Origin of the sequence: Neoroseomonas marina (genome assembly GCF_012927745.1) — a bacterium.
Classification (GTDB): Bacteria; Pseudomonadota; Alphaproteobacteria; order Acetobacterales; family Acetobacteraceae; genus Neoroseomonas; species Neoroseomonas marina.
The window spans coordinates 54045-109589 of sequence record NZ_JABBKX010000012.1; the positions used below are offsets into that span (position 1 = coordinate 54045).

Consider the following 55545-nt stretch of genomic DNA (forward strand, 5'->3'; position numbering starts at 1 on the left):
AGCGCGCCGGTGAAGTTGCCGTCCGACCCGCCGCCCGCGACGCGTTCCCCGGCCGAGGGCAGTCCGGCTTCCCGCGCCAGCGCCGCGGCATGGTCGTAGAGCGCCTGGATCGCCGGCGTCTTGCCGAAGGGCGGGCGACCGAGGCCGGCCGTCACCTCGGTGAAGACGTCGGGGTCATGCTGGGGCAGGGCATGCACCGCCTCGCGCAGCTCGCGCTCCTCGACCGCCGTCGTCACCAGCGCGTAGCAGATGGCGCGGCATTCGGCCGGGACCATGTTCTCGTGCGTGCCGCCCTGCACGATGCCGATGTTGACGAAGAAGTTGCGCGGATGGTCGGTCAGCGCCTCGAGGGCCAGGATGTGGTGCGCCATCTCGCGCACCGCGGAACGCCCCTCGGCATGGTAGGCGCCGGCATGGGCGGGACGGCCGATGGTGCGCAGGTGCCAGCGCGCGATGCCGTGCCGCGCGACGGTGAACTTGCCGCCCTCGCCGGAGGGCTCGACCACCAGCGCGGCGCGATGGCGCAAGGCCTCGGCCTCGATGGCGGCACGGGAGGAGGGGCTGCCGACCTCCTCGTCCGGGATCATCATGACGCTGACCGGCAGGCGGGGGCGGCGGCCCGTCGCGTGCAGGTGCTGCAGCGCGGCGACCGCCATCGCGTTGCCGCCCTTCATGTCGTAGATGCCCGGGCCATAGGCGCGCTCGCCGTCGCGGCGATATGCGAAGGTCCCGCGCTGGTGCACGGTATCGATGTGGCCGAGCAGCAGCAGGCCCGGACCTGGTTCCGCGCCCGGCACGCGGCCGATCAGGATGTCGCCGTAGCCGTCGCGGCCCGGGGTGCGCTCGATCGTCGCGCCGATGCCGCGCAGCAGGCCTTCGGCATGGTCCGCGACGCGGTTCACGCCGGCGGCGTCGTTGGTCGGGCTCTCGATTTCGACCCATCCGCGGACGGCGTCGAGCAGGGCGTCGGTCGTGAGGTCGTGCATGTCCTATCCGGTCGGCAGGCGGCGGAAGCCGGGCTCGGCGGGCGCCTCGGCGAAATCCTCGGCGATGTCCTCGACGCGCGCCATCACCGGGCCGCGGCGGCAGAGCAGCAGCAGCGCCTGGACGGCGGCTTCCTCGCCGGCGACCAGTGCCTGCACGGTCCCGTCGCGGCGGTTGCGCACCCAGCCATGCACGCCGAGGCGCTCGGCCTCGATCACCATCCAGTCGCGATAGCCGACGCCCTGGACGCGGCCGCTGATGATGACGATGCGCGCGCTCATGCCCGCACCAGGGCGAGGAAGCGCTCGGCCAATGCCAGCTCCTGTGCGGCCCGGGCGCGGCGTTCGAGGCGTTCGGGATCCTCGCCCCAGCGGCGTTCCTGGAACACCTCGTCGATGACCGCGAGGCGATGCGCCTCCGCCGCCGCGATCCGGCCGGCCGACAGCGCGAGCCCGAGCACCAGGCTGCCGAGCGACGGCACGGCGACGCCGAGGGCCGCGAGTTCCTCCGCGCGATGCGCCGCGACCGCGTCGCGCAGCGCAGCGAGGCTTGCTTCCGGCTGCGTGACGGGCATCAGCCCCGCGGTGACGGTCAGCGGCGCGCCGTGTTCCGCCGCGGCCCAGTCGAGCAGCGGCTGCCATTCGCGCGACTGCAGCTCGGCGAGCGCCGGATCGTCGGCGCGGTAGCAGAGCAGGTCGGTCTCGCCATACTTCGCCAGGCCCGCGACCATCGCCGCGGGATCCGGCGCGACGCGGTCCTGCGCGGTGCCGAGCAGGCGCGTGAGCGGCACATGCTCCATCGTCATCTCGCCGCCCTTGGCCTCGCCCGCCGCCTGCCATTCGGCGGCGATCGCCTCGGCCAGCGGGCCGGAGGCGGTGGCGAGCGGCTTGCCGCCGGGCAGCCGCAGCGGACGCCCGTCGAGCAGGACGGCGTGGCCGCCCTCGGGCCGCGTCACGGCGACGGCGTTGTCCCAGAAGCGTTTCATCCTTGTTGGCCCTCAGACGGCGGGCGGCCGGCATCCGCCGGCCTTGCCTTCGCGACACTTGCCGCGGGCCGCGTTCGCGGCCTCGGCCCTTCGGGCCGCAGGGCGTGCGGGTCTTCGGCGCGTGTCATGCCGTGCCTGTACTCCCGTTCGGGCGCGGGCTCTACCGCCGCCCGCCGCCGAACAGCCCGCCGAGGCCGCGCAGCAATTCCTGCGTCGTGCCCTGCAACTCGCGCGGCACGCCGGGGACGAATTCCTGCGGCGGCGGCACGGGGCCGTCGGCGCCGAACCGCGCCAGGCGCAGTTGCGCGTCGCAATCCCCCGCAGGATGCCCCCCGGGGATCCGCCCGCGCAGCCATTCCACGGTGGGATTGCGCCAGAGCCGGTTCGCCACCGTGTCCTCGACCACCCGGGCGAGCGCGCGCGCCGGCTCGGCGCCGATGCGCGGCGCGGCCAGGGTGCCGCCCACGCCGACCGGCGCGCGCACCCGCACGCCGAGCAGCGTGACGTCGGGCAGCAGCCGCGCGGCGATCGCCTCGGAGCGGAGGTTCACCGCCACGGAACCCTCGATGCGCCCGGCCGAGGTCTCGGCGAGCAGCGCCTGCGTCGTGGCCATCCCGTCCTCCGCGCTGATCCGCACGGCGAAGCAGCGCAGGTCCAGGCCTTCCTGCGGCGCCCCCGGCAGCAGCAGCCCCAGCAGGTCGGGCCCGAGGCGCAGCATGCCCGCGCGGTCGAGCCGCCCGTTCACCAGCGCGAGGCCGGCTTCCCCCGTCAGCGTGCCGGCCAGGGCGCGTGTGGTGGCGCCGCGGCCATGGCCCTCGATGCGGATCTGGGCCTGGCCCTCGATGCTCGCGGCCTCGCGCCGGGCCAGGCGCAGCGCGGCGAGGTCGAGGCCCGCGCCTTCGCTCCTGATGGCGAAGGCGACGGCGGGCGGCGATTGCGCGGCGTCGATCGTCACCTCGCCCTGCACGGGCCCACCCGGCGTGACCGCGGCGAAGGGGGTGAGGCGCGCGACGCCGTCGGCGATCGCGAGCGTGCCGCGCACCTCCCGCCACGCCGCGCCGCCGAGGATCAGTTCGGCGGCGGAGACCTCGACGCGTCCATGATAGGCGCGCACGGCGGCGATCGGCAGCGGGATGTCGGGAATGACCCGACGTTCGCCGGATGGGGCCGGCGCGGGGGCGGGCGCCGGTGCCGGCGCCGGCGCGGGCGACGGCGCGGGAGCCGGTGCCGCGGTTGCGGCCCGGGCGGCGAGGCGTTCGCCCAGCGTGTCGAGATCGGCGCGGCTCGCTGCGATGCGGCCCGTGACACCGAGCGGGCTGCCCGGCCGCAGCGCGAGGTCGCCCTCCGCGGCCAGCAACGGGGAGACGACGCGGAAGCGCCGGACGCGGATCTCGCCATCGCGCCCGGCCGGCAAGGCGAGGTCGGCCTCGATGGCGAGATCCGTCAGCGGCGGCGGGTCCGGCAGCAGCGGCGCGAGCGCGGCGAGGTCCGGGATGGCAATGCGCAGCGCGGCGGAAGCGCCGGACCGGCTGAGCGGCTTTTCCACGCGCCCTTCGGCGCGCAGCGTGGCTCCGGCCGCCGCGGCCTCGGCCAGCACCGAGACGGGCCGGTCGGCCAGCAGCGCTGCCGGGGTTCCGATCCGCAGCGTCGCGGCGACGGCGAGGCCCGCGCGCGTCGCCTCGATCCGGGCTTCCGCCGGCTGGTCGAGGGCCGGCGCCTGCAGGGTCGCGCGGGTCAGCGCGAGTCCTTCGCTCAGGGCGCCGAGGTCGGCCGCGCCAAGGGTGGCCGTGATCTCCGAGGGCCGCAGCGCAGCATCGAGCGTGAAGGCAGCCTCGATGGGCGGCAGCGGCGCCGTCTCGGGCAGGGCGGGCACCAGTGCGGCGATCAGGGGCCGCAACTCGGCTGGCTCGGACAGGGCAAGGGTGACGCGCAGCGAGGTGCCGGGCCGCCCTTCGAGGCCCATGCGGTTGCCGCCGGTGACGAGACTGCCCCGGATCGCGCCGATCCCATCGCCCTCGGGCCAGGCGTCGCCTTCGATGGTGGCGACGAGGCCCAGCACGCCGACCCGCGCCGCGAAGCCCGGTGGGCGGCCGCTGCCGATGCCTTCCACTCGCGCCCGGGCGAGGGTGACGACGCCGAGGCGCGGATCGGGCAGGGTAACGCGGCTGTCGGTGAGGATGATCTCCTCGATCACCACCGGCCGGGCGGCGGTGGCCGGCCGCGCGGGGGTGGCGGGGGCCGCGGGCGCGGGGTCGCGCGGCGCCGCGCGGAACAGCCAGTTCGGCGCGCCGCCGGCCGTGCGCTCGAGAAGGATGTCGGCGCCGTCGATCTCGATGCCCTCGATGCGGATATCGCCGCGCAGCAGCGGCAGCAGGGCAAGGCGGACCTCGAGCCGGCGGATCGTCGCCATCTCCGGCCGCGACCCGCCGGGCAGGTTGGCCAGGGTGGCGCCCTGGACCTCAAGGCGCGGGGACAGGCCGGGGCGCAGCGAGACGGCGCCGAGCGTCGCCGCCCGGCCGGTCGAGGCCTCGATCGCGGCCAGGATGCGCGGCGACAGCGCGCCGGCATCGAGCGCCATGGTCAGGGCCACGACGCCGCCGATCGCGAGGAGGATCAGGCCGAGGACGATGCCCCCGCCCCATTTCAGGGCCCGCATCGCCGGCGCCTCAGCGCACCCGCCGGCAGGAGGGCGTGCGCGGCCGGTCGAAGCCGAGGAAGGCGAAGGTGTCCTTCATGTGCGGCGGCAGGGGGGCTGCAAGTTCCAGCATGCCGCCTTCGGGGTGCGGCACCCGCAGGGCGCGGGCATGGAGGTGCAGGCTGCGGTCGCCGAAACCCTCGGGATGCGCGGCCGCGCCGCCATACTTGCCGTCCCCGAGGATCGGGCATTTCAGCGCCGAGGCGCAGTGGACGCGCAGCTGGTGCGTGCGGCCGGTGAGCGGCGTCAGTTCCAGCAGCGCCGCCTGCTTCTGCGCGGAATCGATGGTGCGGAACAGGGTGACGGCCCGCGCCGCATCCTTGGCGTCGGACGGGACGACGCGCTCGCCATGGCCGCCGGCATGCTTGGCGAGCGGCATGTCGATACGGCCTTCGAGCGGATGCGGCCGGCCGACGACGATGGCCCAGTAGGTCTTCTCCGCGTCGCGCCCGCGGAAGGCCGCGGCGAGCTTCGACGCCGCCGCCGGGGTGCGCGCGAGCAGCAGCACGCCGGTCGTGTCGCGGTCGAGCCGATGCACCAGGCGCGGGCGTTCCTCATTGCCGAAGCGCAACGCGTCGAGCATGCCGTCGATGTGCTTCGCGATGCCCGGCCCGCCCTGCACCGGCATGCCCTGCGGCTTGTCCAGGGCGATGACCGAATCGTCGCGGTAGATCACCAGCCGTTCGAGGGCCGCGGCCTCCCGTGGGTCGATCGGCTTGGGCTCGGCCTTGGGCGCCGGGGCGTCGGGCATGGGCGGGATGCGCAGGACCTGGCCGGGGACCAGGCGGGTGTTGGACTCGGCGCGCTTGCCGTCGACGCGGATCTGGCCGGACCGCAACATCTTCTGCAGCGCACCCTGGGTGAGGGCGGGGAAGTGGCGGTGGAACCAGCGGTCGAGGCGGATCTCGCCATCCGCGGGGCGGACGGTACGGGTGGTGACGGGCATGGCGCCCTATAGCACGGCTTGGCGGGGGGTGCTGACGGCTGCCCGGGGCGGGCCTATCGTCGGGCCCCATGACCCAGACCGCGATCCCCTGCACCCTGATGCGCGGCGGCACCAGCCGCGGCCCCTATTTCCTCGCCTCCGACCTGCCGGAAAGCCGGGAGGGGATCGCGCAGGTGCTCCTCGCGGCCATGGGATCGCCCGATGCGCGGCAGATCGACGGCCTCGGCGGCGCCACGACGCTGACGAGCAAGGTGTGCATCGTCTCCCCGGCCGCGAAGGGGGAGAAGCAGCAGGTCGACTACCTGTTCGCGCAGGTGTCGGTGGACAAGCCCTTCGTCGATTTCGGGCCGACCTGCGGGAACATGCTGGCGGGCATCGGACCCTTCGCGATCGAGAAGGGGCTGGTCCCGGCGCGGGATGGCGAGACCAGCGTGCTGATCCGCGCGGTCAACACCGGCGCGCTGATCGACGCGGTGGTGCAGACGCCGGGGGGCAAGGTGACCTATGAGGGCGATACGGCGATCGCCGGCGTGCCGGGCACGGCCGCGCCCATCGTGCTGAACTTCGCCGATGCGGTGGGCGGGGCGACGGGCAAGCTGGCGCCCACCGGCAACATGAAGGACATGATCGAGGGGGTGGAGGTCACCTGCCTCGATGTCTGCATGCCGGTGGTGATCGCGCGCGCGGCCGACCTCGGCAAGACGGCGCGGGAGAGTGCGAAGGAGCTCGACGCCGACAAGGACTTCATGGCGCGGATCGAGCGCATCCGCCGTGCGGCGTCGCTCGCCATGGGCATGGGCGATGCGGAAGGGCGCGTCATCCCGAAATTCGCGATGGTGGCCGAACCGGCGGGCGGGTCGGGCATCGCGGCGCGCTACTTCACGCCGCTCGCCTGCCATGAGGCGATGGCGGTGACGGGCGGCATCTGCATCGCCACAGCGACGATGCTGCCGGGCACGGTGGCCGATGGGATGGCGCGCATCGGGCCGAACGAGCGCGAGACGGTGGTCCTCGAACACCCGTCCGGCCAGATGGAAGCAGTCATCAGCACGCGCCGCACCGGCAACGAGAATGTCGAGGTGCTGGGCGGCGGCACGCTGCGCACCGCGCGCAAGCTGATGTCCGGCGAGGTCTTCATCCCTTCGCGTGTCTGGGCCGGCCGCTGACCCAACCGACCATCTACATCGACGGCGACGCCTGCCCGGTGCGCGACGAGACCTATCGCGTCGCCGGCCGGCTGGGCCTGCCCGTCGTCGTGGTCGGCAACGGGTCGCGCGGCGTGCGCCCGCCGCCGCTGCCCAATGCACGCATCGTCGTGGTGGGGGAGGGGGCCGACGCCGCCGACGATTGGATCGTCGAGCACATCGCGGCGGGCGATGTCTGCGTCACGTCCGACATCCCGCTCGCCTCCCGCTGCCTTGCGAAATCGGCCAAGGCGGTGGCGCCGAACGGGCGGGTCTGGGACAGCAGCAACATCGGCGGTGCGCTGGCGAGCCGCGAGATCGGCCGCAGCCTGCGCGAGGCCGGGATAGCGACGGGCGGGCCGCCGCCGCTCGACAAGGCGGCGCGGTCTCGCTTCCTCTCGGCGCTCGATACGCTGGTGCAGGCGTCGCTGCGCGGGCGTTAGCGCCGGAAAAGCCAGAACCCCGCGACGCAGCAGGCGACGCCGAGCGCGACGGACGCCGCCACATAGGCGACCGAGAGTACCGGCGCCCGTTCCCACAGCATCGTCGCCTCGAGCGAGAAGGCCGAGAAGGTGGTGAAGCCGCCGAGCAGGCCGGTGACGAGGAGGAAGCGCGCATTGCCCTCGACCCCGGCGCCGGCCATGGCGCCGATGACGAAGCTGCCGACCGCGTTGACGGTCAGAGTGCCCCAGGGGAAGGCCGGACCCAGCCATTCCAGCGCGGCGACCGAGGTGAGGTAGCGCAGCACCGATCCGGCGGCGCCGCCGATGGCGACCAGCAGGACCGCCGTCAGGTTCACCGGCACCGCTCAGCCCCGCTTCCTGCGGCGGCGGATCTCGTCCCACCGCGCCATGCGTTCGGCGATGGCGGCTTCCGCGCCGCGGTCGCTCGGGCGGTAGAAGGATTGGCGGTGCATCTCGTCCGGGAAATAGTCCTGGCCGGAGAAGGCTTCGTCGGCATCGTGGTCGTATTCGTAGCCGCTCCCGTAGCCGATCTCCTTCATCAGCTTCGTCGGCGCGTTGAGGATGTGTTTGGGCGGCATCAGCGACCCGGTCTCCTTCGCGGCGCGCATCGCCGCGCCGAAGGCGGCATAGACGGCGTTGGACTTCGGCGCTGTCGCCAGGTGCACGACGAGTTGCGCGAGCGCCAGTTCGCCTTCGGGGGAACCGAGCCGCTCGTAGGTCTCCCACGCCGCGATGGCGAGGGGCAGGGCGCGCGGATCGGCCATGCCGACATCCTCGGCCGCGAAGCGCGTCAGGCGGCGGGCGATGTAGCGCGGGTCCTCGCCGCCCGTGAGCATGCGCGCATACCAGTAGAGCGCCGCGTCGGGGTCCGATCCGCGCATCGACTTATGCAACGCGGAGATGAGGTTGTAGTGCTCCTCGCGGTCCTTGTCGTAGAGCGCGGCGCGCTTCGCGAGCAGGTTCGACAGCGCGGCGGTGTCGAGCGGCCTCGTGCGCTCGGGCAGCGCGAACAGCTGCTCGGCCATGTTGAGCAGGTAGCGCCCGTCGCCGTCGCCCATGGCACGCAGCGTGGCGCGCGCGGCAGCATCCAGCGGCAGGGGCCGTCCGGTCAGTGCCTCGGCACGGTCCAGCAGCAATTCGAGCGCGGCATCGTCCAGGCGCTTCAGCACCATCACCTGGCAGCGCGAGAGCAGCGCGCCGTTCAGCGCGAAGGAGGGATTCTCGGTCGTCGCACCGACCAGGGTGACGGTGCCGTCCTCGACCACCGGCAGGAAGCCGTCCTGCTGGGCGCGGTTGAAGCGGTGGATCTCGTCCACGAACAACAGCGTGCCCTGGCCGTTGGACTTGCGCGCGCGCGCCTCGTCGAAGGCGCGCTTGAGGTCGGCGACGCCGGAGAATACCGCCGACAGCGCGGTGAAGCGCAGCCCCGCGGCTTCCGCGAGCAGGCGCGCGATCGTCGTCTTGCCGACGCCGGGCGGGCCCCAGAGGATCAGCGAGGCCAGCGAACCGCGCTCCAGCATGCGCGCGATCGCGCCTTCGGGGCCGAGCAGGTGGTCCTGGCCCACCACCTCCGCCAGCGTCTGCGGGCGCAGCCGGTCGGCGAGGGGACGCGCGGCATCGGGCGCCGATGCGGATGCATCCTCCGCAGGGGCGCCAAAGAGATCGGAGGCGGGCGCGGGATTGCCCTGCGGACGGCGAACGGCCATGACCCGAGGATACAACGCCAATGGGACGGGAGCGACAGATGACGGGCGGAACGATCCTCACGCGGCGGGCGGCGCTGGCCGGGCTTGCGATCCCCGCGGTCGCGCAGGCCCAGGCGCCGGCCTGGCCGACGCGCCCGGTGCGCATCCTGGTGGCCTGGACGCCGGGTGGGGGCGTCGACGTGCCCGTGCGCCTGCTGCTGCCCAGGATGCAGGAGGTGCTGGGCCAGCCCGTCGTGGTCGAGAACCGCGGCGGCGCCTCGGGGTCGATCGGTGCGGGCTTCGTCGCGCAACAGCCGGCGGATGGCTACACGGTGCTCGCCGACGCGGCGGCGCATGTCAGCAACAACAGCCTGATGCGCCTGCCCTTCGACTATGCGCAGGCTTTCGCGCCGGTGACGCAGGTCTCGGTGCTGCCGCACCTGCTGGTCGTGCGGCCCGACTTCCCGGCGCGGACGCTGGCCGACCTCATTGCGATGGCGAAGCGGGAACCGGGGCGGCTCACCTATGCCTCCTCGGGCATCGCGGCGGGGCCGCATCTCGCCTCGGCGCTGCTCGCGCGCCAGGCGGGGATCGAGGTGGTCCACGTGCCCTATCGCGGCAGCGCGGCGGCGATGGCGGACGTGCTGGCGGGGCAGGTGTCGTTCAACTTCTCGACCATTCCGCAGGCCTCGCCGCTGGTGCGTGAAGGGCGGCTGCGCGCGCTCGCCGTCTCGACCAAGGAGCGCCTCGCCGCGCTGCCCGACGTGCCGACGGTGGCCGAGCAGGGCTTCCCGGGCTTCGAACTGAACGAGTGGGTCGCGCTCTGGGTGCCGTCGGGCACGCCGCCCGCGATCATCGCGAGGCTGCACGAGGCCGCCACGGCCGCGCTCGCGGAGGAGTCGGTGCAGCGGCGCTACGCCGAGATCGGCATCCTGCCGGTCGGCAGCACGCCGGCGCAGCTCGCCGCCTTCGCGGCGGAGCAGCGCGCCCGCCTGACCGAGCTGATCCGGGTGGAGAACATCCGCCTCGAGTGACGCGGTGTCATCGTCGCGTCGCTTGACGGATCCGGCGGGCATGCCCACCCCAGGGGCCATGCTGCGCCGCGCCCTGCTCGCCCTGACGCTCGCCACCCCGGCCCTGGCCCAGGACCGGCCGGTGCGCCTCGTCATCGCCTTCCCGCCGGGCGGGTCGACCGACATCCTCGGCCGGCTGGTCGCGCCGCGCATGTCGGAGCTGCTGGGTGCCGTCGTGACGCCGGAGAACCGGTCCGGCGCCTCGGGCGCGGTCGGCGCGGGCTATGTCGCGCAGGCGGCGCCGGACGGGGCGACGCTGCTGCTCGATTCCGGCGGGCAGAGCGTCAATCCGTTCCTGCTGCGCGGGCTTGCCTTCGACTACGTGCGGGACCTGGCGCCGGTCACGCTGCTCGCGACGCTGCCGTTGCTGCTGGTGGTGCGGGCGGAGTTCCCCGCGCAGGACCTGCCCGCGCTGCTCGCGCGGCTGCGCGCCGATCCATCCCAGGCGCGTTACGGCAGCGTCGGCGTGGGGGCGCGCACGCACCTCGCCATGGCGGCGCTGCTGCGCCGCGCGGGCGTCGCGGGCGAACACGTGCCCTATCGCGGCGGCGCCGACCAGATCGCGGGGCTGCTGCGCGGCGACCTGCCGATGGGCTTCACCTCCGTGGCACTCGCCGCGCCGCTGCTGCGGGACGGGCGGCTCAGGGCGCTCGGCATCTCCTCGGCGGAACGCAGCACGCTGTATCCCGACCTGCCGACGGTCGCGGAACAGGGCTTCGCGGGCTTTGCCATGGGCGACTGGCTCGGGCTGCTCGCGCCCGCCGCGACGCCGGCGCCGACCATCGCGCGCGTCGCGGCCGCAGCCGCCGATGCGGTGAACCAACCGGCGATGCGCCCTCGGCTCGATGCGCTCGGCCTGCTGCCGGCGGCGGAGGGGCCGGAGGCTTTCGCCCGCTTCCTCGCGGCCGAGCGCGCCTTCTTCGGCGCCTTGATCCGCGACGAAGGCATCCGCCTCGACAGTTGAGCCGCATCGGGCGAGCATCGGCGCAACGGGAGGACCACTGATGCTTCGTCGCGCGCTGCTCGCCACGGCCTTTGCCACGCCGGCCCTGGCCCAGGGACCTTGGGCGCCGACGCGGCCGATCCGGCTGATCGCACCCTATCCGCCGGGCGGCGGCGTCGATACGACCTCGAGGCTGCTCTCGGTGCCGATGGGCGCCTTTCTCGGCCAGCCCGTGGTGGTGGAGAACCGCGGCGGCGCCGGCGGGTCGATCGGCGCGCAGGAACTCGCGCGCAGCGCACCGGACGGGCAGACCATCATGGTCGATGCGCTCGCCCATACGGTGAACCCGCATCTGATCCGCGGCCTCGGCTTCGACTACGCCACCGCCTTCGCGCCGATCAGCCAGGTGGTGGTGCTGCCGCAGATCCTCGCAGTGAATCCGCAGAAGGTGCCGGCCAGGACGGTGCAGGACTTCATCGCCTGGGCACGGCCGCGGCAGCGGGAACTCTCCTACGGCTCCTCGGGCAATGCGACGGCGGCGCATCTCGCCGCGGCGCTGTTCCTCAACCGCGCGGGGCTCGACATCACGCATGTGCCCTATCGCGGCGGCACGCCGGCGCTGCAGGACCTGCTGGGCGGCAACATCGCCTTCGTCTTCGGCACCGTCTCCTCGACGCTGCAACTGGTGCGGGACGGGCGGCTGGTCGCGCTCGGCGTCACCACCGCCCAGCGCATCCCGCCGCTGCCCGAGGTGCCGACGATCGCCGAGCAGGGTTTCGAGGGCTACGAGCTGAACGAGTGGAACGGGCTCTATGCGCCGGCCGGCACGCCCGCGCCGGTGGTGCAGCGGCTGTACGAGGCCGCGCAGCATGCGCTGGCCGATGCGACGGTGCGCCAGCGCCTCGATGCGCTGGGGGCGATTCCGCTCGGCACCGATCCCGCTGTCTTCGCCCGCTACGTCGCCGAGCAGCGCGCCCTGATGGGCCGCATCGTGCGGGATGCGAGGATCGAGGCCGGCTGAGCGCCCCAATTCTTGATCCGCGTCAAGGCGCCGGGCTCGGACGCGGACACATCTTCACCAGCACTCACGGAGGAATGCCCATGCGCGCCCGGGACATCATGACCCCCGACCCCGTTTCCGTCCCGCCCGAGACGCCGCTCGAGGTCGTCGCGGCGCTGATGTCGGAACGCCACATCTCCGGCCTGCCGGTGGTCCAGACCGATGGCCGCCTGGTGGGGCTGGTGACGGATGGCGACCTGATGCGCCGCCTCTCGGCCAAGGAGGACAAGCCGGCGTCGTTCTTCGCGGCCATCCTCGGCGCCAATGCCGACCAGGCGCTCGCCTATGCGCGCGCCCACGGCCGGCGCGTGCGCGACGTGATGAGCACCAACCTTGCCACCGTCGGCCCCGACGCCACGGTCGAGGAAGTCGCCCATATCCTCGAGACCAAGCGCATCCGCCGCGTGCCGGTGGTCAGCGACGGGATGCTGGTCGGCGTCGTCTCGCGCGCCGATCTCCTGCGCGCGGTCATGGCCCCCGTGGCGAGCGGCGCGGAGGAGGAAGCCTCCGACCCGCGCATCCGGCGCGAGCTCTACGCCGCCATGCAGGCGCAGCCGTGGGTCAGCACGCGCTTCGTCTTCCCCGAGGTGAAGGACGGGACCGTGACCTTCCACGGCTTCATCGCGGGGCAGGAAGCGAAGACGGCGCTGCGCGTCCTCGCCGAAGGGGTGCCCGGCGTGAAGCAGGTGTCCTTCGACACCTCCGAGCCGCCCGGCATCATGATCGGGGTGCCCTGATCGGCCGGCACGCCGGGGTCAGTCGCGATCCCACACCGGCGGGTCGCCGAAGGCCCGCCGCAGATGCGCGACCAGTGCGCGCAGCTTGGCCGAGCTGCGCCCGCGTTCGGCGTGGACCAGCGCGATGACTTCCGGCTCGGGTTCCGCGCCTGGACGGATCGCGACCAGCCGGCCGGCGCGCAACGCCTCGCCGGCGATGAAGGAGGGCAGCATCGCGATGCCGAGGCCCGCCTCCGCCGCGTCGCGCATCACGTCGCCATTGTTGACGGCGAGCGCGGCGCGGGCGCGCACCAGGACCGGTCCTGCCGCGCCCATCAGCCGCCAGTCCGCGACGCCCCGATGGGCGTAGAAGATTCCGGCATGGCGCTCGAGCTCGGCGATGCTGTGCGGCATGCCATGCCGCGCCAGATAGGCCGGCGAGGCGACCAGGCAGCGCCGGCTGGTGGCCAGGCGCAGCGCGACCAGCCGGCTGTCCTCCACCGATCCATGGCGGATCGCCGCGTCATACCCTTCCGCGGCGACATCGACGCGACGGTCGTCCAGTTCCAGCGACAGCGCGATGCCCGGATGCGCGGCGAGGAAGGGATACAGTGCGGGGCCCAGATGCATCCGCCCGAAGGTGACGGGCGCCGATAGCCGCAGCGGCCCGGTCAGGCTTCCCCGCCGCTCGGCGAGCTCCGCGGCCGCGTCCTCCACCTCCCGCACGATCCGTCCCGCGCGATCGAGGAAGGCGACGCCGTCCTCGGTCAGCGAGAGCCGCCGGGTGGACCGATGCAGCAGCACCGCGCCCAGGCTGCGCTCCAGCTCGGTCAGCCTTTCGCTCACCACCGATTTGGCGAGGCGCAGGCGGCGCGCCGCCTCGCTGATCGAACCGGCCTCGGCCACCTGGACGAAGGTCGCGATGGCATCGAGCTTGAGCATCGTTCTGCTTTTCCGAATTTCGATTTCGGCATTTGCAGTCTGCTCCGAACGATACGAAAGCGCCATCGTCTGCCCACCCAGGCGGCCGGGCTGGCCGCCTCCCAGGAGACAGATCATGATCCGTTCGCTTGTCGGCGCGGCCTTCGCGCTGGCCTTCGCCCTGCCGGCCGTGGCAGAGGTGCCCCCTTATCCCAGCGGCTTCCGGACGCAGCAGGTCCAGGTCGACGGCGCCACCCTCCATGTCCGCATCGGCGGGCAGGGCCCTGCGGTGCTGATGATCCACGGATACGGCGAGACCGGCGACATGTGGTCGCCGCTCGCCGCCGCGCTGGCCGCCGATCACACCGTGATCGCGCCCGACCTGCGCGGCATGGGCCTCTCCTCGAAGCCCGAGGGTGGCTACGACAAGCGGACCCAGGGCGTGGACATGGCGCGGATGCTCGATGCGCTTGGCGTCGCGCGCGCCGATCTCGTCACCCACGACATCGGCAACATGGTCGGCTACGCCTTCGCCGCGCAGTACCCCGAGCGCGTGACGCGCTTCGTGCTGATGGATGCGCCGATCCCGGGCGTCGGTCCCTGGGACGAGATCCTCAAGAGCCCGCTGCTGTGGCATTTCCGCTTCGGCGGCCCCGACATGGAACGCCTGGTGGCGGGGCGGGAGCGCATCTACCTCGACCGCTTCTGGAACGACTTCTCCGCCAACCCCGCCCGCTTCGACGAGGCCTCCCGCGAGCACTACGCGCGGCTTTACGCCCAGCCGGGTGCGATGCGCGCCGGCTTCGCGCAGTTCCTCGCCTTCGACCAGGATGCGGTGGACAACCGGGCGCTGCTGGCGCGCGGGCCGCTGACCATGCCGGTGCTCGCGATCGGCGGGGCGGCGTCGCTGGGCCCGGTGATGGGCGCGGTCGCGCGCGCCGCCGCGACCAATGTGGAGGAACTGATCATTCCCGATTCCGGCCACTGGCTGATGGAGGAGCAGCCCGAAGCGACCGTCGCGGCCATCCGCGCCTTCCTCGCCCGGCGCTGAGGCGCGGGCCGGCCTCCACCGACGGGAGGTCGGCCTATTTCGTCCGCTTCAGCGCGTCCTCGACCATGTCCGCGAGGGTGGAGATGACCTTCACCCGCGCGTGCAGCTTGTTGTCGGCCTCGACCAGCGTCCAGGGCGCCTGGCCGGTCGAGGTGCGCTCCACCATCTCGCAGACCGCTTCCTCGTAGGCGTCCCACTTCTCGCGGTTGCGCCAGTCTTCCTCGGTGATCTTGTGCTGCTTGAAGGCGGTCGCCTCGCGTTCCTTGAAGCGGCGGTGCTGCTCGTCCTTGCTGATCGCGAGCCAGAACTTCGCCACCACGGCGCCGTGGGCGACGAGCTGCTCCTCGAAATCGTTGATCTCGCCATAGGCGCGGCGCCAGTCGGGTTCGGCCGCGAAGCCTTCCACGCGCTCGACCAGCACGCGGCCGTACCAGGACCGGTCGAAGATGGTCAGCCGCCCGGGGCGCGGCACGTGGCGCCAGAACCGCCACAGATAGGGCTGGGCGCGTTCCTCCTCGGACGGGGCGGCGACCGGCACGATGCGATAGGCGCGCGGATCGAGGGCGGCGCCGAGGCGCCGGATCGCGCCGCCCTTGCCGGCGGCGTCGTTGCCCTCGAACACCGCGATGACGCGGATCTTCCCGTAGCGCTTGTGGCGCGTGGCGCGGGCGAGCCGCCCCTGCGCCTCGGCGAGCGCCTTGTCGTAGTCGTCGCGCGACATCTCCTGCTTCAGCGTCAGGGCGCGGATGACGTTCACCTGGTCGGGCGGGGCGGCCTTCGCCTTGAGCTTGGCCGGCGGTTTCGCCGCCGCGGGTGCCGGCGCATCGAGACGCGCGCGCATGGCGGCGAGCAGATGCCGCCCGACAAAGAGCGCGCGATAGCGGTCATCCGCCGCCGGGACCACGGTCCAGGGCGCGTTGCCGGTCGAGGTCTCGCGCAGGAACGGTTCGCAGACGTCGATGAAGTCGTCGTAGTGGTCATACAGCTTGCGGTCGTAGCGGGTGACCTTCCAGGAGGTCCCCTTGTCCTTCTCCAGCGCCTTGATGCGCTTCTTCTGCTGCGCCTTGGACAGGTGGAACCAGTACTTGATCAGCAGCACGCCCTCGTCGGTGAGCATCCGTTCGAGGCGAATGATCTCCTCCATCCGCGCGGCGAAGCCGTCCGGGGCGAGATGGCCGAGGACACGCTCCAGGATCGGCATGGTCTGCCAGGCGCCGAAGAAGACGCCTATGCGGCCCTTGGCGGGCAGCGCCTTCCAGAAGCGCCAATTGGGCGGGTGCGCGGCTTCCTCCTCGGTCGGGATGGCGAAGCCGGTCACCTCGACGAAGCGCGGGTCCATCCATTCGTTCAGGAGGTGGACCGTCTCGCTCTTGCCCGCGCCCTCGACGCCGGCGATGAGGACCAGGACGGGAAAGCGCTTCCGCTCGCCGAGTTCGCGCTGCGCCTGGATCAGCGCACGGCGCAGTTCCGCCTCTTCCGCCTTGAAGGCTGCCTTGTCGACCTTGTGGTCGAGTTCCGCCGCTTCGAACATCGCGATCCCATCCTGCCGCGCGCCTCGGGACGGGCGCTTCACGGGATCGCATCATGCATGCCTGCGAACGCATCCGGTAGCGCGGCGATCAGCCGGCGCGGGGATGGGCCTTCTTCCAGGTCGCGAGCAGCCCCGCCGCGTCGACTGCCGTGTAGCGCTGGGTCGTCGACAGGCTGGCATGGCCGAGCAGGTCCTGGATGGATCGCAGATCCGCCCCGGCGCCGAGCAGATGCGTGGCGAAGGAATGGCGCAGCGCATGCGGCGTCGCGTGCTCGGGCAGGCCGGCGAGGCGGCGGAATTCCCGCAGCGACTTCTGCGCCACCGCGGGGTCGAGCCGCTTGCCCCGGGCCCCGATGAAGAGCGGTTCGTCCGCCGCCCCCGGCCCGCGATGCTTCAGGTAGCCGGCGATCGCCGTGCGGACCGCGGGCAGGACGGGGACGACGCGTTCCTTGTTGCCCTTGCCGCGCACCCGCAGCGCATCGTCGCGCCCCGGCAGCGGGGCATCGCCCAGGTCGAGCGACAGCGCCTCCGCGATGCGCAGCCCGGCGCCGTAGAGCAGGGTGAAGAGCGCGACGTCGCGCGCGGCCTGCAATTCGGGGCGTTCGTGGCGGCCGAGGGCGTAGACCTCGCCGGCCTCGGTCGCGACGGCGCGGGCGGCTTCGGGCGTCAGGGCGCGCGGAATGGGTGGCTTCGGCCGCGGGCCGCGCAGCGCGCCGAGCGGCAGCGCCGCCATGCCGTGATGCCGCGTCAGGTAGCGCAGGAAGCCGCGGATGGCGGCGAGCCGCCGGGCCCGCGTGGCCGGCGAATCGCCCTGCGCCGCCCGATGCGCGAGGAAGGCGCGCAGATCGGCTGGCGTGAGCGCGCCAAGGGTCGCGAGGTCGGGCTCCCCGCCCATGTGGTGCGTGAGGAAGCCGAGGAATTCCGCGGCATCGGCGCCATAGGCCTCGAGCGTATGGGGGCTCGAGCGGCGTTCGCCCGCGAGCCAGGCGAGCCAGGCGGCGCGCGCCTGATCGGCGGTCATCTCACCGGGACAGCGCCGCGGCGACGGCGCGGCCGAGGAAGGCGAGCACCGCGACGGTCTGGCGCATCGGCAGGGCGGCGGCGTCGCGCGCGCCGATCGCGATCAGGGCCGGGTTGTGTCCGGCCAGCGGCACGCGGGCCAGCGCGTCGCGCAGCACCAATGGCGCGGCTTCCCCATGGAGCAGCGTCAGGTCGCCCGGCGTCTGGCGCACCACGGCGTCACGGCCGCGCCCGATCAGCCGGCCGACCGTGCCGGGCGGCAGGGACCGCACGCCGAGCGGCAGGAAGGCGAAGACCGGCGCGGGCGCGGCCTCGATGGCGAGCGTGCAGGTCTCGACGCCGAGCAGGGCGGGCAGTTCCTGCGTCACCGCCTCATGCACGTCCTGCGCGCGCATCAGCGCGAGGACGGCGAGGCGGACGCGGACGGTGAAGCCGGCCCCGGCGCGCCCGGCCTCGAGCGCGGCGCGGACCTCGGCTTCGAGGGCCCGGGTGCGCGTGCGTTCGGCTTCCAGCATCGCGGCCATGTGGTCGGCGAAGCGTTCGCCATGCAGCCGGCGGGGCGGCTGCAGGCTGCGGTAGATCTCGGGGCGTTCGGCAAGGAAGCCGGGATTGGCCTCGAGGAACGCGGCCACCTCCTCCGCCGTCGGGCCCGGCGGGATCTCTTCGGCGGGGAGGTGGCGCGTGCTCACAGGATGGTTTGTCCCGTCTTCTTCCAGTCGGCCAGGAAGGCCTCCAGGCCGCGGTCGGTCAGCGGGTGCTTCAGCAGCATCCGGATGACGTTCGGCGGAAGGGTTGCGACATGGGCGCCGAGCTTGGCGGACTCGACGAGGTGGATCGGATGGCGGACCGAGGCGACCAGCACCTCGGTCTTCAGGTTCGGGTAGTTGCGGTAGATCTGCACGATGTCCGCGATCAGCCGCATGCCGTCGGTGGCGATGTCATCGAGCCGCCCGACGAAGGGAGAAATGAAGGTGGCCCCTGCCTTCGCGGCAAGCAGCGCCTGCGCCGCGCTGAAGCAGAGCGTGACGTTGACCATCGCACCTTCGCCGGCGAGCGTGCGGCAGGTGACCAGGCCCGCTTCCGTCAGCGGCACCTTCACCGCGACGTTCGGCGCGATCGCCCGCAGCACCCGGCCCTCGGCGATCATGCCGGCGGCGTCGGTGGCGGTCACTTCCGCGCTGACGGGCCCTGGCGTGATGGCGCAGATCTCCGCAATGACCTCCTTGAAGTCGCGGCCGGATTTCGCGACGAGGGAGGGATTGGTGGTGACGCCGTCCACGAGGCCAGCCTCCGCGAGGGAGCGTATCTCTGCCACGTCGGCGGTATCGACGAAGAACTTCATGGTAGGGGACCTTGTGATTCCAGAATGGCGCCGGAAGCCTCGGCCGGCGGTGCCAGGGGTCACACAATAGGCGATGGCGGCAGGGAAAAGAACGCGTGGCGGCGTGACAGCGGAGCCTGTGGCACCGGCGCCACGGGTGCGCGTGCTGCTGCCGTTGCCATTAGGACATGCTTACGATTACCGCGTGCCCGACGGGTTTGCGCTCGCACCGGGCGCCTTCGTGGTCGTTCCGCTCGGTGGACGCGAAACGATCGGGGTGGTGTGGGATGGCGACCCCGATCCTGCCCTGCCCGAACACCGCTTGCGCAACGTGGTCGCGGTGCTCGACGCACCGCCGATGACCGCGGTGCTGCGCCGCTTCGTCGACTGGGTCGCGGCCTATACGCTGAGCCCGCCCGGGGCGGTGCTGCGCATGGCGATGAGCGCGCCTTCGGCGCTCGAGCCCCCGGCGCCGCAGGCCGGCTGGCGGCGTGCCGGGATGCCGCGGGACGGCGTCCGCATCACGCCGATGCGCCGCCGGGTGCTGGACGTGCTGGCGGATGGCGCAGCACGGGCGGGCGGGGAACTGGCCGAGGCGGCGGGGGTCGCGCCGGCCGTCCTGCGCGGCATGGCCGATGCCGGCCTCATCGAACCTGCCCTGATGCCCCGCCGTCCGGTCTTTGCGCTGCCGGACCCGGAGCACCCCGGCCCCGCGCTGGGGGCCGAGCAGCGCGACGCCGCCGATGCGCTGCGCGCCGCCGTCGCGCGGCATGGCTTCTCGACCACGCTGCTGACGGGTGTGACGGGGTCGGGCAAGACCGAGGTCTATTTCGAGGCCATCGCGGAATGTCTGCGCCAGGGCCGCCAGGCGCTGGTGCTGCTGCCGGAGATCGCGCTGTCCGCGCAATGGCTCGACCGCTTCCGCGCCCGCTTCGGCGTCGCGCCGGCCCTGTGGCATTCAGAACTGACGTCGCGGACGCGGCGCGAGACCTGGCGGGCTGTCGCCGAGGGCGCGGCACCGGTGCTCGTCGGTGCGCGGTCGGCGCTGTTCCTGCCCTATCCGGACCTCGGCCTCATCGTCGTCGACGAGGAGCACGAGACCGCATTCAAGCAGGAGGAGGGCGTCGTCTACCACGCGCGGGACATGGCGGTGGTCCGCGCGCGGTTGTCGGACGCTGCCTGCGTGCTGGCGAGTGCCACACCCTCGCTCGAGAGCGCGACCAATGCGCAGACCGGCCGCTACGCGATGGTCCATCTGCCGGCGCGTCATGGTGGGGCGGAGATGCCGGCGGTGGAGGCCGTCGACCTGCGCCGCACGCCGCCCGAGCGCGGACGCTTCCTCTCGCCGCCGCTCGTCGTGGCGGTGGGCGAGACGCTCGATCGCGGCGAGCAGGCCATGCTGTTCCTGAACCGGCGTGGCTATGCGCCCATGACGCTGTGCCGCACCTGCGGGCACCGGCTGCGCTGCCCGAACTGCACGGCCTGGCTGGTCGAGCATCGCGCCCAGCGCCGCCTGCAATGCCACCATTGCGGCCATGTGGAGCCGATCCCGGAAGCCTGCCCCGAATGCGGCAGCGCCCATTCCACCGTGCCGATCGGTCCGGGCGTGGAGCGGGTGCTCGAGGAAGCGCGGGCGCTGTGGCCCGAGGCGCGCGTGCTGGTCATGGCCTCCGACACCATCCCCGGCCCGGCGGCGGCGGCAGCGGCGGCGAAGGCGATCCAGGACCGCGAGGTGGACCTCATCATCGGCACGCAGATCGTCGCCAAGGGCTGGCATTTCCCGCACCTGACGCTGGTGGGCGTGGTGGATGCCGATCTGGGCCTGGCCGGCGGCGACCTGCGCGCGGCCGAGCGGACCGTGCAGCTGCTGCACCAGGTCGCCGGCCGGGCGGGGCGCGAGGAACGCCCCGGCCGTGTCCTGCTGCAGACCTTCGCCCCCGAGCATCCGGTGATGCAGGCGTTGGTGCATGGCGACCTCGAGGCCTTCATGGAGGCCGAAGCGGATGGGCGGCGGCCGGGCCATTGGCCGCCCTACGGGCGCCTCGCGGCGTTGATCGTCAGTTCGGAGGACGAGCGCGCCGCCGACCGCACCGCGCGCGACCTCGGCCTCGCCGCGCCGGGCGGGGAGGGGGTGGAGGTGCTGGGGCCGGCGCCGGCGCCGCTCGCCGTCCTGCGCGGGCGGCACCGCCGGCGGCTGCTGCTCAAGACGCGACGGGACATCGCGGTGCAGCCTCTGCTGGAGGACTGGTTGGCGAAGGTCGACGTGCCGGGGAGTGTCCGCGTCCAGGTCGACGTGGATCCAGTGGGATTTCTTTAGGCCGGGTGCCGGGCCGGTCCGATCCTGCGGCTGGAACGGAGGGCCTGCGAGCGCAACGGCGCCGCCTGGTACGACCCGCCGGGCGCGGCATTTGGCTTCGCCTCGGGCGCAACATGGTGCAGCATGCACCGGGACCCCGTCGTCCCTAACCAATGACCGGCGCCGACCAACACAGGCGCCGTCAGGAGGCCAGATGGGCGAGCCGAAAGACGTTTCCGTGCAGCAGGGAAGCGTTCAGAGCGACCCCTCGATCTCGGTCGAGATCGTCGAGGATGGACCCTATCGCGTCCGAGGTGCTCTGCCGCTGCACACCCAGGAGATCGTGCGCAACGAGGAGGGACGATCCTGGTCCTACAGGCAAGGTCGCGCATACCCGGTCAAGGACGGGACGATGCTGTGTCGCTGCGGGCATTCCCGCAAGAAGCCGTTCTGCGACGGATCGCACAAGACGGCCGGAGTCGATCTGGCGGAGACGGCTTCTTTCGAACCCATGCTGCAGGAGGCGGAGGAGATCGACGGGCCGCGGTACAGCCTGACCGATAACGAGCGCTACTGCGCCTTCGCGCGCTTCTGCGACAACGGCCAGAGGATCTGGAACGAAGTGCGGATCGAGGGCGAGGAGCATGCGCGGCTGGCCATCTACATGGCCCATCAATGCCCGGCGGGGCGGTTGCTGGTCTGGGACCGCAGCACGGGCAACCCGGTCGAGGAGCCGCTCACAGCGAGCCTGTCGCTGATCCAGGATCCGGGGGCCGGGGTCAGTGGTCCGCTGGTTCTGCGCGGAGGCGTTCGCGTCCAGAGCGCCAGCGGCGAAAGCTACGAGGTGCGCAACCGCCAGGCCCTGTGCCGCTGCGGGGCCTCCTCGAACAAGCCGTTCTGCGACGGCAGCCACGCCTCGACGAAGTTTCGCGACGGCCTCGAATGACGGCGCCCGGACCCGCCCCGTCGGAAGATGGGGCGGGATGCGGCTGGGTCTGACCGGTCAGCTCGGATCGCCATACGCCGGCGCCCCGACGCGTGGTGGGCGCCGATCCTACTGCCCCGCCCCACGCCCATCGCAATCGTCCGCTCATCCATGCGCGGATCGTGCGTGAAGCTGCGCAGTTGTTCACGTACGGGATGACCTGCATGTACGGCCCCCCCGGCGTAGCGGGCCACCGCCTCGTGTCGGATCGCCTCGCGGCGTTCATCCTCGAGTGTCGCCGACCCGCGCCGAGGACAAGTGGCCGTTGTTGTGTGCGCCAGTCAGGCGCGACCGTCTGGGTGATGCGCGATCGTTCGGCCAGCAACCCCTTCGCCCCTTCGGCGTCGTAGACAGGCGGGCGGGTGTCGCGGGCGCTACTGCGCCCGCCGGACCCCCATCGCGATGGTGCGTTCGTCCATGCGCGGATCGTGCGTCAGGCCGCGGCGCAGCGCCCAGGTGTTCACGTACTGGACCAGCTGAATCAGCGGCTCCTCCTCGGCATAGAGCGCGACGGCCTCGTGCCAGATCGCTTCCCGCCGTTCGTCGTCGAGCGTGGCCGAGCCGCGCGCGGCCAGTTCGTCGAATACGGGGCCCGAGAACCGCGCATTGTTGTTCGCCCCGGTCAGGCGCTGGCGGTTGTTGGTCGCGAGCGTGTTGATCAGGAAGTTCGAGCCTTCCCCGGTGCTGCTGCCCCAGGCGCCGATCTGCATCGCGTATTCGATGCGCGTGCGGCGCGGCACGAAGGCCGTCCAGGGCGCCGCATCGACCTGGGTGCGCACGCCGATGCGAGTCCACATCTGCGCGACGGCCTGCGCCAGCCGCGAATCATTCGGCCAGCGGTCGTTGGGCGTGTTGAGCGTGATGCGGAAGCCCTCCGGATAGCCGGCTTCCGCCAGGAGGCGCTTCGCGCCCTCGGGGTCGTAGGCGCGCGGGCGCACATTCGCATTGTAGCCGAACGCACCTTCGGGCAGCCATTGCGCGGTGGCCGTCGCTGCGCCTTCCATCACGCGTTCGACCAGCGCCTCGCGGTTGATCGCCATGGACAGGGCGCGACGCACGCGCACGTCCTTGAACGGGTTCACCGGCAGCGGGTTGCCGGCATTGTCGGTCACCAGGGGCGTGCCGCCGTCCCGCGAGTAGTCGGGGGCCATGTAGACGGTGCGCAGCGAGGGGATCTCGGTGACCGTGATGCGCTGATCGCGCCGCAGACGCGCGAGGTCCGAGGTCGGCACCTGTTCGATGATGTCGAGGTCGCCGGCCAGCAGGGCGGCGGTGCGCGCGCCGTCATTGGCGACGATGCGGTAGTTCACGCGCGCCCAGGGTTCGGCGCCGCGGAAATACGCGTCGTTGCGCACCATCTCGATGCGGTCGCCGGAACGATAGGCGATGAGGCGATAGGGCCCCGTGCCGACCGCCGCGCGGCCGCTGTTGAAGTCCTCCGTGCCGAGGCCTTCGGCGGCATGGCGCGCGACGATCGAGACCGAGGCGAGGTCCAGCGGCATCAGCGGATGCGGCGTGCGGGTATGCAGGCGCAGGGTGTGCGGATCCACCACCTCGACCCGTTCGATCGCGCGCAGGAAGCCCTGGAACCCGCCGGGGCTGTTCGGCACGTTCGGCACGCGGGAGAAGGTGAAGACGACGTCGTCGGCCGTGAAAGGCCGGCCGTCATGCCAGGTCACACCCTGCCGCAGCTTGAACTCCCAGACGGTCTCCGAGACGACGCGCCAGGATTCCGCCAGCGAGGGATGCGGCCGCGCACGGCTGTCGCGTTCGACCAGGCGATCGAAGATGTGCATGGTCAGCGCGTTGTTTGGCCCGACATTGTGGAAATGCGGGTCGATCGTCGTCACCGGTGCGGCGGAACCGAGCGTCAGCGTCTGCGCCCCGACGGCGGGCGCAACGAGGGCGATGGCGCCGGCAAGCGCGGCGCTGGCAATCCTGGACATTGGACAGTCTCCCGGGGTCTTTGCCCGGAAGGCTAGACCCTGCGCGGGAGGATACGCCACCCCTCGAACGGAAAAACGCCGCGGCCCCATCGGGACCGCGGCGTCTCACGTCGTGGCTGGCGCGGCGCGTCAGCCCTGGCGTTCGACCATCAGCTTCTTGATCTCGCCGATCGCCTGCGCCGGGTTCAGCCCCTTCGGGCAGGTCCGGGTACAGTTCATGATGGTGTGGCAGCGATAGAGCTTGAACGGATCCTCGAGCGCGTCGAGACGCTCGCCGGTCGCTTCGTCGCGGCTGTCCGAGATCCAGCGATAGGCCTGCAGCAGCACCGCCGGCCCGAGGTAGCGGTCGCCGTTCCACCAGTAGGACGGGCAGGCCGTCGAGCAGCAGAAGCAGAGGATGCATTCCCAGAGGCCGTCGAGCTTCGCCCGTTCCTCCTTGGACTGCAGGCGCTCGCCATCGGGCGGCGGGGGCGTGTCGGCCTTCAGCCAGGGTTCGACCGAGCGCAGCTGCGCGTAGATCTGGGACAGGTCCGGCACCAGGTCCTTCACCACCGGCATGTGCGGCAGCGGGGAGATGCGGACGTCGCCCTTCACCTCATCGATCGGCTTGAGGCAGGCGAGCGTGTTCAGCCCGTCGATGTTCATCGCGCAGGAGCCGCAGATGCCCTCGCGGCACGACCGGCGGAAGGTGAGGGTGGTGTCGACCTCGTTCTTGATCTTGATCAGCGCGTCCAGGACCATCGGGCCGCACTGGTCGAGATCGATCTCGTAGGTGTCGGTGCGCGGGTTGGCGCCGCCATCCGGATCCCAGCGGTAGATCTTGAACGACTTGACGTTCTTCGAACCGGCAGGCGCCGAATAGGTACGGCCCTCGCCGACCGTGGAATTCTTCGGAAGCGTGAAGGTGGCCATCGGTCGGTATCCTCAGTACACGCGCGGCTTCGGCGGGAAGACCTGCACTTCGTTCGTCAGCGTGCGCATCTTCACGTCGCGGTAGTCGAGGCTGACGGCGTACTTGTCGTCGACGCGCGCCAGGGTGTGCTTCATCCAGTTCTGATCGTCGCGCTCGGGGTAGTCCTCCTGCGCGTGGGCGCCGCGGGATTCCTTGCGGGCGTCGGCGCCGTAGACCGTGGTCAGCGCGTTGCCGATCAGGTTGTCCAGTTCCAGCGCTTCCATCAGGTCGCTGTTCCAGACCAGGGAACGGTCGGCGATCTTGATGTCGCTGTAGCCTGCGGCGACCTTGTCCATCTTCTCCACGCCCTCCTTCAGCAGTTCGGAGGTGCGGAACACCGCGGCGTGGGTCTGCATGGTGCGCTGCATGTTGAGGCGCAGCTCGGACACCGAGGTCGAGCCCTTCGCGTTGCGCACGCGGTCGAAGCGATCGAGCGACGCCTCGCCGGCCTTGGGCGGCAGCGGGGCCTGGGTCGCGCCGGGGCGGATCGTCTCGGCGGCGCGGTGCGCGGCGGCGCGGCCGAACACCACGAGGTCGAGCAGCGAGTTGGTGCCGAGGCGGTTGGCGCCGTGCACCGACACGCAGGCCGCTTCGCCCACCGCCATCAGGCCGGGCACCACCTTGTCCTGGTCCTTGCCGGTGGCGGCGAGGACCTCGCAATGGATGTTCGTCGGGATGCCGCCCATGTTGTAGTGGACGGTGGGCAGCATCGGGATCGGCTCCTTCGTCACGTCCACGCCGGCGAAGATCTTCGCCGTCTCGGAGATGCCGGGCAGCCGCTCATGCAGGATGTCGGCGCCGAGATGCTCGAGGTGCAGGTGGATGTGGTCCTTGAGCGGACCGACGCCGCGCCCTTCGCGGATCTCCATCGACATGGCGCGCGAGACGACGTCGCGGGACGCCAGGTCCTTCGCCGTCGGTGCGTAGCGCTCCATGAAGCGCTCGCCCTCGGAGTTGGTGAGGTAGCCACCCTCGCCGCGGGCGCCTTCCGTCACGAGGCAGCCCGAGCCGTAGATGCCGGTCGGGTGGAACTGGACGAACTCGTTGTCCTGCAGCGGCAGGCCGGCGCGCAGCACCATGCCGCCGCCATCGCCCGTGCAGGTGTGGGCCGAGGTGCAGGAGAAGTAGGCGCGGCCATAGCCGCCGGTCGCGAGCACCGTGGTCTGCGCACGGAAGCGGTGGATCGATCCGTCCTCGAGGCACCAGGCGATCACGCCGCGGCAGGCGCCTTCCTCATCCATGATGAGGTCGAGGGCGAAATATTCGACGAAGAACTCGCAGTTGTGCTTGAGCGACTGCTGGTAGAGCGTGTGCAGGATCGCATGGCCCGTGCGGTCGGCCGCGGCGCAGGCCCGCATCGCAGGCTCCTTGCCGTAGTACTTCATGTGGCCGCCGAAGGGGCGCTGGTAGATCTTGCCGTCTTCCGTGCGGCTGAACGGCACGCCGTAGTGCTCGAGCTCGATGATCGCGGGGATCGCCTCGCGGCACATGTATTCGATGGCGTCCTGGTCGCCCAGCCAGTCCGACCCCTTCACGGTGTCGTACATATGCCAGCGCCAGTCGTCCTCGCCCATGTTGCCGAGCGCGGCGCCGACGCCGCCCTGCGCGGCCACGGTGTGGGAGCGCGTGGGGAAGACCTTGGTGATGCAGGCGGTCTTGAGGCCCGCGGCGCCCATGCCGAAGGTGGCGCGCAGGCCGGCGCCGCCGGCGCCGACCACCACCACGTCATAGGTGTGGTCGACGATGCGGTAGGCGCCGTTGGAAGGCTTGCTGATCGCGTTCATCGCTTCCGTCTCGTTCTTCACCGCGGCGAGGAGAGGATCCCCCGTCCCGCGGTCGTCATCCATGCACCCAAGCTTGTCATCCCTGGCGAATTCGCCAGGGGTCGTCAGATCGCGATGCGCAGCACCGCGAGCGTGGCCGACAGCCACAGCAGGAAGCAGGCCCCCTTCAGCGCCAACAGGGCGCCGACCTTGGCGAGCTCGCCGCGCACATAGTCCTCGACCACTTCCTGCAGGCCATAGGCCATGTGGTGGAAAGCGGCGGCGAGGAAGGCCAGCAGCAGCACCGCGTTGAACGGGCGTCCGATCCACGCCGTCGCCTGCTGCCAGGTGGCGTCCGGCATGCGCGCCAGCGAGAAGACCAGCCAGATCGTCAGCGGCAGCAGCGCGACCGAGGTCACGCGCTGCAGCCACCAGTGATGCGTGCCGCCCTTGGCGGCGCCCAGGCCGCGCACGCGGCCGAGCGGGGAGCGGAGGGAGCGTATCGTCGGCGCGGCCATCGGCGTCAGATCCAGGTGATCAGCATGATGAGCCAGGTCAGCGCCGTCAGCGCCGCGGTGCCGATCAGCACCGCCCGGCCCGTGAGGTAGGTCGTCGGCAGGTCGAAGCCGCGCCCGCTGTCCCAGTAGAGGTGCCGGACGCCGGCGAGCGTGTGGTACCAGGCGACCGCGGTCAGCCCCATGAGCCCGACGACGCCGAAGAAGGATCCGAAGAACCACTGCGCCCCGTTGAAGGACGCTTCCCCGGACGCGGCGGCGACGAGCCACCACACCAGGAACACCAGGCCGATCGACCACAGGGTCCCGGTGATGCGGTGCGTGATGGAAAGGGCGCTCGTCATCTGCATCATGTCGTAGGCCTGCAGATGCGGCGACAGCGGACGGCGGACGAGGGTGCCGTCCGAGCGGCGGCCGACCATGACGGCCTCGCGCGCGTCGGTGATCTTGGACATGGGTCCGAAACTCCAGACGGCCGCTTGCCCCGATCCCCGAGCCGGGGGCCGGCCTTGCGACGTCTTGTATGGTGCGGCGCCACACAGCGTCAAATCCGCGCGACGGCCGGGGGCCATGCCGAGATCGCACGGCCGCCACGGTCATCGAACCGCGGCCGGACGTCCGGGACGGGGGATGTGCCGAGTCGGGCGACCGCGGGCGCTTGGGGTCAGGAACTCATCGCCGCCGCGTTGATGATGCCGACGGCGATGGCGACGCCGCCCTTCACGACGGCGCCGGCCGCCTCGTTGCGCTGTTCCATCGCCTCCCGCCAGCCGGGGCCGAGCATCCGCGTCACCCCGAAGAAGCAGCCGAGCTGCGCGATCAGGGCAATCAGGCCCCAGACCGCCGCATCGACCAGGTTCGCCGAGTTCGAGACCGAGGCACCGACCGGGATGGCGAGGCCGATCAGCGCGCCGGTGAAGGCGATGGCGGCCGCGGTGTTCCCCTGGCGGATCAGCGCCACCTCGTCCTGCGGCGTGATGCGGCAATAGATCCAGCCCCCCACCCAGACGAGCGCGATGCCCGCGATGAAATGGGTCAGGAAGCCGGGCAGGGTGGCGAGGCTCGTCATGGTCTTCCCCCCAGGATCAGTCGAACAGGTGCGGCACGAAGCGGCTGGTGTCGCGCGTCACCGGCGTCGCATCCTCCCGGATGCCGAGCCCGCGCGGTTCGCCGGCGATGATCCAGGAGCCCAGCACCGGGTAGCGGCCGCCGAAGACGGGCAACTCGGCATATTCCTGCCAGACCCGCGGCTGGTCGGCGTAGGGGCCGTCGGTCTCGATGCCGGGGGCGGAGATGTTCGACCCCTCCCGGCCCCAGAGCGGCTTGGCGATCTCGGGCTTGCCGGTCCGGCCGGGCTCGAGGAAGGCCGCGAGCAGGTTCGGATGGTCCGGGTAGAGGTGCCAGAGCAGGGAGAGGAAGGCCTTGCTCGCCGGGATCAGTCGCCAGGCGGGCTCGATCCAGCGGGTGCGGGCGCGGGGGATGTCGGCGCCGAAGGCCTCCCGCAGCAGCCAGTCCCAGGGGTAGAGCTTGAACATCGCCTCGATCGGGCGTTCGTCGAGGTCGGTGAAGTCCACGCCGTTCCAGCCGATCTCCTCCATCGCCAGGAAGGGCGCGTCGAAGCCCGCCTGCATGGCGGTGTCGCGCAGGTAGTCGACGGTGCCGCGGTCCTCGACGCTCTCGGCGTGGCAGCAGAAATGGACGGTCGACGGAAGGCCGAAGCGCGGCCAGGCTTCGATCAGCGCCTCGTGCAGGCCGTTGAACTGGTCGTGGTTCTCGGCGCCGTGGCCGTCATCGAGACATTGCAGCCATTCCCACTGCACCACCGCGGCCTCGAACAGGGCGGTCGGCGTATCGGCGTTGTATTCCAGCAGCTTGGGCGCCCCGGTGCCGTCCCAGCGCAGGTCGATCCGGCCGTAGAGGGAAGGTTCCCCCCGTTCCCAGGACCGCTTGGCGATCGGCCAGGCGCCGGGCGGGATGCCGAGGGGCTCGTTGAGGTCGTTCGCCACGGCATAGGCCACGGCCTCGCGGCTGATGCGCTCGATCTCCGCCGTCGCGGCCTCGAGGACGTCCACCTCGTCCTCGGTGAAGCGGTAATAGGCGCTTTCGTCCCAATAGGGCTCGCCCTCGATGTCGGCGAAGGCGAAGCCCATGCGGCGGGCGCGGTCGCGCCGGTCGGCGCGGGGGTCGAGGCGCCGGCGCTCCACCCCCTCAGGACCCCGAGGAGGAGAAGCCCCGCGCGGTGGAGCCGAACCCCCCGCGGGAGGAGGTGACCGCGGCGGTGCGGAAGCCGCCCGACCCGACCAGGGCCGAACCGCCGGAGGTGCTGGTCCCGCTGCCGCTGCGCCCGAAGAACCAGGCGCCGCCGCCGTGATAGCCGCGGCTGGAACTCGCCCCGGCGCAGATCTGCTCGGCGTCGGGGCGGCCGGCGCCGCGGGCTTCCTGGCAGGCGCGCTGGCGGTCCCGCGCGGCCGGGTTGCTCATCAGCATCGTGGCGCCGCCCAGCACCACGCCGCCGCCCAGCAGAACGAGGGTGATGGTCCGGGCCATTCTCATGGCCGGAATGTTAGGCATGGCGGAGATTGACGGGAAAGCGTCCCGCGCCCAGCGTTGTGACGGATTTCACAGGGCGGACCCGATGAGCGCCGATCCCACCCCCGGCATGGGCCGCGACGCCCGCATCATCACGCTGATCGGCACCGGGCACTTCCTGTCCCACTTCTACATGCTGTGCCTGCCGCCGCTGTTCCTGTTCTGGCGGGCGGAATTCGACGTCTCCTTCGCGGAACTGGGCCTGGCCGTCGCGCTGATGTCGGGGACGACGGCGCTGCTGCAGACGCCGGTCGGCTTCCTGGTGGACAAGCACGGGGCGCGGCCCTTCCTGGTGGGCGGGACGCTGCTGATGGCGCTCTCGGTCTCGGCCATGGCGGCAGCACCCGGGATCTGGGCGATCTGGCTCCTGGCGATCCTCTCGGGCGTGGGCAATTCGGTGATCCACCCGGCGGACTACGCGATCCTCGCCGGGTCGATCGACAAGGCGCGGATGGGGCGCGCCTTCGCACTGCACACCTTCACCGGCAACCTTGGCTTCGCGCTGGCGCCGCCGGTGATCGCGCTGCTGGCCGCGACGATGGGCTGGCGCTGGTCGCTGCTGCTGGTCGGGCTGCTCGGCGTGCCGGTGGTCGCGGCGATCGTGGTGCAGAGCCGGATCCTGCACGACCAGGCCAAGCCGAAGAAGGCCGAGGACGGGCCGACGGGACGCGAGATCCTGCTCTCCCGCCCCATCCTGCTGTTCTTCGGCTTCTTCCTGCTCTCCTCCATGGCGGGGTCGGGCATCCAGGCCTTCGTCATCACCGTGCTGGGCAAGCTGTGGGGGACGCCGGTCGCCGTCGCCTCGACCGTGCTGACCGGCTACATGATCGGCGCGACGGCAGGCACGCTGGTGGGCGGCTGGGTGGCCGATACGTCCAAGCGCAACCTGATCGGCTTCGTCGTCGTGCTGACCGGCTTCGCCATGGCGATGATCCTCGCGCTCGGCCTGATGCCGATGCCGGAATTCGTGCTGCCGGTGGTCGGCCTGCTCGGCGGGCTCGCCATGGGGGCGTCCCGCACGCCGCGCGACGTGATGCTGAAGGACGCTTCGCCGCCCGGGCAGATCGGCAAGGTGTTCGGCTTCGTCTCCTCCGGTCTGCCGCTGGGCGGGGCGATCACGCCGGTGCCGCTCGGCTTCCTGATCGACATGGGATACCCGCAGCTGGTGCTGCCGGTGGTGGCGGCGCTGCTCGGGCTGTCGCTGCTCTGCGCCGGTTCGGCCCAGGCGGATGCGCGCAGCCGCCGGGCGGCCGCGATGCCCGCCGAGTGATGCCGGACCTCCGGGGGCCGGGGCCCCGGTGACGGCCTTCGACGATCTTCTGCTGGCGCTCACCTGGGCGGCGGTCGCGGTGCTGGCGGTCGCCGGGGCGCTGAGCGCGTCGCGCAAGCAGCTCGACCCGGTGGGGTTCATGCTGGTCGCCTGCCTGTGTGCCTTCGGGGGCGGCACGGTGCGGGACGTGATCCTGAACCAGCCTGTCTTCTGGCTGAACGTGCCGGGGATGGTGGGGCTCGCCGCGGGGCTGGCGCTGCTGGTCTTCTTCACGGCGCATCTGGTCGAACGGCGCTTCGTGGTGTTGCTGTGGGCGGACGCGGTGGGGCTCGGCCTGTTCGCCGTGCTGGGGGCGGAGGTGGCGCAGCGCGCCGGGGCGACGCCCTGGGTCGCGGTCCTGATGGGCACCATCACCGCGACGGCGGGCGGCATGCTGCGCGACATCATCTGCGCCGAGATGCCGCTGATCCTGCGGCGCGAGATCTACGCGACCGCCGCGGCTCTGGGCGCGGCCGTCTTCGTGGTGCTGCAGGACGCGGGCGCCGGGCGCACCGTCGCGGTGTCCATCGGGATCCTGGTGGGTTTCGGGGCGCGGGCGGCGGCGATCCTGACCGGCTGGTCCCTGCCGACCTACCGGGCGCGGCCGGGCAGGGACTATCCGGACCAGCGATGAGCCAGCCTGTCCTTGCCGTGGCGCTGACCCTTGGGGCGGGGCTGCTCTACACGCTCGGCTACGCCATCGCGAAGATCCTCGCGGCGACGCTCGACCCGGTGCAGATCACCTTCCTGCGCTCGGCGATCGTGCTGGCCGGCGCGGCGGTCTTCGCGCTGCGGCTGCGCGATCCCGCCGCGGCGCTGCGCCGGCTGGTGGCGCCGCCGCAGGCGAAGGACCAGCGCCTTGCGGCGGTGCTGCTGATCGTCTCCACCACGCTGGCGGTGGTCGGCTATTCGCTCGTGCCGGTCACCGAGGCCTCGGCGCTGGGCTTCACCGCGCCCATCATCCTCGTGCTGCTCGGCGCGCTGGTGCTGCGGGAGCATGTGACGCCGCGGCGATGGGTGGCGCTGGCGCTCGGCTTCGCGGGGATGCTCGCGGTGGTGCGGCCGGGGGGTGATCTGTTCACCTGGGCGGCGGCGGTGCCGGTGTCCGCCGCGCTGATGTACGCGCTGTACCAGGTGATGACGCGGCGCATCCGCGGCGTGGCCGACGAATGGGATGCGACGCTGCAGGGGGCGTTGGCGGGCGTGGTGATGCTCGCCCCCACCATGCCGTTCCTGTGGCGTGCGCCGGATGCGGCGGCGCTCGCTCTCGTCGTGGTCTATGCGGCGGTGCAGACGGCGGCGCTGCTGTGCATCGCCGGCGCGGTGCGGCGGGCGGAGGTCTCTGGCCTCGCGCCCTGGCATTATTCGCGCATCGTCTTCGCGCTGATCCTCGACGCGATCCTGTTCGCGCGGGTGCCGGGCGCCTGGGCGCTGGTCGGCTGCGCGCTGATCGCGGCGGGCGGGCTGGTGCTGGCCTGGCCTAGGAAGCCTGCGGCCCGATGAGGCCCTTGCGGTGCAGCTCCTCCGCGATCTGCACCGCGTTCAGCGCCGCGCCCTTGCGCAGGTTGTCCGCCACGCACCAGAAGGCGAGGCCGTTCGGCACCGTCGGGTCCTTCCGCAGGCGCGAGACATAGACCGCATCCTCCCCCGCGATCTCGAGCGGCGTCGCATAGCCGCCGTCGTCGCGGGTATCGAGCAGCGTCACGCCGGCCGCGGTGCGCAGCGCCTCGCGCGCCTGGCGCTCGGTGATCGGCTTCTCGAACTCGACATGCACGGCCTCGGCATGGCCGATCATCACCGGCACGCGCACGCAGGTCGCGATCACCTGGATGTCGGGGTCGAGGATCTTCCGCGTCTCGACCGCCATCTTCCATTCCTCCTTCGTCGCGCCGTCGTCCATGAATCGGTCGATATGCGGGATGACGTTGAAGGCGATGGGCTTGGTGAACTGCTCCGGCGTCGCCGGGTCGTTGACGAAGACGCCGCGGGTCTGGGACCAGAGCTCGTCCATCGCCTCCTTCCCCGCGCCCGAGACGGACTGGTAGGTCGCCACCACCACGCGCTTCACCTTCGCGATCTCGTGCAGCGGCTTCAGCGCGACGACCATCTGGATGGTCGAGCAGTTGGGGTTGGCGATGATGCCCTTCTTCGGCCGCTTCGCGATGGCCTGCGGGTTCACCTCCGGCACCACCAGCGGCACGCCCGGTTCCATCCGGAACTGGGAGGTGTTGTCGATGACCAAGCACCCTGCCGCCGCCGCGCGCGGCGCATGGACGGCCGAGACCGCCGCCCCCGGCGAGAACAGCGCGAGGTCAGTGCCGCTGAAATCGTAGCGGTCGAGGTCGCGCACCTTCAGCACCGCATCCTCGCCGAAGGAGACCTCGGCCCCCGCCGAACGGCCCGATGCGAGGGCGACCGCCTCCCGCACCGGGAAGCGGCGCTCGGACAGCGTCTTCAGGATCTCACGCCCGACCGCGCCGGTGGCTCCGACGACCGCGACCTTGTACGCCATGACACCACTCCAGCCTGTCGACGGCGGCTGTAGAGCAACTTGGCCTGCAAGGGAAAAGGCTGGAGGGGCGTCGCCCCTCCAGACCACCCGACCAAAGGCCGAAAGGCCTTTGGAAACCGAGACTTGTCAGGCGGCGCGGACGGCCTTCAGGAAGCCCTCGGCCCGGGCGCGCAAGGTTTCCGCGTCTCCGCTCAGGGCGCCGGAGGCCTGCAGGACGGCCCCGGCCGAACCGCCGGTCGCATCGGCGGCGGCCCGGATGCCTTCGATCTTCCGCGCCACCGTCTCGGTCGCCTGGGCCACCTGCGCGGCACTGCGGGCGATCTCGCGCGTCGTGGCACCCTGTTCCTCGACCGCGGCGGCGATCGCCGTGGCGATGTCGCTGGTCCGGTCGACCGTCGCACCGATGGCGCGGATCGCATCCACCGCCTGGTTCGTCGCGCCCTGCATCTCGCCGATCTGCCGGCCGATCTCCTCGGTCGCCTTCGCCGTCTGGCCGGCGAGGTTCTTCACCTCGCTCGCCACCACGGCGAAGCCCTTGCCGGCCTCGCCCGCACGCGCCGCCTCGATCGTCGCGTTGAGTGCCAGCAGGTTGGTCTGGCCCGCGATCTCCCCGATCAACCGCACCACATCCCCGATGCGCGACGCGGCCTCCGCGAGCCCACGCACCGTGGTGTCGGTCGCCTTGGCCTCGGCGACCGCCCGGCGGGCGACTTCGGCCGCCTCGGCGACGCGTCGGGTGATCTCCTCGACGGAGGCCGCCATCTCCTCCGCCGCCGCCGCGACCGCCTGCACATCGGCATTGGCCTGGGTGCCGGCCTCCGAAACCGTCATGGCCTCGCGCCCCGCATCGGCTGCGGCGTCCGTCAGGGTGCGCGCCGCCTGCTGCAATTGCGCGGCGGAGGCCGCGACGGAATTCACCACCGCGCCGATGTCCTCCTCGAAGGTATCGGCGAGCCGCGCCTGCTCGGTCGTGCGCTGCCAGGCCAGCATCGCGCCGACATACTGCCCGGACGGGTCGCGCAAAGCCGAGGCGTTGAGGTCCAGCGTCTCCGTCCCCAGCCGCAGCCGCGTCTTGTGGGGCAGGTTGGCCGGCTCCGACAGCATCGCGCGGATGCGCGCCGGTCCCTTGTCGAAGATGTCGATGCTCTGCCCGACCAGGTCATCCGCCTTGATGGGCACCAGCGCCTCGAGGGTCCGCAGCAGGTCCTTGGAGAAGGCGTTGGCGTAGGTGATGCGGAACTCGTTCCGCGGATCGGCGACCAGGACGCCCACCGGCATCTGTTCGATGATCTGGCTGCGCGCGAAGGCATCGGCCACGGTCAGGCGAAGGCCTTCCACGGCCTCGGCGATGCGTCCGATCTCGTCGCGACGGCCGCGGTCCGGCACGTTGACGCCCGTCTCGCCGCCCGCGATGGCGCCGATCGCCGCCGCGAGCCGCCGTAGCGGGGTGCCGATGGTGCGCGCCATGGCCCAGGCGGACAGCAGCAGCACCAGGGCGATGCCGGCGGCGGTCCCGAGCACGATGTGCGACTGGCGCCGCAGCTCGGCGCCGATCGCGGCCTCGGCCGCCGCGTCGATCTCGGACAGACGCGCATTCGCCGCGGCGAAGGCGGCCAGCAGCGCTTCCTGGGCCGGCTGTGCCCGTTCCGCGGCCAGTCGCTCGAGCTGCGCACCGGTCTCGATGGTCGCGATGGCGCCCGTCGAGGCCTGATCGGCCAGCCCGCCGATGCGTTCGAACTCCTCGCGAACGCGGGCCACCCCCTGGGTGGCGGACACCGCTCCGCGCAGATGCACGCGGGATTGCGCCGCCGCGCGGCGCACGCGCTGCGCCATCCGCTCGTCGCCGGTGGCGAGGTAGCGCAGCGCGGAGGCGCGGACGTCGTTGAAGCCCTGGTGGAAGGCCATGAAGCGCGTGCGGGCGTCGCTCTGCGCGTCCCCCGTCAGGTCGAAGTCGATCGCCGCACTCGTGCCCTCGAAGGCCTGGTCGTAGTCCTGGGCGCGCGCGAGGAAGGTTTCGTCCCGCTGGCGCAGGATCTCGAGCCGCAGCCGCGCCTGTTCATCGAGCAGCAGGGCATAGGCCGCGGCACGCTCGGCGATGGTGGCGACGAGCGCCGTCGTCGCCGAGTCATCGAGCCGCACGGCGGCCTGCCGCGCCTGCACGGTCGCTCGTTCGAGGGCCTGGACCGCGGCGGCGCGGGCGGCCTCGACGGCGGCCGGCGTCTGCGCGACGGACAGGGTGCGGGCCTGCGAAGGCGCTTCCGCTGCGCCGACCGCGGCGGCCGACAGGATGCCCCCCGCGGCGCCGCTTTCGGACTGCCGCCGGATGGTGGTTTCCACCGAATCGCCGGTGATCTGCATCGTCGCGACGATGGCGCCGACCATCAGGAGGGCGACGAGGCCCGAGGCCGCGATCTTGGCGGCGACGGGAAGATGGAGGAATGCGCGCATGGGCCACCCTGACAAAGGATCGGCCGCGAGTGTCCCGGACCGGGCTTAAGCGCCGGTGAAGCGCTCCGCCGCGGCGCGCCGTTCCCAGGACCGCCCGAAGGCGAGCAGGATACCCACCACCACGAGCGTCATGCCCGCGTGCCAGACCAGCGCCTCGGCAGCACCTTCCAGTTCGTGGAACAGCCACAGCCCCGCCGCCGACAGCGCCGCACCGGCGAGGCCGCCCATCACCGCCACCGGCACCGGCCGGATCGCCACCGCGTAGCGCAGCATCCACACCAGCGACCCCGCCAGCGGCAGGCCGAGCCCGAGGACGAAGGCCATGCAGCCTGGCGAGAACCCCGGCCACAACGCCGCCGGTCCGACCTGTCCCGCCTCGGCCAGGCAACCCAGGCCGAGTGTGCCGACCCACACCACCGCCGCGGGCAGCGGCAGCAGGGCCCAGCGCGGCGAGCGGTCGGGCAGCGAGAGCTGGAACGCGGCGATGGTCGCCAGCACGCCGGTCGCGGCCGAGGCGACCCACTGCGCGACCTCGCTGGCATCGCGCAGGCGCTCGGCGACATCGGGCCGCAGGCCGAACACCGCGACCGCGGCCGCGATCAGCAGGGTGGCGAAGCCGAGCCAGCCCGCCGCGCGGCGCATCGGCGGCGCGAGGCGGCGGACCGGGCGGAGATCGGCGGACAGGCGCGCGATCAGGTCGTCGGTGGCGGTCACGACTTGTCCTCCGCGCCGAAACGCCGGCGCAGGGTCTTGAGGGCACGGTGCGTCGCGACCTTCAGCGCCCCGACCGACAGGCCGGACTTCGCGGCGGCGTCGGCGAGCGGCAGGTCCTCGAGCTTGGCGAGGCGCAACGCGGTGCGCTGGCTTTCGGGCAGCTCCGCGACGGCTTCGCGCAGCTGGCGGCCGGCGATGCGGTCCTCGCCCGTTTCGGTGATCGGGGCGGCGAGGGTCTCGGCGTGGTCGTCGATCGGCGTCTCCCGCCCCGCGCCGCGGCCGCGGCGGCGCAGGCGGTCGATGCAGCGGCGCTCGGTGATGGCGATGAGCCAGGGGCGCAGCGGCCGGCCCGGGTCGTAGGTGGCGAGCATGCGATGGATGGTGAGCAGCGTGTCCTGCACCGCGTCCTCGGCCTCGTGCGCATCGGCGATGCGGCGGCGGGCAACGCCGCGGAGCAAGGGCAGGCAGTCGCGCAGCAACTGGTCGTAGGCCCGCGCGTCGCCGGCCTGCGCCGCGACCATCAGGGCCTCCCAGCGTCCGTCGCCATCCGCCACTACGACCGTGCCGCTCCGTTGCCGTCCCAATCTAGGGGCGCGCGGGCCGTCCGCGAAGACCGGCCCGATGGCGGCGCAGGCGCTCATGGGGTGACGGGGGCCGTGACGGCGCGGCGGCGTTCGGCGACCAGCGCGAAGCCGACCAGCAGTGCGGCACCGGCCAGGGTCAGCGCGGGATCGACCCACCAATGCGGCGGCAGCAGCCGCAGGCCGACCGTTACCGCCCAGGACAACAGGATGCCGATGCAGAAGACGTTGAGGCTGTGCCGCCCGACCGCGGCCAGCGCCTGCGCACCCGCGCGGTGCATCCAGGCCGCGTCGCGCGGCACCAGCACCGCGACCAGATACGCAAGCGCCAGGCCGTGCAGCAGGTTGAACGGGCCGAGATGCGATTTGGCGGCGAGGATCCAGATCGTGTCCTCGTTGAGCGCCAGGGGGCTGCCCAGCCGCTCCGCGACGCGCTGGGCGAAGCCCGCCGTCACCACCACGGCCGCGAGGACCACGCCCCAGCGGCGGTACGTGACCGCCGCGCCGGTCAGCAGCGACCGCCGGCCGAACCAGGCCCCGAGCAGGAAGACGAATTGCCAGGCCAGCGGGTCGAGCCCGGTCGGCAGCCAGGACCAATATTTCCAGAGCCCCGCCTGCACCCCGGCCCAGACCGCGAAGGAGGGCAGCAACGCCCAGGCCCCCACCCGCCCGGCCAGCAGCAGGAAGCCGGGCAGCAGCAGCATGGCGAGGACGAAGACCGGCAGGATGTCGACGTAGTTCGGCATGTAGAGCAGCAGCGCCGCGCCCGGCAGGGCGTGCATTGGGTCGTCCACCAGCATTCGCCAGGCCAGGCGGTCGATCTCGCCGGGCAGGGGCAGGGCCATCTCCGACCAGATCACGGTCGCGCCGAACATGAAGAACAGGATCAGGTGGACCACCCACAGCCGCCCGGCCCGGCGCAGCATGTCGGTCGTCGCGTCCCAGGCGCCGCGCCGATGTTCCTTCAGCAGGAAGACCGAGGCCAGCACGAAGCCCGACAGGAAGACGAACTGCCCGGAACTGTCCGAGACCCCCCAGGCGGCATGGATGCCATACGCCCCGAAGGCCGACCCCACCGCATGGGCGCCGAAGATCGAGATCTGCATCCAGCCCCGGACGATGTCGAGGCGCAGGTCCCGCGCCGGGCGGGCCAGGGGCCGCGGGACGGGGGCAGGGGCGGGAAGGGACATGCGGCGTCTCCGGGGCGGCCCGAAGGACCGCGCTCACCGGGAATTTCGCCCCCCTGGCCGGGCTGGTTACGGCGCCGTCGCGCTCGCCCCTTGCCGACTCGGGCCCCGGCGCGAGATGGAAGGGTGTGCTGCACCTCATCAAGCTCTCGGTCGGGCCCAAGGACGTCGCCGCGCTCGTGGCGCTGCAGAAGGAACGGCTGCGCACCGACCCGCCGCTGCGTGCCTGGACCCGCATGTTCCCCAAGCGGATCGCCGAGATCACCGATGGCGGTTCGATCTACTGGGTAATCGGCGGCTTCGTGCGGGTCCGCCAACGCATCCTCGAGATCCGCGAGGAAGCCTGGGACGACACCACCCAATGCGCCGCGCTGGTGCTGGATCCGACGCTGGTCCCGGTCGAGGCACGGCCCACCAAGGCCTTCCAGGGCTGGCGCTACCTGAAGCCCGAGGAAGCGCCGCCCGACATTGCCGCCGACCGGCCGCCGGCGATCGGGCTGGACCGGCTGCCGCCGCGCCTGCGCAAGGACCTGGCCGAGCTCTGCCTTATCTGACCGGCCGGCTTGGTTGCTCAGATGTAAGGACACTGCCACCGGGAGGAGAGGCCGCACCTGCGAAGGTCCTCTCGTCGCGGCGGCTTATTCCCGGCAGGCCGCCGTCAGACTGGCCCCCCTTCGGGGTGGGCTTATGGGCCGGCTGGAGCAATCCGGCCGGCCCTATTTTCTTTCCGGGCCGGCTGAGCCTCGGCTTCCAGCAGAGACAGAAGCCCTTCCAGCAATTGCGTGGGGGAGGGCGGGCAGCCCGGGATCAGCAGGTCCACCGGCAGCACCGCGCCGACGCCGCCATGCACGGCATAGGATCCCTTGAAGACCCCGCCATCCACCGCGCAATCGCCTGCGGCGACGACCCAGCGGGGTTCGGGCGTGCAGGCCAGCGCGCGTTCCATCGCCTCGGCCATGTTGCGGCAGGCGGGACCGGTCACCAGCAGCACGTCGGCATGCCTGGGCGAGGCAACGAAGCGCAGGCCGAATCGCTCGAGGTCGTAGGCGACGTTCTGCAGCGCGTTCACCTCGAGCTCGCAGCCGTTGCAGGATCCGCTGTCGACCTCCCGGATCGCGAGGCTGCGGCCGAGCCGCGTGCGGGCGGTGGCCGCGAGGCGTTCCGCCAGCGCCTGGACCGTGTCCTGCGGCACCGGGGGCGCCGGGTCGGTCAGCGGCTTGCCGATCAACGCGCGGGCGAGGCGTGGCCAGAGCATGTCGATATCGCCTATGGCAGGGGGCGGCCGACGCCCGGCAGTGCCGGGGCGGCGCGGAGGATGGCATGGCCGAGCGGCGCTTCGCCTGCACCCTGGACGGGCTGGCGATCGCGATGACCCTGGTGTCCTGGGTTACGAGCCTGGGCGCGGCGGCCATCATACTCGTCGTTGTCGGGCTGACGCTGCCGCTCCTTGCGGCACCCTTCCTGCTCATCTTCGTCGGGGTGCCGGTCTGGACGATGCTCGTCGCCCCGCGCGGCTACCTGGTGGGGCCGACGGGGCTGACGGTCCTGCGCCAGGTCGGCGGGCGCGTGGTTCCTTTCGCCGCCATCGCCGGGGCGCGGCGCATTGCCAGGTCCGACCTCGGCTGGGTGTGGCGCACCTTCGGTTCGGGCGGGGCGCATGGCTATTTCGGGCGCTATCGTTCCAGGACGCTCGGCCCGCTCGTCCTCGAGGCGACGCGGCGGGACCGCTGGGTCCTGGTGCAGCGGCGTGACGGACAGCCGGACCTCGTGCTGAGCCCGGACGACCCGGACGGCTTCCTGGCGGCGCTGGACGCCGCTCACAGGTCGACCCCGCTGTAGGAGCAGTTGAAGGATTTGTTGCACAGGGGGAAGTCGGCGACGATGTTGCCCTCGATCGCGGCCTCCAGCAGCGGCCATTGCAGCCAGGAGGGATCGCGCAGGAAGACGCCGCGGATCAGCCCGCCATCGTCGAGGTGCAGCCAGGCCAGGCAGTCGCCGCGGAAGCCCTCGACGAGTGCGCAGCCCTCTCCCGCATGGGCGGGCAGGGCGACGAGGATCTCGCCTTCGGGCAGGGCGCCGAGCAGGCGGCGGACCATGGCGATGGAGGCGCGCAACTCGGCGATCCGGACGCGCACCCGGGCATCGACATCGCCGCCGGCCTCGACCACCACGGGCGGCGCGAGCAGGTCGTAGGGCGCGTAGCCGGGCGCCATGCGGGCATCGAAGCGCCGCCCGGATCCACGGCCGACGAAGCCGCCGGCGGCATAGGCCCTGGCGAAGTCCGGATTCAGGAAGCCGGTGCCGACCACCCGGTCCTGCAGGCTGGCATGGCTCTCGTAGATCCTGACCAGTGCCGGGATCTCGGCCTCGACGGCGGCGAGCACGGCGAGGATCGTCTCGGCCCCGCCCGGCGCGATGTCGGGGCCGACGCCCCCCGGCAGCACGCAATCCATCATCAGCCGGTGGCCGAAGGCGACCGCGCAGGCGCGCAGCACCTGTTCGCGCAGATAGCCGCAGCGGGCGTGGGGGAAGGCGAAGGCCGCGTCGTTGCAGACGAAGCCCCAGTCGTTGAGGTGGTTGTGGATGCGTTCGAGCTCGCCCATCACGGCGCGCAGTGCGGTGGCACGTTCCGACACCGTGACGCCCAGTGCGGCCTCGGCCGCGGCGGCGAAGGCCCAGGCATGGGCCACGGTGGAATCGCCCGACAGCCGTGCGGGGAAGACCGCCGCGGCGCGCGGCGACTTGCCGAGCATCAGCGACAGCGTGCCCTTGTGCTTGTAGCCGAGCCGTTCCTCGAGCCGGACGACGATCTCGCCCTGGATGTGGAAGCGGAAATGGCCGGGCTCGATGACGCCGGCATGGATGGGGCCGACCGGGATCTGGTGGATCCCCTCGCCCTCGACCGGAAGGAACGCGGGCTGCGGCGGCTCGGCGCCGCCAAGCGGCGCGGGCTGGCCGGACAGCGGTCCCAGCACCGGCCAGCGGCCGTGATCGAGCCAGGGGCGGAGATCGACCGCATCCTCCGCGGCCAGGCCCCAGAGGTCGCGGATCATGCGTTCGAAGCGGATGGCGCCGGGACGCGCGGGGGAAAGGGCGGCGTAGCGGCCGCCCTCCGCCGGGGCGGAGGCGAGCAGCACGCCGCCGGCGACGTCATCCAGGAAGGCGGCATGGACCAGGCCGGGTTCGGCCCAGAGGGCGAGCAATGCGAGGGTGGGTTCCGCCTGCAGCGCGGCGGGCAGGCGAGCCCAGGCGTCCGCGGACAGCAGGAAGCGCTCGAAGGGCCGTGCCCCCTGGGGGGCGCCGGCGCGGATCAGGGCGGTGGCGCTCATCCGATGATCCTCGCGGCTTCGGCCAGCATGGCGCCGAGCGCGCCCGGCATGGCGAGGCCGAGCAGCGTCGCGACGGCGAGATGCAGCCAGAGCGGCGCGGCCGCCGCGGCTTCCCGCCAGCCGTCCAGCGCGCCGGCCGCGTCCGGCGTCGGCGGGCCGAAGCAGAGCGCCTGCAGGACGGTGATCAGCGCGGCGAGCGCCATCACCATGCCGACGACGAGCGCGATCCCGAGCCAGGGCGCCTCCGCCGCCGCGGCGGTGAGCAGGCGGAATTCGGAGACGAAGAGCAGGAAGGGCGGCATCCCCGCGATGCCCGCGATGGCGAAGGCGAGGCCCCAGCCCAGCGCCGGATGCGTCGCGACCAGCCCCGAGATGTCGGCGATCTTCTGGCTGCCCTTGGCCTGCGCGGCGCGGCCGACCCCGAAGAACACGGCGCTCTTGATCACGGAATGGCCGAGCAGGTGCAGCAGCCCGGCGAGGTTCGCCGCCGCGCCCCCGAGCCCGAAGGCGAAGGCGACGATGCCCATGTGCTCGATCGAGGACCAGCCGAAGAAGCGCCGCACATCCCGCCGCCGCCACAGCGAGACGGAGGCGAGCAACACCGAGGCGAGGCCGAGCGCGAGCAGGAAGGGTCCCGGCGCGATGGCGTCGGGATTGGCGCCGACGATCGACTTGGCCCGCAGCACCGCGAGCATCGCCGCGTTCAGCAGCAGGCCCGACAGCACCGCCGAGATCGGCACCGGCCCCTCGGCATGGGCGTCCGGCAGCCAGGAATGCAGTGGCACCAGCCCCGCCTTGGTGCCGTAGCCCAGCAGCAGGAAGGCGAAGGCGAGGTTGAGCGTATTCGGGTCGCACCGCGCGGCCACGCCCATCAGTGCCGCCCAGGACAGGCCGGTTTCCTCATGCAGCAGGGGCTGGGCCGCGAGGTAGAGGACGATGGTGCCGAACAGCGCCAGCGCGATGCCGACCCCGCAGAGGATGAAGAACTTCCACGCCGCCTCGAAGGCCGCGGGGGTGCGGTGGACACCGACCATGGAGACGGTCGCCAGCGTGGCGATCTCGATCGCCACCCACATCACGCCGAGGTTGTCGGCGAGCAGCGCAAGGGTCTGCGCCCCCATGAAGACCTGGTAGGCGGCGTGGTAGGCGCGGATGCGCCAGTGGTCGAAGCCCTCCTGGTCGAGCGTCGCCGCCGAGAAGACCGAGGTGGTCAGCCCGACGAAGGCCGAGACCAGGATGAAGGGCGTGTTCAGCGCGTCGGTATGCGTCCAGCCGTGCTGCGCGAAGGGCTGCAGGGCAAGGGCCACGGCCAGCAGGAAGAAGACCGCGCTGATCCCGACGTTGAGCATCGTCGCCGTGCGCAGCCGCGGCACGGCGGCCAGCGCGACGGCGCCGCCCCAGGCGAAGAAGACGATGGCCCATTGCAGGGGCATCACCGACCCTCCCCGCGATGTTCCTCGAGGCTGCCGGTGTCCAGCGTGTCGAAGCGCTCGCGGATCTGGAAGGCGAAGACGCCGGCGACGACCGCGACCATCAGCACCAGCGCCGCCGTGGACAATTCCACCACCAGCGGCATGCCCGCGACGCCGATGGCGGCCAGGATCAATCCGTTCTCGAGCGACAGCAGCCCGATCACCTGGCTGATGGCGTTGCGCCGCGTGATCATCATCAGCATGCCGAGCAGCACGACGGACAACGCCAGGGCCACATCTTCCCGTGCCAGGGCGCGCGCACCCTCGGTCGCCGGCAGCACCACCAGGATGGACAGGCCCACCAGCGCGACGCCTGCCGTCATCGACAGGCCGACGCCGAGCGCCGTTTCCACGCTGCGGTGCAGGTCGAGCCGCCGGACAATGGCGTGCAGCGCCAGCGGGATCAGCACCCCCTTGGCGGCGAAGGCGAGCACGGCCGTGAGGTAGAGCCCCGGCGCCCCCTGCGCATGGGCCTGCCAGGCCGCGGCGAGGGCGAGCAGCGTGCCCTGGGTCGCGAAGGCGTTGATCACCGCCCCGATGCGCCGCTGGTAGAGCAGCACGAAGGACAGCAGCAGGACGCCGCCCCCGAGCAGATGCGCGACGTCGTAGCCGAGCTGACCGAAGCTCATGTCAGCCCCGTCGAGACGAAGAGCAGCACCGCGCCCAGCAGCCCAAGCAGCAGTGCAGCGCCAAGGAATTCCGGCACGCGGAAGACACGCATCTTGGCGATGGCGCTTTCGAAGGCGGCCAGCGCCAGCGCCAGCGCGCCCATCTTCGCCACCCAGGCCACGAGACCGAGGATCCACAGATGCGGCCCGGCGCCGGCCGGCGCCTGTCCCAGCGGCAGGAAGACCGCCGAAAGCAGCGCGAGCCACAGCGTCAGCCGCAGCATCGCCGCGAAGTCCCAGAGCGCGAGATGCCGGCCGGAGGCTTCGAGGATCATCGCCTCATGCACCATGGTCAGTTCGAGATGGGTGGCCGGGTTGTCGACCGGGATGCGGGCGTTCTCGGCGATCGCGACGGCGAGCAGCGCGACGAGGGCGAGGCCGAGCGAGACGCGCAGGCCAAGCCCCCCTTCGCGGAAGGCACCGGCGATGGCGTCCAGGTTCGTCGTGCCCGCGAGGATCGCGAGCGACAGCGCGGCGACGACGAGGGCCGGTTCGGCGAGTGCGGCGAAGGACATCTCCCGCGCCGCGCCGAGCCCGCCGAAGGGCGTGCCGACATCCATCCCCGCCAGCGCCATCGCGACGCGCCCGAGCGCGAGCAGCCCCGCGACGACGATGAGGTCCGAGAGCGGTGCGAAAGCCATGCCCCGCGCGAAGGAAGGCACCAGCGCCGCCGCCGCGACCGCCGCCCCGGCCGCGAGGTAGGGCGCGGCGCGCGAAACGGGCGAGGCGTTCTCCGCCAGCACCGGCGTCTTGCGCAGCAGCTTCAGCAGGTCCCGCAGCGGCTGCAGCGGATGGGCACCGCGCCGGCCCATCATCCGCGCCTTGAGCCACCGCAGCACGCCGGTCAGGACGGGTGCCGCGGCGACGATCAGCACGATGTGCAGCGCCTGGGAGAGGATCGACCACACGATCGCCATCAACGCGCCTCCAGCCAGGCGAGCAGGGCGAGCATCAGCACCACCGCGCCGAAAGTCAGGCCGAGGCATTGCCGGATCGACAGGTCGCGCAGCCGTTCCGCCTGCGCCGCGGCCGCGTCCCGCCAGCGCGGCACCGGCCCCTCGAGCGCGACGAGGGCGGGGTCGTCGAAGCCGGAGTGGAGGATGGCGGGCCCGGTGGCACCGGGCGGCGGCATGGTCACGCCCTCCCGCGCCACCAGCAGGCTCGTGCCGAGCATCCGGCGCAGCGGCTGGCCGAAGCCCGATGCGGTCGGCTGCGTCGAGGGATCGCCGAAGGGCAGGTGGTGCGGCGCGGCGATGAAGCCGCAATCCCAGATCGGTCCGCGCGCCACGCCCGTCGGCGCGCGCCGGCGCACGGCCCAGACCACGGCGCCGATCGCCGCTGCGAGCAGCAGCGCGACCAGCAGCGGCCAATAGCGGGCCCCGCCTTCCGCCGCGCCGATGGCGACGAAGCCCGCGCGCGGCGCCGCGGCGCGCGTCATGAGCCGCAGCGCCGGTTCCGCGAGGTCGAGCATGAGGCCGGGCAGCAGTCCGAACAGCACGGTCAGCCCGGCCGGCAGGATCAGCGCGGCCTGGACCAGCCGCCCGCCTTCCTCCGCCCCCGCCGCACGCGGCGTCCGCGGCCTGCCGAGGAAGACCAAGCCCCAGAAGCGGACCATCGCCGCGGCCGCGAGGGCGGCGGCCAGCGCGGCCAGCGCCGTCGCCGCCGCGGCACCCATCTGGAAGGCGAGGTCGCCCACCCGCCAGGAGGCCAGCAGCGCCTGCAGCAGCAGCCATTCGGAGGCGAAGCCCGACAGCGGCGGTAGGGAGGCGGCCGCCGCCACGCCCGCCAGCGCCGCCCAGGCGGTGACCGGCATGCGATGGATCAGCCCGCCCAGCCGGTCGATCCGCCGCGACAGCGCCCCATGCAGCACTTCCCCGGCGGCCAGGAACAGCAGGGTCTTGAAGACGGCATGGTTCAGCGCGTGCAGCAGCGCCGCCCCGGCCGCGAGGGCCGCCAGCGCCGGCAGGTCCGCGCCGCGGAAGGCCAGTGCGAGCCCGAGGCCGATCGAGATCAGCCCGACATTCTCGATGGTCGAACAGGCGAGGAGCGTCTTGATGTCGTCCTCGAGATTGGCGCGCAGCGCGCCGATCACCGCCGAGGCCGCGCCGAGTGCCACCAGCGGCGCGCCGAGCCAGAGCGGCTGCGCCGTCCCCATCAGGTCGAAGGCGAAACGGGCGAGGACATAGAGCGCGACCTTGGTCATTGCGCCCGACATGAGCGCCGAGACATGGCTCGGCGCCGCCGGATGGGCGAGCGGCAGCCACACATGCAGCGGCGCGAGCCCTGCCTTCGATCCGGCCCCGGCGAGCACCAGCGCCAGCACCAGCGCGGCACGCCATCCATCGGGCGGCGCTTCGCGCAGCGCGGCGAAGGCCACATCGCCGGCACCGCCGGCCAGCATGCCGAAGGCGAGGATCAGCGACAGCCCGCCGAAGCCCGCGAAGCCGAGATAGATGCGCGCGGCACGCCGGTTCGCCTCCTCCTCATGGTCGTGCGCGACGAGCACCCATGAGGCGAGGGACATCGCCTCGAAGCCGAGCAGGAGGGTGAAGCCGTCGGCAGCGAGCAGCGTGACCGCCATGCCGGCCAGGAAGAGCGGGTAGGGGACGAGGCGGCGCGGCGCTTCCGGCCCGTGCAGGCTGCCCAGGGCGAAGATCGAGGCGGCGGTTCCCGCCAGCCCCAGGATCAGCAGGAACCAGGCGGACAACGCATCGATCGCGACCCGCGCCGGGCCCCAGGGCGGGCCGAACGGCAGGTCGGCGGCTTCCGGGCTGCCGAGCAGGCCGCCGATGGCCCCCATCGCGATCAGCAGGGACGCTGCCGCGCAACCACCGAACACGGCGCGACCGCCGGCCTCGTGGCGGGCCAGCACGGGCGCCGCCACCGCAAGCGCCAATAGGCTCCCGGTGGCCAGGAGCAGCAGGGTCAGCATGGCAAGGCGGAGTCGCTGGTCACCGGCAGAGGATACCCCCCATGGCCATTCAGGGAAGCGCATGCTTCAGCGGCACCGGGGTGGAGAAACCCTCATTTTGTGAATTGTCCCAGGGTATGATACCGCCGCTCCGCTGGCGCGCGGTGGATCGCGCGGCGCCTGCCTGCGAAACGACCAGGATCGGGAATCGGACGTGGAACGCCGTCACCTCGTCGCCAGCCCCATGGCCGGGCTCGTCCAAGCCGTGCACGCGGCCCGGGGGCGGGGGAACGGGGCATGAGGCCGTTGCTCGCCTTCAGCCGCGGCATGGACGCGGTCAGCGCCGCCTTCGGCAGGATCGCGGACTGGATGGTCCTCGCGGCCTGCGCGGTCAGCGCCGGGAATGCGGTGATCCGGTACGGCTTCTCGATGTCGTCCAACGCCTGGCTCGAGGTGCAGTGGTACCTCTTCGCCGGCGTGGTGATGCTGGGCGCGTCCTACACGCTCGAGCGCAACGAGCATGTCCGCGTCGACCTCGTCTATGGCAGCGTCAGCGCGCGGGCACGGCTGTGGATCGACGTCTTCGGCATCATCTTCTTCCTGCTGCCGGGCATGGCGCTGCTGGCCTGGATGACCTGGCCCTTCTTCTGGGACGCCTGGGTGCGCGGGGAGGGCTCGCCCAATGCCGGCGGCCTCATCCGCTGGCCCGTCAAGATCGTGATGCCGCTCGGCTTCCTGCTCGTGACGCTGCAGGGCCTGTCCGAACTGGTGAAGCGCATCGCCGCGCTGAAGGGCACCGCGCCCGAGGCCGCGCATCTCGCCGAATACCACCGACCGGAGCAGTGAGATCGTGCTGAGCCTGGAAATCATGCCGCCGCTGATGTTCGGCGGCCTGGTGGTCTTCCTGCTGATGGGCTTCCCGGTGGCGTTCTCGCTGTCCGCGGTCGGGCTGTTCTTCGGCTTCCTGTCGATCGAGATGGGCTTCTTCACCACCGCCTATCTCGGCAACCTGCCGCTGCGGGTCTTCGGCATCCTGTCGAACGACCTGCTGCTGTCGATCCCGTTCTTCACGCTGATGGGCGCGATCCTCGAACGCTGCGGCCTGGCGGAGGACCTGCTCGAGGGCACCGGGCAGCTCTTCGGCAAGATCCCGGGCGGTCTCGCCTATGCGGTCATCCTGGTCGGCGCGGTGCTCGGCGCCATCACGGGCACGGTCGCGGCCTCGGTCATCGCCATGGGCATGATCTCGCTGCCCATCATGATGCGCTACGGCTATGACATGCGCATCGCGACGGGCGTGATCGCCGCGTCCGGCACCATCACGCAGGTGATCCCGCCCTCCCTGGTGCTGATCGTCCTCGGCGACCAGCTGGGGAAGTCGGTCGGCGACATGTATGCCGGGGCGATCGGCCCGTCCTTCCTGCAGGTGTTGCTCTTCGTGCTGTTCATTGCGGGGGTGTCGATCTTCGCGCCGCACAAGGTGCCGCCCCTGCCGCCCGAGGCGCTGGCGCCGCGCGGATGGTCGCTCTGGTGGCGCGTGCTGAAGGGCATGGTGCCCTCGATCGTGCTGATCTTCCTCGTGCTCGGGACCATCTTCCTCGGCCTTGCGACACCCACGGAAGCGGGGGCCATGGGGGCGGTGGGCGCCGTGGCGCTCGCGGTGATGAACGGCCGGTATTCGTGGAAGCTGATGCGGGAGGCGATGGCGAACACGATGCGGATCACCTCCATGGTGATCTTCATCCTGATCGGCGCGACCGTGTTCAGCCTGGTATTCCAGGGCGTGGACGGCAGCCACTGGATCGAGCACCTGCTGTCGCACCTGCCGGGCGGTCAGACGGGCTTCCTCGTCTTCGTCAACGTCTTCGTGTTCTTCCTGGCCTTCTTCCTCGACTTCTTCGAGATCGCCTTCATCATCATCCCGTTGCTGGCGCCGGTGGCGGCCAAGCTCGACATCGACCTGGTGTGGTTCGGCGTCCTGCTCTGCATCAACATGCAGACGTCCTTCATGCACCCGCCCTTCGGCTTCGCGCTGTTCTACCTGCGCGGCATCGCGCCCAAGGAAGTGCTGTCGAAGGACATCTACTGGGGCGCCATCCCCTGGGTGGGGCTGCAGCTGCTGCTGGTCGCGATCGTGATCCTGTGGCCCGAAAGCGTGACCTACTGGCTCGACAGGGGCACCGGCGTCGATCCCTCCACCGTGCGGATCGAGGTGCCGATGCCGGATACGAGCGAGGAGAACGAGGTGCCGGTCTTTAGGTAAGGCAGATCCCGATCCGGCGGGGCCGCCTGATCGGGTGAGGATGCTCGCCGGGCGACGACACGGATAGGCCGCCCTGCGCCGGGCCTACGACAGCGGCGCCGGCGGGCGGCTACAGCATCGCGAGGCTGCGCTTCCTCGTCGGCGGCGCGAAGCCCCGGTCCAGCGTCGTGAGGTCCTCCGCGGTCAGCACGATGTCCCGCGCCGTGGCGTTCTGGCGCACATGGGCCGGATCGGAAGCCTTGGGGATGCTGACGACGTGCGGATGGCGCAGCGTCCAGGCGATGGCGACCTGCGCCGGCGTCACGCCGTGCCGCTGCGCGACCTCGGCCAGCGCCGCGTTGCGCAGCATCCGCCCGCCCTGGCCGACCGGGGAATAGGCCATCACCGGCATGCGGTGGCCGGCGCAGAAGGGCAGCAGGTCGAACTCCACGCCGCGATGCTCGAGGCTGTAGAGCACTTGGTCCGTGGCGCAGTCCGGCAGCGCGGCGCCGAGCTCCTCGAGGTCGTCCACGTCGCAGTTGGACACGCCCCAGTGGCGGATCTTGCCCGCGGCCTTCAGCGCCTCGAAGGCCGCGACCGTCTCGGCCAGCGGATGCGATCCGCGCCAGTGCAGCAGATAGAGATCGATGGTCTCGACCCGCAGGCGCTTGAGGCTGCGCTCGCAGGCGGCGACGGCGCCGCGGCGCGACGCGTTGTGGGGATAGACCTTGGAGACGAGGAAGACGCCGTCCCGGCGGCCGGCGATCGCCTCGCCCACCACCTCCTCGGCTCCGCCCTCGCCATACATCTCGGCGGTGTCGATCAGGGTCATGCCCAGGTCGAGGCCGAGGCGCAGGGCATCGACCTCGATCCGGCGCTGGGAGGCGAGTTCCCCCATGTGCCAGGTGCCTTGGCCAAGGGCCGGCACCGGGGTTCCGTCGGGCAGGGTCGGCATGGCGGCGTCTCCGCGGTCGTTCCGCGAAGACTATGCCGCCTTGCCGGTCGGCGCGACCCGGCGGGTCAGTCCGCCGCGACCTCGACCATCACCAACTCGGCATCCTCGGTCGCCGTGATGGTGAATTCCGTCTCGTCGCGGATGGCGATGCCGTCGCGCGCCGAGGCGGGGGTGCCGTTAACGGTCACCGCGCCGCGGGCCGGCACGATGTAGGCCGCGCGGCCCGGGGCGAGCGCCTGCACGAGGCTCTGCCCCTTCTTCATCGTGGTCGCGAGCACCGCACCGTCGACGTTGATCGGCAGGGCGCCGTTGCCGCCATCCTGCGGACGGCCGGAGGCGAGCACCTCGAAGCCGGCCTCGCGCTGTTCCTTCGGGAACTGCTTCGCCCCCCAGGCGGGCTTCACGCCGCGGCGGTCGGGCATGATCCAGATCTGGAAGATGCGCGTGGTCGTGGGCTCGAGGTTGTATTCGGCATGCACCACCCCGCTGCCGGCGGACATGATCTGCACGTCGCCGGCCTCGGTGCGGCCCTCGTTGCCCATGTTGTCGCGGTGCGTGATCGCCCCTTCGCGGACATAGGTGATGATCTCCATGTCGCGGTGCGGGTGCGGGTCGAAGCCGGTGCCGGGCGCGATCTCGTCGTCGTTCCAGACGCGCAGCCGGCCCCAGGCCATGCGCTGCGGGTCCATGTAGTGGCCGAAGGAGAAGTGGTGGTTGGCGTTCAGCCAGCCGAAATTGGCCTTGCCGAGGCTCGAGAAGGGGCGGATGTCGATCATCGTCGTGATCTCCGTTTCGGGGCGGGCCGCGCCCGCCGTTCGGCATCCGAGATAGGCCTCGGCCCGCGCCCCCGCCACGCCGGGGGTGCAATCGCCCCCATTCATGCCCTGAATGGGGGAAGGGCTTGCACCCTGCCGAAAACGGATCGCGTTTCGCTCCTGCCGCCGCCCTCCGGACGCGCCACAATGGCGGTCCCGTCCGACGAGGAGGAAAGAGATGCGTCGCACCTTCCTAAAGCTTGCCGTGGCGCCGGCGGCGCTCGGGCTGCTCGGCCTGACCGGCTGCGTGTCCATGGAGCGCTACGAGGAACTCGAGCGCGCCTACCAGCAGCTGCAGGGCCGCTACACCGCGGACGAGGCCGAGATCCGCATGCTGCAGGGCCGGCTGCGGGTGACCATGACGGACCGCATCCTGTTCCCCTCCGGCGGCTATCGCATCGAGGAAGCGGCGCGGCAGCAGCTGCGCAAGATGGTGCCGACCCTGCAGGGCCTGGTGCAGACCCGCGTCATCGTCGAGGGCTACACCGACAACACGCCGGTCGGGCCGGAGCTCCGCCGGATGGGGATCAGCTCGAACCTCGATTTGTCCTCGCGCCGCGCCGACACGGTGGCGGACACGCTGATCCGCGAAGGCGCGCCGCGGAACCTGATCTCGGCCGACGGGCGTGGCGAGTCGAACCCGATCGCCTCCAACGACACACCGCAGGGGCGGGCGCAGAACCGGCGCATCGAGATCACGCTGGTCGGTCCCGGCAACTGACCGGCGCGGCGCGCGGCGGCGGTACCGGGGGGCCGGCCGCTGCCGCGTTGCGCCTCAGCGGCACATCAGGACGGGGATCTCGGCGTTCTCGAGCACGTGCCGCGTCACGCCGCCGAGGATGAGCTGGCGCAGGCGCGAATGGGAATAGGCGCCCATGCAGAGCAGGTCCGCCCCGAAATCCCGCACCGCCCCGAGCAGCCCGGCGCCCACTTCGCGCGTCGTCGGCTTGAAGGGGACGATCTCGGCATCGATGGAGTGCCAGCGCAGATAGGCCTGGATCCCTTCGGCCTTCGGGCCCCGGCGCTGGTATTCGTCGGCGCAGAGGATCCGCACCGCGGTCGCCTTGTGCAGCCAGGGCAGGGCGGCGGCGACCGCGGCGGCACTTTCCGCGGTGCCGTTCCAGGCGACGCAGACGCGGTTGCCGATATCGGGCGGGGCGACGCGCGGGGCGATCAGCACCGGGCGACCCGAGTCGAACAGGATCGCGTGCAGCGCGTCGGAGGACGAGACGTCCTCCCCCGCTTCCGGATGCGGCACCACGGCGAGGTCATAGAGGCGGGACTGCTGTGCGACGATGTCCTCCTCGCGCCCCGCGATGGATTCGAAGGACAGCGTCGGGCCGCCCGACTTGGCCGCGGTGTCCGGATTGTCGGCGAGCGTCACGCCGCCGAGGCCGGAGGTGAACTTCTCGAACAGCGTGCGCACGCGCTCCGCGCGTTCGCCGCTTTCGCGTTCGGTCGCGGCCATCATCTCCTCGATCATCGCGCCCGACAGGCCTTCGCCGGCGAGCGGCGCGACGTCGCGCGCATCGACGCGGACATGGAGGCAATGGACATGCGCGCCCCAGGCGCGCGCGGTGATCAGCGCAGTGGCGAGGGCCGCCTCGCCAGCGGCGGTCCCGGTCAGCGGCAGCAGCAGCCGGCGATAGGCCATGATGAGAAGCTCCCCTTCCTCGCTGCGTTCTGCGTCAGTCGATCACGCACACTAGCACACGGAATGGCGTTCCATGCCAAGTGCTACAAGTGCGGCCGTGCAGGCGGCCTCATCGGCGGGGATGCGATGCCAGGCGATGGGGCCGGGATCGACGGCGGCGGCGCGCAGCAGGACCGCCTCGTTGGCATCGGAGGCATCGCCGCGCCGCGCCGCGAGGCGCGCGCGCAGCACGTCGAGCGGCGCCTCGAGCCACAGGCCGTCGAAGGGCACGCCCGCGTCGCGCGCAGCCGCTTCGGCGGCGTCGCGCTGCGCCAGGTCGAGGAAGACGGCATCGGCGATCACCGCCTGGCCACCCGCGAGCGCGGCGCGCGCCATGGCAAAGACCTCGGCATGGACGGCGCGGCTCACCTCCTTGGCATAGGCTTCCGAGGGGAGACGTTGTTCGGGGGTGAGGCCGAAGCGACGCTTGCGGACCTCATCCGTGCGCAGCACCAGGGCGCCGGGACACCGCCCGAGCAGCGGCGCGATGGCGCGGGCGAGCGTGGATTTCCCGGTCCCCTGGAGCCCGCCCACCGCCACCATGCGCGTCGGCGCGGGCACGAGATGCCGTTCCGCCGCCGCAAGCAGTGCGTGCCAGTCGCGCCCGCGCGCCGCTTCGACATGGGCGCGGATCATGGCCCGCATCGACAGCCAGAAGGGCAGGCCGGCGACGATGCCGGCATCGCCGGTGCGCGCGACGTAACGGTTCAGCACCCGGTTCGCCGCCGCGCGGCCATGCCGCAGGTCGAGGTCCATCAGCAGGAAGGCCAGGTCGTAGCCGACGTCGATTCGCGCCAGCGTCTCGTCGAATTCCAGCGCGTCGAACAGCGTGGGCCGACCGTTCCACAGGCAGAGATTCCCGAGGTGGAGGTCGCCATGGCAGCGGCGTGTGAAGCCTGCGCCCGAACGCGCCGCGAGACCCGGCGCGATGCGCGCGAGCTCGGCGCGCGCGGCGGCAGCCCAGGCATCGACGCGCGGCGCATCGAGGCCCGCGCGGCGCGCCGAGGGCACGTTGCCCTCGAGGATCGCGCCCATCGTGCCCGGCGCGTCGACCGGGGTCCGTTCGGCGGCGCCATGCATCGCCGCGACCGCGTCGGCCATCGCATCGAGCAGCCCCGGCGTCGGCGTGACCCGGTCGAGGAAGTCCCCGGCGGGAATCGGGGCCATGCGCAGCACCCATTCCACCACCGGACCGTCCCCGCCGTCCTGCAACGCACCATCCGGGCCGCGGGTGAGGGGGATCACATCGCGATAGATGCCCGGGGCGTGGGGCCGGTTGAGGTCCAGTTCGCGCCGGCAGAAGCGCGCCCGGTCCTCGAGCCGGGTGAAGTCGAGGAAGCCGAGCGCGACCGCCTTCTTCATCTTCCAGGCGGTGTCGCGGCCGACATAGACGGCCGAGATGTGCGTCTCGACCGGCGCGGCACCGGAGAGGCGGGCGAGGAATTCCGCCGCCTCGGCCTGCGCCGCGGGGATGGTCACGGGTAGAGCGTCTCGATCCGCCAGCCTGTGCCCTCGCGATGGAAGACGCGGCGTTCGTGCAGTCGGAAGGGCATGTCGCGCCACAGCTCGATCCGCCGCGGCAACACGCGGAAGCCGGACCAGTGGGGCGGGCGCGGGATCTCGCCCACCGCATATTTCAGCCCGTACTCGGCGACGGCCTTTTCCAGGGCGAAGCGGGATTCCAGCGGACGCGACTGCTTCGACGCCCAGGCGCCGAGGCGCGAGGTCCGTGCGCGGGAGGCGTAATAGGCGTCTGCCTCCGCGTCGGTCACGCGCTCGACCGCGCCCTCGACGCGGACGGACCGGGCGAGGGTCTTCCAGTGGAAGCACAGGGCGGCATTGGGGTTGGCCGCGAGTTCGGCGCCCTTGCGGCTTTCGAGGTTGGTGTAGAAGACGAAGCCCCGCGCATCGACGCCCTTGAGCAGGACCATCCGTGCCGACGGAACGCCGTCCGGCGTCGCGGTGGCCAGGCAGACGGCGTTGGCGTCGTTCGGTTCGGTCTTCGCCGCCTCGGCCATCCAGGCCTCGAAGATGGCGATCGGATCCTCGGTGGTGGGGGTGCCGTCCATGCGCTGTACTCCTCGTGCCGCCTGTATCGGGGCGGGGGGCGGGGGCGACAAGGGGGCCGGAACCTCTTGCCCGGCGGACCCCGCCATGGCACCACCCCAGCCCTGCCAGTCAAAAACGGGTCCTGCCAGTGATGAACGACTCTGCGCCTGAGCCCCGGATCGCCTCCGGAAACCTGATGCAGGGCAAGCGCGGGGTGATCATGGGCGTGGCCAACGACCGGTCGATCGCCTGGGGCATCGCGCAGGCCGTGGCCGCCCAGGGCGGCGAGATCGCCTTCACCTATCAAGGCGAGGCGCTGGAGAAGCGCGTCCGGCCGCTGGCCGAGAGCGTGGGGTCGCGCCTGGTGCTGCCTTGCGACGTCGCCGACGACGCCAGCATGGACGAGGCCTTCGCGGCCATCGGCAAGGCGTGGGGCAAGATCGACTTCCTGGTCCATGCCATCGGCTATGCCGACAAGCAGTTCCTGCGCGGGCGCTACCTCGACACGCCGCGGGCGGCCTTCCTGCAGGCGATGGACATCTCCTGCTTCTCCTTCGTCGCGGTCGGCCAGCGGGCGGCGGCGCTGATGGAGGGCGGCGGGTCGCTTCTCACGCTGTCCTACCTCGGCGCAGAGCGCGTCACGCCCCACTACAACGTCATGGGCGTGGCCAAGGCGGCGCTCGAGGCCTCGGTGCGCTACATGGCGACCGACCTCGGCGAGCGGGGGATCCGGGTGAACGCGATCTCGGCCGGGCCGATCAAGACCCTGGCGGCGAGCGGCATCGGCGACTTCCGCTACATCCTGAAGTGGAACCAGTACAATTCGCCGCTGCGCCGGAACGTGACGATCGAGGAAGTGGGCGGCTCGGGCCTCTATCTGCTGTCGGACCTTGCCCAGGGCGTGACCGGCGAGATCCACCACGTCGATTCCGGTTACCACATCGTCGGGATGAAGAATCCGGACGCCCCGGACATCACCGTCGAGAAGGGCTGAGGCCCCTGCGCGGCCATTGAGCCGCGGCCCCGTACAGGCTA

The 55545-nt window shown here is 71.9% G+C and carries 54 protein-coding genes (1 of these 54 cut by a window edge); 18 read left to right on the plus strand and 36 right to left on the minus strand.

Going from position 1 to position 55545, the window contains the following annotated elements:
• From GWK16_RS23025 to GWK16_RS23045, 5 genes are all read right to left on the minus strand, one after another.
• Positions 1–986: the 5' portion of a M20 family metallopeptidase gene (locus tag GWK16_RS23025; protein WP_170056326.1), read on the minus strand. Its footprint begins 148 nt before the window's first position; 986 of the gene's 1134 nt are visible here — the first part of the coding sequence; its start codon is at positions 984–986; its stop codon lies off the left edge, out of view.
• A 3-nt stretch (positions 987–989) separates the two neighbouring features.
• Positions 990–1265 (minus strand): acylphosphatase, encoded by a 276-nt coding sequence (locus tag GWK16_RS23030; RefSeq protein WP_170056327.1) that lies wholly within the window; start codon positions 1263–1265, stop codon positions 990–992.
• Positions 1262–1969 carry an ATP12 family chaperone protein gene (locus GWK16_RS23035; RefSeq protein WP_170056328.1) on the minus strand — a complete coding sequence of 236 codons (708 nt, stop codon included), beginning with the start codon at positions 1967–1969 and terminating at the stop codon, positions 1262–1264. The genes GWK16_RS23030 and GWK16_RS23035 overlap by 4 nt, the downstream gene beginning before the upstream one ends.
• A gap of 160 nt (positions 1970–2129) precedes the next feature.
• Complete coding sequence (locus tag GWK16_RS23040; protein ID WP_170056329.1) at positions 2130–4625, minus strand: AsmA family protein; 2496 nt, start codon at positions 4623–4625, stop codon at positions 2130–2132.
• 10 nt (positions 4626–4635) lie between these two features.
• Complete coding sequence (locus GWK16_RS23045) at positions 4636–5610, minus strand: RluA family pseudouridine synthase (RefSeq protein ID WP_168039955.1); 975 nt, start codon at positions 5608–5610, stop codon at positions 4636–4638.
• Between the two features lie 68 nt (positions 5611–5678).
• Here GWK16_RS23045 and GWK16_RS23050 point away from each other — a divergent pair, with 68 nt between their 5' ends.
• Positions 5679–6776, plus strand: coding sequence for a 4-oxalomesaconate tautomerase (locus GWK16_RS23050; protein WP_170056330.1), 1098 nt, complete (start codon positions 5679–5681; stop codon positions 6774–6776).
• On the plus strand, positions 6773–7237 hold the full coding sequence (locus tag GWK16_RS23055; RefSeq protein ID WP_170056401.1) for a YaiI/YqxD family protein: 465 nt from the start codon (positions 6773–6775) through the stop codon (positions 7235–7237). The genes GWK16_RS23050 and GWK16_RS23055 overlap by 4 nt, the downstream gene beginning before the upstream one ends.
• Here the strand turns inward: GWK16_RS23055 and GWK16_RS23060 are convergent.
• Both GWK16_RS23060 and GWK16_RS23065 read right to left on the minus strand, forming a co-directional pair.
• A complete protein-coding gene (locus GWK16_RS23060; RefSeq protein ID WP_338144547.1) occupies positions 7234–7593 on the minus strand; it encodes a fluoride efflux transporter FluC in 360 nt (119 codons plus the stop codon). The genes GWK16_RS23055 and GWK16_RS23060 overlap by 4 nt on opposite strands.
• 9 nt (positions 7594–7602) lie before the next feature.
• Complete coding sequence (locus GWK16_RS23065) at positions 7603–8964, minus strand: replication-associated recombination protein A (RefSeq protein WP_170056331.1); 1362 nt, start codon at positions 8962–8964, stop codon at positions 7603–7605.
• 38 nt (positions 8965–9002) lie between these two features.
• Between GWK16_RS23065 and GWK16_RS23070 the strand changes: the two genes are divergently transcribed.
• The 4 genes from GWK16_RS23070 to GWK16_RS23085 all read left to right on the plus strand — a co-directional run bounded on the left by GWK16_RS23070 (position 9003) and on the right by GWK16_RS23085 (position 12756).
• Positions 9003–9977 carry a tripartite tricarboxylate transporter substrate binding protein gene (locus GWK16_RS23070; RefSeq protein ID WP_170056332.1) on the plus strand — a complete coding sequence of 325 codons (975 nt, stop codon included), beginning with the start codon at positions 9003–9005 and terminating at the stop codon, positions 9975–9977.
• A 40-nt stretch (positions 9978–10017) separates the two neighbouring features.
• On the plus strand, positions 10018–10980 hold the full coding sequence (locus GWK16_RS23075) for a Bug family tripartite tricarboxylate transporter substrate binding protein (protein WP_170056333.1): 963 nt from the start codon (positions 10018–10020) through the stop codon (positions 10978–10980).
• 40 nt (positions 10981–11020) lie between these two features.
• Positions 11021–11980 carry a Bug family tripartite tricarboxylate transporter substrate binding protein gene (locus GWK16_RS23080; RefSeq protein ID WP_170056334.1) on the plus strand — a complete coding sequence of 320 codons (960 nt, stop codon included), beginning with the start codon at positions 11021–11023 and terminating at the stop codon, positions 11978–11980.
• Positions 11981–12060: 80 nt separating this feature from the next.
• Entirely contained in the window at positions 12061–12756 is a 696-nt protein-coding gene (locus tag GWK16_RS23085; protein WP_170056335.1) for a CBS domain-containing protein, read from the plus strand.
• An 18-nt stretch (positions 12757–12774) separates the two neighbouring features.
• Here the strand turns inward: GWK16_RS23085 and GWK16_RS23090 are convergent, their stop codons facing one another.
• Positions 12775–13677 (minus strand): LysR family transcriptional regulator, encoded by a 903-nt coding sequence (locus GWK16_RS23090; protein ID WP_170056336.1) that lies wholly within the window; start codon positions 13675–13677, stop codon positions 12775–12777.
• Between the two features lie 115 nt (positions 13678–13792).
• Between GWK16_RS23090 and GWK16_RS23095 the strand changes: the two genes are divergently transcribed.
• Positions 13793–14707: an alpha/beta fold hydrolase gene (locus tag GWK16_RS23095; protein ID WP_170056337.1), complete on the plus strand. Its 915-nt coding sequence runs from the start codon at positions 13793–13795 to the stop codon at positions 14705–14707.
• 34 nt (positions 14708–14741) lie between these two features.
• On the opposite strand, the gene pap is transcribed toward GWK16_RS23095, so the two are convergent.
• From pap to fsa, 4 genes are all read right to left on the minus strand, one after another.
• Positions 14742–16238 (minus strand): polyphosphate:AMP phosphotransferase, encoded by a 1497-nt coding sequence (gene pap, locus GWK16_RS23100; RefSeq protein ID WP_170056338.1) that lies wholly within the window; start codon positions 16236–16238, stop codon positions 14742–14744.
• An 88-nt stretch (positions 16239–16326) separates the two neighbouring features.
• Positions 16327–17259: a tyrosine recombinase XerC gene (locus GWK16_RS23105; RefSeq protein WP_170056339.1), complete on the minus strand. Its 933-nt coding sequence runs from the start codon at positions 17257–17259 to the stop codon at positions 16327–16329.
• 1 nt (position 17260) lies between these two features.
• Positions 17261–17947, minus strand: a complete 687-nt coding sequence (locus tag GWK16_RS23110) for a DUF484 family protein (protein ID WP_170056340.1) — start codon at positions 17945–17947, stop codon at positions 17261–17263.
• Positions 17944–18600: a fructose-6-phosphate aldolase gene (fsa, locus tag GWK16_RS23115; RefSeq protein ID WP_168039931.1), complete on the minus strand. Its 657-nt coding sequence runs from the start codon at positions 18598–18600 to the stop codon at positions 17944–17946. The genes GWK16_RS23110 and fsa overlap by 4 nt, the downstream gene beginning before the upstream one ends.
• 73 nt (positions 18601–18673) lie before the next feature.
• Between fsa and GWK16_RS23120 the strand changes: the two genes are divergently transcribed.
• Both GWK16_RS23120 and GWK16_RS23125 read left to right on the plus strand, forming a co-directional pair.
• Positions 18674–20896, plus strand: a complete 2223-nt coding sequence (locus GWK16_RS23120) for a primosomal protein N' (protein ID WP_170056341.1) — start codon at positions 18674–18676, stop codon at positions 20894–20896.
• Positions 20897–21089: 193 nt separating this feature from the next.
• Positions 21090–21821 (plus strand): CDGSH iron-sulfur domain-containing protein, encoded by a 732-nt coding sequence (locus tag GWK16_RS23125; protein WP_170056342.1) that lies wholly within the window; start codon positions 21090–21092, stop codon positions 21819–21821.
• Positions 21822–22234: 413 nt separating this feature from the next.
• Here the strand turns inward: GWK16_RS23125 and GWK16_RS23130 are convergent, their stop codons facing one another.
• The 8 genes from GWK16_RS23130 to GWK16_RS23165 all read right to left on the minus strand — a co-directional run bounded on the left by GWK16_RS23130 (position 22235) and on the right by GWK16_RS23165 (position 29583).
• Positions 22235–23806, minus strand: coding sequence for an ABC transporter substrate-binding protein (locus GWK16_RS23130; RefSeq protein ID WP_170056343.1), 1572 nt, complete (start codon positions 23804–23806; stop codon positions 22235–22237).
• Between the two features lie 129 nt (positions 23807–23935).
• The gene (locus GWK16_RS23135) at positions 23936–24718 is read right to left on the minus strand and encodes a succinate dehydrogenase iron-sulfur subunit (protein WP_170056344.1); all 783 of its coding nucleotides are present in this window, start codon (positions 24716–24718) and stop codon (positions 23936–23938) included.
• A 12-nt stretch (positions 24719–24730) separates the two neighbouring features.
• Positions 24731–26542, minus strand: coding sequence for a succinate dehydrogenase flavoprotein subunit (gene sdhA, locus GWK16_RS23140; RefSeq protein ID WP_170056403.1), 1812 nt, complete (start codon positions 26540–26542; stop codon positions 24731–24733).
• A gap of 104 nt (positions 26543–26646) precedes the next feature.
• A complete protein-coding gene (gene sdhD, locus GWK16_RS23145) occupies positions 26647–27039 on the minus strand; it encodes a succinate dehydrogenase, hydrophobic membrane anchor protein (RefSeq protein ID WP_170056345.1) in 393 nt (130 codons plus the stop codon).
• A 5-nt stretch (positions 27040–27044) separates the two neighbouring features.
• Positions 27045–27491 carry a succinate dehydrogenase, cytochrome b556 subunit gene (gene sdhC / locus GWK16_RS23150; protein WP_170056346.1) on the minus strand — a complete coding sequence of 149 codons (447 nt, stop codon included), beginning with the start codon at positions 27489–27491 and terminating at the stop codon, positions 27045–27047.
• A 209-nt stretch (positions 27492–27700) separates the two neighbouring features.
• On the minus strand, positions 27701–28105 hold the full coding sequence (locus GWK16_RS23155; protein ID WP_170056347.1) for a DUF350 domain-containing protein: 405 nt from the start codon (positions 28103–28105) through the stop codon (positions 27701–27703).
• 16 nt (positions 28106–28121) lie between these two features.
• A complete protein-coding gene (locus tag GWK16_RS23160; RefSeq protein ID WP_170056348.1) occupies positions 28122–29240 on the minus strand; it encodes a glutathionylspermidine synthase family protein in 1119 nt (372 codons plus the stop codon).
• Positions 29241–29244: 4 nt separating this feature from the next.
• Positions 29245–29583 (minus strand): hypothetical protein, encoded by a 339-nt coding sequence (locus GWK16_RS23165; RefSeq protein ID WP_170056349.1) that lies wholly within the window; start codon positions 29581–29583, stop codon positions 29245–29247.
• A gap of 88 nt (positions 29584–29671) precedes the next feature.
• Between GWK16_RS23165 and GWK16_RS23170 the strand changes: the two genes are divergently transcribed.
• The 3 genes from GWK16_RS23170 to GWK16_RS23180 are packed head-to-tail and all read left to right on the plus strand — an operon-like array spanning position 29672 to position 32437.
• Entirely contained in the window at positions 29672–30895 is a 1224-nt protein-coding gene (locus GWK16_RS23170) for an MFS transporter (protein ID WP_170056350.1), read from the plus strand.
• A 28-nt stretch (positions 30896–30923) separates the two neighbouring features.
• Entirely contained in the window at positions 30924–31568 is a 645-nt protein-coding gene (locus tag GWK16_RS23175; protein WP_338144548.1) for a trimeric intracellular cation channel family protein, read from the plus strand.
• Positions 31565–32437 carry a DMT family transporter gene (locus GWK16_RS23180; RefSeq protein WP_170056352.1) on the plus strand — a complete coding sequence of 291 codons (873 nt, stop codon included), beginning with the start codon at positions 31565–31567 and terminating at the stop codon, positions 32435–32437. The genes GWK16_RS23175 and GWK16_RS23180 overlap by 4 nt, the downstream gene beginning before the upstream one ends.
• Here GWK16_RS23180 and GWK16_RS23185 read toward each other — a convergent pair.
• From GWK16_RS23185 to opgC, 5 genes are all read right to left on the minus strand, one after another.
• Positions 32415–33446 carry an aspartate-semialdehyde dehydrogenase gene (locus tag GWK16_RS23185; protein ID WP_170056353.1) on the minus strand — a complete coding sequence of 344 codons (1032 nt, stop codon included), beginning with the start codon at positions 33444–33446 and terminating at the stop codon, positions 32415–32417. The genes GWK16_RS23180 and GWK16_RS23185 overlap by 23 nt on opposite strands.
• A gap of 126 nt (positions 33447–33572) precedes the next feature.
• Positions 33573–35894 carry a methyl-accepting chemotaxis protein gene (locus tag GWK16_RS23190; protein WP_170056354.1) on the minus strand — a complete coding sequence of 774 codons (2322 nt, stop codon included), beginning with the start codon at positions 35892–35894 and terminating at the stop codon, positions 33573–33575.
• Between the two features lie 45 nt (positions 35895–35939).
• Entirely contained in the window at positions 35940–36608 is a 669-nt protein-coding gene (locus GWK16_RS23195) for an NrsF family protein (protein WP_170056355.1), read from the minus strand.
• On the minus strand, positions 36605–37249 hold the full coding sequence (locus GWK16_RS23200; protein ID WP_211187665.1) for a sigma-70 family RNA polymerase sigma factor: 645 nt from the start codon (positions 37247–37249) through the stop codon (positions 36605–36607). The genes GWK16_RS23195 and GWK16_RS23200 overlap by 4 nt, the downstream gene beginning before the upstream one ends.
• The gene (gene opgC, locus GWK16_RS23205; RefSeq protein ID WP_170056356.1) at positions 37246–38379 is read right to left on the minus strand and encodes an OpgC domain-containing protein; all 1134 of its coding nucleotides are present in this window, start codon (positions 38377–38379) and stop codon (positions 37246–37248) included. Before opgC ends, GWK16_RS23200 begins: the two co-directional genes overlap by 4 nt.
• A 125-nt stretch (positions 38380–38504) precedes the next feature.
• Between opgC and GWK16_RS23210 the strand changes: the two genes are divergently transcribed.
• Positions 38505–38930, plus strand: coding sequence for a DUF1489 family protein (locus tag GWK16_RS23210; RefSeq protein WP_170056357.1), 426 nt, complete (start codon positions 38505–38507; stop codon positions 38928–38930).
• Between the two features lie 131 nt (positions 38931–39061).
• Here GWK16_RS23210 and GWK16_RS23215 read toward each other — a convergent pair whose 3' ends face one another.
• The gene (locus GWK16_RS23215) at positions 39062–39631 is read right to left on the minus strand and encodes an NADH-quinone oxidoreductase subunit B family protein (RefSeq protein ID WP_170056358.1); all 570 of its coding nucleotides are present in this window, start codon (positions 39629–39631) and stop codon (positions 39062–39064) included.
• A gap of 65 nt (positions 39632–39696) precedes the next feature.
• Here GWK16_RS23215 and GWK16_RS23220 point away from each other — a divergent pair, with 65 nt between their 5' ends.
• Positions 39697–40215: a PH domain-containing protein gene (locus tag GWK16_RS23220; RefSeq protein ID WP_170056359.1), complete on the plus strand. Its 519-nt coding sequence runs from the start codon at positions 39697–39699 to the stop codon at positions 40213–40215.
• Here GWK16_RS23220 and GWK16_RS23225 read toward each other — a convergent pair.
• From GWK16_RS23225 to GWK16_RS23245, 5 genes are read right to left on the minus strand one after another with little or no spacing between them, the layout of a single operon-like run.
• A complete protein-coding gene (locus tag GWK16_RS23225; protein WP_170056360.1) occupies positions 40194–41705 on the minus strand; it encodes a hydrogenase large subunit in 1512 nt (503 codons plus the stop codon). The two genes, GWK16_RS23220 and GWK16_RS23225, sit on opposite strands and share 22 nt — an antisense overlap.
• Complete coding sequence (locus GWK16_RS23230; protein WP_170056361.1) at positions 41702–43138, minus strand: hydrogenase 4 subunit F; 1437 nt, start codon at positions 43136–43138, stop codon at positions 41702–41704. Before GWK16_RS23230 ends, GWK16_RS23225 begins: the two co-directional genes overlap by 4 nt.
• On the minus strand, positions 43138–43806 hold the full coding sequence (locus GWK16_RS23235; RefSeq protein WP_170056362.1) for a hydrogenase-4 component E: 669 nt from the start codon (positions 43804–43806) through the stop codon (positions 43138–43140). The genes GWK16_RS23230 and GWK16_RS23235 overlap by 1 nt, the downstream gene beginning before the upstream one ends.
• A complete protein-coding gene (locus GWK16_RS23240) occupies positions 43803–44762 on the minus strand; it encodes a respiratory chain complex I subunit 1 family protein (RefSeq protein ID WP_170056363.1) in 960 nt (319 codons plus the stop codon). The genes GWK16_RS23235 and GWK16_RS23240 overlap by 4 nt, the downstream gene beginning before the upstream one ends.
• Entirely contained in the window at positions 44762–46777 is a 2016-nt protein-coding gene (locus tag GWK16_RS23245; protein ID WP_170056364.1) for a proton-conducting transporter transmembrane domain-containing protein, read from the minus strand. The genes GWK16_RS23240 and GWK16_RS23245 overlap by 1 nt, the downstream gene beginning before the upstream one ends.
• Positions 46778–47053: 276 nt before the next feature.
• Here GWK16_RS23245 and GWK16_RS23250 point away from each other — a divergent pair, with 276 nt between their 5' ends.
• Both GWK16_RS23250 and GWK16_RS23255 read left to right on the plus strand, forming a co-directional pair.
• Entirely contained in the window at positions 47054–47602 is a 549-nt protein-coding gene (locus GWK16_RS23250) for a TRAP transporter small permease subunit (protein WP_170056365.1), read from the plus strand.
• Between the two features lie 4 nt (positions 47603–47606).
• Entirely contained in the window at positions 47607–49019 is a 1413-nt protein-coding gene (locus GWK16_RS23255; protein ID WP_170056366.1) for a TRAP transporter large permease subunit, read from the plus strand.
• A gap of 109 nt (positions 49020–49128) precedes the next feature.
• Here the strand turns inward: GWK16_RS23255 and GWK16_RS23260 are convergent, their stop codons facing one another.
• On the minus strand, positions 49129–49953 hold the full coding sequence (locus tag GWK16_RS23260; protein ID WP_170056367.1) for an aldo/keto reductase: 825 nt from the start codon (positions 49951–49953) through the stop codon (positions 49129–49131).
• A gap of 65 nt (positions 49954–50018) precedes the next feature.
• Positions 50019–50729 (minus strand): pirin family protein, encoded by a 711-nt coding sequence (locus GWK16_RS23265; RefSeq protein ID WP_170056368.1) that lies wholly within the window; start codon positions 50727–50729, stop codon positions 50019–50021.
• Between the two features lie 217 nt (positions 50730–50946).
• Between GWK16_RS23265 and GWK16_RS23270 the strand changes: the two genes are divergently transcribed.
• Complete coding sequence (locus tag GWK16_RS23270) at positions 50947–51489, plus strand: OmpA/MotB family protein (protein WP_170056369.1); 543 nt, start codon at positions 50947–50949, stop codon at positions 51487–51489.
• Between the two features lie 54 nt (positions 51490–51543).
• On the opposite strand, the gene GWK16_RS23275 is transcribed toward GWK16_RS23270, so the two are convergent.
• The 3 genes from GWK16_RS23275 to pdxH are packed head-to-tail and all read right to left on the minus strand — an operon-like array spanning position 51544 to position 54530.
• Complete coding sequence (locus GWK16_RS23275) at positions 51544–52422, minus strand: universal stress protein (protein ID WP_170056370.1); 879 nt, start codon at positions 52420–52422, stop codon at positions 51544–51546.
• Positions 52423–52473: 51 nt separating this feature from the next.
• Complete coding sequence (locus tag GWK16_RS25810; RefSeq protein ID WP_170056371.1) at positions 52474–53940, minus strand: AAA family ATPase; 1467 nt, start codon at positions 53938–53940, stop codon at positions 52474–52476.
• Positions 53937–54530, minus strand: a complete 594-nt coding sequence (gene pdxH / locus GWK16_RS23285; protein WP_170056372.1) for a pyridoxamine 5'-phosphate oxidase — start codon at positions 54528–54530, stop codon at positions 53937–53939. The genes GWK16_RS25810 and pdxH overlap by 4 nt, the downstream gene beginning before the upstream one ends.
• 131 nt (positions 54531–54661) lie before the next feature.
• Between pdxH and fabI the strand changes: the two genes are divergently transcribed.
• Positions 54662–55504 carry an enoyl-ACP reductase FabI gene (gene fabI, locus GWK16_RS23290; RefSeq protein WP_170056373.1) on the plus strand — a complete coding sequence of 281 codons (843 nt, stop codon included), beginning with the start codon at positions 54662–54664 and terminating at the stop codon, positions 55502–55504.
• Positions 55505–55545 lie beyond the last annotated feature (41 nt).

Coding starts and splice junctions, on each gene's coding strand:
- opgC (WP_170056356.1), bottom strand. CDS start 38,379: ATGTCCCTTCCCGCCCCTGCCCCCGTCCCGCGGCCCCTGGCCCGCCCG.
- GWK16_RS23270 (WP_170056369.1), top strand. CDS start 50,947: ATGCGTCGCACCTTCCTAAAGCTTGCCGTGGCGCCGGCGGCGCTCGGG.
- GWK16_RS23040 (WP_170056329.1), bottom strand. CDS start 4,625: ATGCGGGCCCTGAAATGGGGCGGGGGCATCGTCCTCGGCCTGATCCTC.
- GWK16_RS23045 (WP_168039955.1), bottom strand. CDS start 5,610: ATGCCCGTCACCACCCGTACCGTCCGCCCCGCGGATGGCGAGATCCGC.
- GWK16_RS23095 (WP_170056337.1), top strand. CDS start 13,793: ATGATCCGTTCGCTTGTCGGCGCGGCCTTCGCGCTGGCCTTCGCCCTG.
- fsa (WP_168039931.1), bottom strand. CDS start 18,600: ATGAAGTTCTTCGTCGATACCGCCGACGTGGCAGAGATACGCTCCCTC.
- GWK16_RS23085 (WP_170056335.1), top strand. CDS start 12,061: ATGCGCGCCCGGGACATCATGACCCCCGACCCCGTTTCCGTCCCGCCC.
- GWK16_RS23260 (WP_170056367.1), bottom strand. CDS start 49,953: ATGCCGACCCTGCCCGACGGAACCCCGGTGCCGGCCCTTGGCCAAGGC.
- GWK16_RS23070 (WP_170056332.1), top strand. CDS start 9,003: ATGACGGGCGGAACGATCCTCACGCGGCGGGCGGCGCTGGCCGGGCTT.
- GWK16_RS23265 (WP_170056368.1), bottom strand. CDS start 50,729: ATGATCGACATCCGCCCCTTCTCGAGCCTCGGCAAGGCCAATTTCGGC.
- GWK16_RS23200 (WP_211187665.1), bottom strand. CDS start 37,249: ATGAGCGCCTGCGCCGCCATCGGGCCGGTCTTCGCGGACGGCCCGCGC.
- GWK16_RS23125 (WP_170056342.1), top strand. CDS start 21,090: ATGGGCGAGCCGAAAGACGTTTCCGTGCAGCAGGGAAGCGTTCAGAGC.
- GWK16_RS23245 (WP_170056364.1), bottom strand. CDS start 46,777: ATGCTGACCCTGCTGCTCCTGGCCACCGGGAGCCTATTGGCGCTTGCG.
- GWK16_RS23240 (WP_170056363.1), bottom strand. CDS start 44,762: ATGGCGATCGTGTGGTCGATCCTCTCCCAGGCGCTGCACATCGTGCTG.
- GWK16_RS23030 (WP_170056327.1), bottom strand. CDS start 1,265: ATGAGCGCGCGCATCGTCATCATCAGCGGCCGCGTCCAGGGCGTCGGC.
- sdhD (WP_170056345.1), bottom strand. CDS start 27,039: ATGGCCGCGCCGACGATACGCTCCCTCCGCTCCCCGCTCGGCCGCGTG.
- GWK16_RS23230 (WP_170056361.1), bottom strand. CDS start 43,138: ATGCCCCTGCAATGGGCCATCGTCTTCTTCGCCTGGGGCGGCGCCGTC.
- GWK16_RS23275 (WP_170056370.1), bottom strand. CDS start 52,422: ATGGCCTATCGCCGGCTGCTGCTGCCGCTGACCGGGACCGCCGCTGGC.
- GWK16_RS23250 (WP_170056365.1), top strand. CDS start 47,054: ATGAGGCCGTTGCTCGCCTTCAGCCGCGGCATGGACGCGGTCAGCGCC.
- GWK16_RS23135 (WP_170056344.1), bottom strand. CDS start 24,718: ATGGCCACCTTCACGCTTCCGAAGAATTCCACGGTCGGCGAGGGCCGT.
- GWK16_RS23235 (WP_170056362.1), bottom strand. CDS start 43,806: ATGAGCTTCGGTCAGCTCGGCTACGACGTCGCGCATCTGCTCGGGGGC.
- GWK16_RS23090 (WP_170056336.1), bottom strand. CDS start 13,677: ATGCTCAAGCTCGATGCCATCGCGACCTTCGTCCAGGTGGCCGAGGCC.
- GWK16_RS23225 (WP_170056360.1), bottom strand. CDS start 41,705: ATGAGCGCCACCGCCCTGATCCGCGCCGGCGCCCCCCAGGGGGCACGG.
- GWK16_RS23130 (WP_170056343.1), bottom strand. CDS start 23,806: ATGTCCAGGATTGCCAGCGCCGCGCTTGCCGGCGCCATCGCCCTCGTT.
- GWK16_RS23035 (WP_170056328.1), bottom strand. CDS start 1,969: ATGAAACGCTTCTGGGACAACGCCGTCGCCGTGACGCGGCCCGAGGGC.
- GWK16_RS23075 (WP_170056333.1), top strand. CDS start 10,018: ATGCCCACCCCAGGGGCCATGCTGCGCCGCGCCCTGCTCGCCCTGACG.
- GWK16_RS23165 (WP_170056349.1), bottom strand. CDS start 29,583: ATGGCCCGGACCATCACCCTCGTTCTGCTGGGCGGCGGCGTGGTGCTG.
- GWK16_RS23215 (WP_170056358.1), bottom strand. CDS start 39,631: ATGCTCTGGCCACGCCTCGCCCGCGCGTTGATCGGCAAGCCGCTGACC.
- GWK16_RS23155 (WP_170056347.1), bottom strand. CDS start 28,105: ATGACGAGCCTCGCCACCCTGCCCGGCTTCCTGACCCATTTCATCGCG.
- GWK16_RS23050 (WP_170056330.1), top strand. CDS start 5,679: ATGACCCAGACCGCGATCCCCTGCACCCTGATGCGCGGCGGCACCAGC.
- GWK16_RS23065 (WP_170056331.1), bottom strand. CDS start 8,964: ATGGCCGTTCGCCGTCCGCAGGGCAATCCCGCGCCCGCCTCCGATCTC.
- GWK16_RS23105 (WP_170056339.1), bottom strand. CDS start 17,259: ATGACCGCCGATCAGGCGCGCGCCGCCTGGCTCGCCTGGCTCGCGGGC.
- GWK16_RS23220 (WP_170056359.1), top strand. CDS start 39,697: ATGGCCGAGCGGCGCTTCGCCTGCACCCTGGACGGGCTGGCGATCGCG.
- sdhA (WP_170056403.1), bottom strand. CDS start 26,542: ATGAACGCGATCAGCAAGCCTTCCAACGGCGCCTACCGCATCGTCGAC.
- GWK16_RS23120 (WP_170056341.1), top strand. CDS start 18,674: ATGGCGGCAGGGAAAAGAACGCGTGGCGGCGTGACAGCGGAGCCTGTG.
- GWK16_RS23185 (WP_170056353.1), bottom strand. CDS start 33,446: ATGGCGTACAAGGTCGCGGTCGTCGGAGCCACCGGCGCGGTCGGGCGT.
- GWK16_RS23170 (WP_170056350.1), top strand. CDS start 29,672: ATGAGCGCCGATCCCACCCCCGGCATGGGCCGCGACGCCCGCATCATC.
- GWK16_RS23180 (WP_170056352.1), top strand. CDS start 31,565: ATGAGCCAGCCTGTCCTTGCCGTGGCGCTGACCCTTGGGGCGGGGCTG.
- sdhC (WP_170056346.1), bottom strand. CDS start 27,491: ATGTCCAAGATCACCGACGCGCGCGAGGCCGTCATGGTCGGCCGCCGC.
- GWK16_RS23080 (WP_170056334.1), top strand. CDS start 11,021: ATGCTTCGTCGCGCGCTGCTCGCCACGGCCTTTGCCACGCCGGCCCTG.
- fabI (WP_170056373.1), top strand. CDS start 54,662: ATGAACGACTCTGCGCCTGAGCCCCGGATCGCCTCCGGAAACCTGATG.
- GWK16_RS23190 (WP_170056354.1), bottom strand. CDS start 35,894: ATGCGCGCATTCCTCCATCTTCCCGTCGCCGCCAAGATCGCGGCCTCG.
- pdxH (WP_170056372.1), bottom strand. CDS start 54,530: ATGGACGGCACCCCCACCACCGAGGATCCGATCGCCATCTTCGAGGCC.
- pap (WP_170056338.1), bottom strand. CDS start 16,238: ATGTTCGAAGCGGCGGAACTCGACCACAAGGTCGACAAGGCAGCCTTC.